We start from the raw sequence: 57671 nt of genomic DNA, 5'->3' as shown, positions 1-57671 counted from the left end.
GGTGCCGGGGGTTCGGATGGGGGTCTGCGGGCGGTGGCACCGCCCTGGGTGAAGCGGTCCGGTCGGGCGGTGACCCGCACGTTCGGGCGTTACACGTCCGGCGGTCGGCTGGTTCCCAGCTTCCTGATCGTGGGAGGCCAGCGCTGCGGCACCACCTCGTTGCACCGGGCGCTCATCGCTCACCCTGTGGTCGCCGGACCTGTACTGCACAAGGGCGTCAACTACTTCGACCTCAACTACGACCGCGGCCCGGCGTGGTACCGCGCGCACTTCCCGCTGCTCTCCACCGCCAGGCGCCGGGCCGGCAACTGGTCGGTGGGATCGGGCGAGCCGCAGGCCATGGAGTCCTGCGGTTACTACCTCTACCACCCGTTGGCGCTGCCGCGGATCGCGCGCGACCTGCCCGGGGTACGGCTCATCGTCATGGTCCGTGACCCGATAGAGCGGGCCTGGTCGGCCTACAAGCATGGTCTCGCGCGCGGTTTCGAGACCGAGTCGTTCGAACGCGCCCTCGACCTCGAGCCGGAGCGACTGGCCGGGGAGGTCGAGCGCCTGGCGTCCGACCACGGCTACCAGAGCGATGCGCACCGCCATCATGCCTACGTCGCCCGCGGGCGTTACGTCGAGCACCTCCAGGCCGCGATCGACCTCTTCGGGCGCGAGTGCGTACACGTGATCGAGAGCGAGGAGTTCTTCGCCAACCCCGCGTCGACCTACGACGACGTGCTCGACTTCCTCGGCCTGCCGTCCTGGCTGCCGTCGGCGTTCGGTCAGCACAACGCCCGGCCGAGCGAGCCGATGCCGGAGCCGGTACGCAAGCAGCTCGCGGACTACTTCCTGCCCTACGACGAACAGCTCGCCAAGGTCCTGGGTCACACTCCCGCCTGGCGTCGCTGACCCGGCGCCCGCGCTCGCGGCGTGCCGGTCCTCGCGGCGTGCCGGTCCTCGTCGTCGGCGGGGCATGGGGAAACTCGTTGGTGTCGCGTCGGCGTGCGGACAATGCTTGGCGGCATGGACGGATTCGACCCGGCGACGAGCTTCGGCCCCGACGTGGCCAGCAGGTACGACAACTCGCTCCGAGGAGACGAGCAGGCTGCCTGCCGGTTCCTCGCCGAGGTCGCCGGGGGTGGTCGCGCGTTGGAGTTCGCGATCGGCACCGGACGGATAGCGCTTCCGCTCGCCGAGCAGGGCGTCAGCGTGGCCGGCATCGAGCTGTCCAGCGCCATGGTGGACCAGCTGCGGTCGAAGCCTGGCGGCGAGGCCCTGCACGTCACGGTCGGCGACATGTCCTCGGAGCGGGTCCCCGGCACGCACGCGTTGGTCTACCTCGTCTTCAACTCCCTCTTCAATCTGCTGACGCAGGACGACCAGGTCCGGTGTTTCGAGAACGCCGCCCGCCACCTTGCCGACGACGGGGCGTTCGTGGTGGAGGCGGCCGTCCCGAGCGCGTGGACCGCCCAGCACGAGTACGTCCGGCCTGAATGGGTCGGCACGGACAGCGTGGGGCTGGACGTCTGCCGCTATGACCCGGTGACCCAGCTGCTGGAGGAGAACCATGTCACGCTGTCCGAGAAGGGCATCCGGTTCGGGCCGATCGTGTGTCGGCTCATCTGGCCACCCGAGATGGACCTGATGGCGCGGATCGCCGGGCTCCGCCTCGCCGAGCGGTGGGGCGGGTGGGACAAGCAGCCGTTCACCGCCGACAGCAAGCTGCACGTCAGCGTCTACCGCCGCCGGTAGCTCAACCAGGCTCGGGATCGTCGGTCGCGCGAAGCCGGGCGGCCTGTGCTTCGAGGTAGCGCTGTTCCGGACGGCTGATCGTGCCGCGCGCAGCCGCCTGGTAGCTCGACCGAGCGGCGGCGGGATCGCCGCCGAGCTCCAGCAGGTGTCCGCGTACGGCGTCGATGCGGTAGTGGCCGGCGACGCGCCTGTCGGCGTCGAGCGTGGCGAGCAGGTCGAGCCCCGCCTGCGGGCCCTCCACCATCGCCGTGGCCACGGCGCGGTTGAGTGTCGCCATGGGGTTGGGCGAGATGCGGTCCAGGATCTTGTAGAGGATGAGGATCTGGCGCCAGTCCGTCTCCTGCGTGCTCCGTGCTTCGGCGTGGACCGCGGCGATGGCTGCCTGGAGCTGGTACGCACCGAGCGATGACCGGGCCAGGGTGGCGCTGATGAGGGCGACTCCCTCCTCGAGGAGTTTTCGGTCCCATCTGCCGCGGTCCTGTTCCGCGAGCGGCACCATCGCGCCGTCGGCGGTGGTCCGGGTCGTACGCCGGGCATCGGTGAGCAGCATCAGGGCGAGCAGTCCGGCGACCTCGCCGTCGTCGGGGAGCAGCCGGTGGACCTGCCTGGTCAGTCGAATCGCCTCGTCGGTCAGCCCACTGCGCGCCAGTTCGGGGCCGGAGGTGGCCGTGTAGCCCTCGTTGAAGATCAGGTACAGCACGTGGAGAACCACGCGGAGCCGATCGGACCGTTCGGGCTCGGGCGGCAGTCCGAAGCCGGCGCCGCTGACCTTGATGCGCTGCTTGGCCCGGCTGATCCGCTGCGCCATGGTGGCCTCGGGAACGAGGAAGGCGTGGGCGATCTCGGCCGTACGCAGGCCACCGACCGCCCGCAGGGTGAGGGCGACCTGAGCCGGCTCGGACACGGCCGGATGGCAGCACAGGAACAGCAGGGTGAGCGTGTCGTCGTCCTGCGCCGCGCGCTCGTCGCCTGGGCCAGGGAGAACCATCTCGTGTGCCGGCACCTGAGCGGCCACTGCGTCCTCGCGCCGTCGGCGGGCGCTGTCGCTGCGCCACTGGTCGGTCAGCCGCCGACCGGCGACGGTGAGCAGCCAGGCGCGCGGATCGGAGGGTACGCCCTGCTCCGGCCACTGGACCGCAGCGGCGAGAAGAGCATCCTGCACGGCGTCCTCGCAGGCGTCGAACTGCCCGTGCCGCCGGATGAGCAGGCCGAGGACCTGCGGCGCGCACCGGCGCAGCAGGTCCTCGATCGACTCGTCCGTCCGCGTACTCACATCCCAGCCCGTGCTCACATGCCTGACTGTGCCTTTCCCGCTTGGGCGCACAACCCTGCTTGGGCTCACATGTCCGACCCGGCGGAGAACATCACCGGACGCACTTCCACGGCCAGCCCTTCGACCTTGGTGTCGGGGATCATGCCGGCGAGCTCGACGGCGCGTTCCTTGGTCTCGCAGTCGACGAGGTAGTAGCCGCCCATGTACTCCTTGGCCTCCAGGTAGGGGCCGTCGGTGACTGCTGGCACGCCGCCGCGCGTGCTCACCACCGAGGTGTTCGACGGATCGGCCAGCGCGTGGGTGCTGATCATTTCGCCGGACTCTTGGATGGTCTTCATGAACTCGCCGTGCCCGTTCATGATCTCGTCGCGTTCCGCCTCGGTCAGGGCGTCGAGGATCTTGGGGTTGACATGCATGATCAGCAGGTACTTCATGGCGGGCTCCTCACGGGTTCGGCGCGCCCGGGACGGGCGGCCTCACAGGGAGGTCGGAGCGGCGACCCTCTCCACGACATTCCATCAGGGCAGGTTGTCATGATCATGCGTGGGTTGCCGGGCCCTTGTGGACGAGCTACCGCCCGGTTTGCCGCGCATGATCATGGTTCACCTGTGGCGCCGAGGGTCCTGTTCAGGTGAGGTCGAGGGCCCCGCGGCGGCGGGTGAGTCGTTCGACCTGCCTGAACGCAGCGACGCCGAGCAGCGGCAGCACCACCGCGAAGCCGGCGAGCGGCGCGAGCTCCCGCCACAGGTCGGCGACCGAGGCGCCCTTCGTCGTCGCGTCGACCAGTGCCTGGATGCCGTAGCCGAACGGGAGAAAGCGGGCGGGAATCCGCAGCCAGTCCGGCATCAGGGCGATCGGGTACATCGTGCCGCCCACCATCAGGATCGGGACGAAGAGCAGGTTGGACAGCTGGTTGGCGTTCCGGATGGCGACGCCGATCGCGCCGACCATCATGGAGACACCCCACATGCAGCAGATGAAGAGCACGAGGGTCACCAGCAGGGTGAGCGGCGCGATGTCGACCGTGAGACCGAAGACGACCGCGCCGGTCGTGAACGTCAGAGCCGCCGTCGCGAGCGACTCGAGGACGGCGAAGAGCTGGAAGCCGCCGAGCCACGCGTAGCGGGAGCACGGTGCGAGGAAGAGGTTGCCGAGGGTGCCGCGCTGGCGTTCGTCGTCGAGGATCTCGCCGGCGCTGAAGAGCATGCCGAAGAGCAGGGCGAGGCAGGCACCGCCGACGATGGCGTAGTCCCGCAGCTCACGGTCGTCGCGGTAGATGAGGCCGACGATGAGCAGGGTGAAGACCGGCAGCGTCATCCAGACGAGGACGTACGGCACCGGCCCGGCGGTCTGGATCTTCGTCCGGCCGGCCGCGTACGCCGACGCCGCCACGACCCGGATCGGGGAGGGGAGGGCAGTCACAGGAGGCTCCTCACAGCAGGTCGAGTTTGCCGCGGCGGCGCATGGCGTAGTCCACCCGGCGCAGGGACCAGACGCCGGCGAGGAGGAACACCGCGCTGGTGGCGGCCGCGGCCAGGAGCGCACCGCCGACCTCGGCGAGCGACCGGCCGGCCAGCGTGGTGGCGCGCAGGGCGTCGACGGCGTGCGCCAGCGGGATGGCTGCGGAGATGGGTTCGAGCCAGTCGGGCAACGCGGTCCGCGGTACGAAGAAGCCCGCCAACAGCCAGATCGGGGCCTGCAGGAAGTTCGACATCGCGTTCGCCTGCCTGGACAGGATGAACAGTCCGGCGAAACCGAGGCCGATGCACAGCGAACTCGCGTAGACAGCCACCAGGGACACCAGCGCGCCTATCGGGTCGGCCACCTCGAACCTTGCGCCGAGAAGCGCACCCGCGCCGATGCAGGAGGCAAGTCCGGTGATGTCCCAGGTGATGTTGCCGATGCCGTAGCCGAGGACGACGGGCATCGTGCGGGTGGGCGCGGCGATCACCGAGGCGATGGTGCCGGCGTGGATCTCCCACTGGAGCGCGTGACCGCTTCCCCAGACCGTCGAGTTCCAGGCCAACGTGGCCAGTATGCCGACGACGAGGAAGCCCACGACGTCCTGGCGCTGCACGGCTGCCTGTCCCGAGACCTGGTAGGCGACCGTGAAGCTGACCAGCAGCAGGAGCGGCATCAGCGGCGCGCGGACCAGCATGATCGGGTTGGACGCCCACCGCAGCAGGAAGACCCGCACCGTGGCCCACAACAGTCGCCAGTCGGCGCGGAACCGCCCGACCGGTGTGTCCGCGTTCATGCGTCCTCCTCGAACTCTCGGCCGGTGGCGCTGAGGAAGGCGTCCTCGAGGGACGGTTCGCGGATGTCGATGGTGCGCACCTCGGCGCCGCCCTCGCGAAGGACGGCGAGCGCCTGGTCGAGCGCGGCGGTGGTGTCGGTGCAGCGCAGCGTCAGGGTGGCGGCGACGGCGCCGTCGGCTCCGGTGTCGTGCTGGACCTGTGTCACCGGAGCGAGCACCCGCAACCGGTCGATCACCTCGCCCGCCGCCCGGCATCCCGACCGCTCGGTCAGCGTGACGACCACCCGGCGGTCGACCTTCGCCTGCGCCTTCAGCGCGGCCGGTGTCCCGCTGGCGACGATGATGCCGCGGTCGACGATGGCGAGCTCACGGCAGAGCAGGTCCGCTTCGTACATGTCGTGGGTGGTGAGCAGGATCGTGTGCTCGCCGGCCAGGTCGGCGATCAGCTGGCGTACGTCGATCGCCGCCGAAGGATCCAGCCCGATCGTCGGCTCGTCGAGGATCACCACCGCGGGCTCGTGGAGCAGGGTCTTCGCGATGTGCAGGCGTTGCTTCATGCCCCGCGAGTAGCTCTCGACCCGCTCCGCGGCGCGGTCGGTGAGCCTGACCCGGGCGAGCAACTCCTCGGACCTGGCCGCGATCGCCCGGTCGTCCATGCCGTAGAGGCGGCCCGCGTAGCGCAGGTTCTCCCGCCCGGACAGCTGGTTGTAGAGCCCCTTGTCACCACCGAAGAGGACGCCGAGCTGGCGGCGTACGGCGGTCTCCTGGCGTACGACGTCCAACCCGCCGATGGTCGCCGATCCAGATGTGGGGATGAGCATCGTCGAGAGCATCTTGATCGTCGTGGTCTTGCCGGCACCATTGGGACCGACCATGCCGAAGATCGTCCCGCGAGGTACGCCGAAACTGATGCCGCGCACGGCCTCGACGACCTCGCCGGAGCGGAACCAGCCCTTGCGTTTGCGGTACGTACGGCGCAGGCCATGGGCGACGATGCTGAGGTCGTCGGCCGCACTCGTCGCCATGTCCACGCCGGATCCGGCGGTGTGCAGGCAGGTGTCGCGGTCGGTGTCGCGGTCGGTGTCGCGGTCGGTGTCGCGGTCGGTGTCGATGGCATCGGTCATGAGACGGTTCCCCCGAGGAGGCCCGCGAGAGCGGGCGGACGGTTCGCCTGGACGACAACACCGGCGACCTGGACCGCGAACGTCTGCCACCACGACGTCGGCAGGGCTCCCGGCGCGGTCGGCGGAGGCGTTGAATCTGATGCCGGCGTGGACACGTGCGTGGGTGGTGACGTGGACGTCGGGCCGGGAGTCGACGCTCCGTAGGGGTCGGCGAGGATGGCCTGCCGGATCTCCTCCAGCTCCGCGGGCCGCAGCCGGAGCGCGCTCGACCAGACAGCCAGCAGGTCGTCGAGTGGGGAAGCTTCGTTCATCGTCGTACCTCCTCAAGGCTGAGGGTGTTGAGCCCGAGCGCCTTCGCGAGCGCCTGCCGGGCTCTGGCCAGCTTGTAGCGGATCGTTCCGGCGGGCTGGCCCAACGCCTCGCCGATCTGGGCGCTGGTCAGCTCGCCGACGGCGTGCATCGCGAGGATCACCCGGGCCTCCTCGGGCAGCGTCCGGACAGCTGTCATCACGTCGTTCATCAGCTCGTTCCTCTCCACGTGTGCGGCGGGTGGGTCGGCGGCGGCCGCGCCGGTCGTCGGCACCATGTGGTCGGCCAGCGTCCGGGCGGTCGCTTCCCGGGTGGCCCGCGCGCGGTAGGAGTCGGTCACCAGGTTGCGGGCCACGGTGAAGATCCACGCCTGCCGCCGCTGGGGTGGCAGTGCCCGCACCTCGTCGAACCGCCGCCACACCCGCAGGAACGTCTCCTGCAGCAGGTCGCGGCCCAGCTCGCGGTCGCCGATCCGGCCGAGCAGGTAGGCGTGCACGCTCGCGTGATACGCCTCGAAGATCTCGGTGAAGGACTCCTCGGCTTCAGTGCTCCGCGTCATCCCCGGCCACCGAGATGTCGCCGTACTTGGCGGTCGCCAGCAGCTGGACGACCGGGATCAGTTCTTTCGGCGCCGCGAGCGAGCCGACCAGGCTGATCGAGGTGACCTTGTCCCGGAGCAGGCCGGCGGGTACGTCGTCGTCGATCCGGAACGACCCGACCAGCAGGAGCCCGAGCGGCTCGTCGACGAGTTCGAAGAACCCTCGGCCGAACGTCTCGTCGCCGAGGAAGCACCGTGGCGACCCGTCGTACCACACCAGCTGGCCGGCTCCGGCGAGCAATGGCGCCAGCACGGACTCGCTCTCGCGTGGGACGATCACCTCTCCGGTGTAGTAGATCTGCTGGAAGCCCACTGCGGTGACCTGCCCGGTGACGATCGTCTGTCCGGTGACGACGAGAACGTCATCGGGTGACCCGCCCTGGTTGGCGAGGGTGCTCCCGCTCAGGGTCTGCTGGCCGGTGAGCGGTCTGAGCTGCTGCCCCTCGGCGTACCGGTAGTAGTGGACCATCCCCGTCATCCGGGTCAGGCCGGCGCCGAGAACCGACTCGCTTCCCCGGGGCGCGAGGACCGTGCCGATGACGATGACCTCGCGGTAGCCGATCCGGGTGAGGGGACTGGTGATGAGCAGCCCGCCTATCACCACGAGGACCTCGTTGTCGCCGCCCGGGTCGGCGAGGGCGTCGCCGCCGAGCGTCATCGTGCCGGTGTGGACCCGCACGTGCGCGCCGGTGGGGATCGGTACGACCGCGCCGACGTTCTGCATCGAGATCCGGGCGAGTGCGTGGGCGAGGTTCTCCGGCACCACGACGGCGCCGACGTTCGCGATCCGGTCGATGCCGGCCAGGTCCTCTTCCCAGGTCGTGTGCGAGAGGTCGAGGACCGGGACGTTCTCCACCACTCCGGTCGCCTGCAGGTCTGTCATGGCGCTCTTCCCTTCACCGTCTGCTCCCCAGAGCGTCGTACGCAAGGAACGTGTCGTACGCAAGGAATTTGTCGTACGCAAGAGGAAGACGGACGGACCGCTCAGGTGTTGGGAAATCGCTGCCGATTTCTGCGATCGATCCGGCCGGGACCACCGTCCGCCGGATCCGTATGACCGGTGAAGCCCATGATCCTGAAGGAAAAGTCGGCCATAGATTGGCAAAGTCCTCATGATCACGATCATGATCACCGTCATGATCACCGGGGAGGTGACGTTCGCGCGGGGGTTGTCGGAGGGGCGCGTTAGTCTTGGTACTTCACCCCGGTCCGCACTGCGAATCGGGGCGTTCGTGTTGCCCCGTCGCCTTTGTCACTGTCCCTCGACATGGCCGTCGCGGGCCACCACTTCTGTTTCTGGAAGGGATCCATGGGCCTCACCGGACTCATCGAACTCGTCGTCGCCGACCCCGCGATCGCGGCCGCGGTCGAAGCGGCACGGGCGAGTGCGGCGGCACCACTCGACCTCACCGCGCCCAAGGCGGTGCAGCCGTTCGCGGTGGCCGCCCTCGCCGCGCCGACCGACACCGGTGGCGCGGACCGCCCCGTCCTCGCGGTCACCGCGACCGGACGCGAGGCCGAGGATCTCACCGCCACATTGCAGAGCCTGCTCGGCGACGACAGCGCGGTGGCCTACTACCCGGCCTGGGAAACGCTTCCGCACGAGCGGCTCTCGCCGCGCTCGGACACCGTGGGTCGGCGGCTCGCGGTGCTGCGCCGGCTGGTCCACCCCGATGCGGAGAACCCACGACCCAAGGTCGTCGTCGCGCCGGTACGCAGCGTGCTGCAGCCGCAGGTCAAAGGCCTGGCCGACCTCGAGCCGGTGTCACTCCACGTGGGCGAGGAGCGTGACCTCGACGAGGTCGTACGCCGGTTGGCCGCGGCCGCCTACCACCGCGTCGACCTGGTGGAGAGGCGCGGCGAGTTCGCGGTGCGGGGCGGGATCGTCGACGTGTTCCCACCGACCGAGGAACATCCGTTGCGGGTGGAGTTCTTCGGCGACGAGATCGAGGAGATCCGGTCGTTCAAGGTGGCCGACCAGCGGTCGCTCGGCACCGCCGACCATGGCCTCTACGCACCCCCATGTCGCGAGCTGCTGCTCACCGCCGACGTCCGCGAGCGGGCGGCCAAGCTCGCCGTCGCGCATCCGGAGCTCGCGGAGCTGTTCGAGAAGCTCGCGCACGGGCACGCGGTCGAAGGGATGGAGTCGCTGGCCCCCGTCCTGGTCGACGAGATGGAACTGCTCCTCGACCTGATGCCCGCCGGCACCCACACGGTCGTGTGCGATCCCGAGCGGGTCCGCAGCCGGTCCCATGACCTGGTGGCGACGAGCCAGGAGTTCCTCGACGCCAGCTGGGCGGCCGCCGCCGGTGGGGGAGAGGCGCCGATCGACCTGGGCGCAGCCGCCTACCGCAGCCTCGCCGACGTACGCCGGCACGCTCTCGCCGCCGGGCTCGCCTGGTGGAGCCTGTCACCGTTCGCGGCCGAGCCCGACAACGCGACGCCCGCCGCACCGCTGCGTACCGAAGCCGGCGAGTTGGTGCAGGTCGACGTCGACGTCGAGCTGGGAGCGGTCGAGTCGCGCACGGTCAGCGCGCAGGCGGCCGACGCCTACCACGGCAACACCGACGCGATGATCACCGACGTACGCCGGTGGATCGCCGACGGCTGGCGGGTCGTCTTCGTCACCGAGGGGCACGGTCCGGCGGAGCGCCTGGTGGAGGTCCTGCGTGGCCAGGACCTGCCCGCCCGGCTCGACGAGCACCTCGAGCAGCTTCCCGAGCCGTCGCTCGTGCACGTCACCCGCGGCCGCGTCGACCACGGTTTCGTCGCACCCGAGGCGCGGCTCGCCGTCCTGGCCGAGGCCGACCTGCTGGGTCGAGGGGGCGCGTCCACCAAGGACATGCGTCGCATGCCCACGCGCCGCCGCCGCACGATCGACCCGCTGGAGCTGAGTCCCGGCGACTACGTCGTCCACGACCAGCACGGGGTCGGCCGGTACGTCGAGATGATGGAACGCACGGTCGGCACCGGCCAGCAGCGCACCACGCGCGAGTACCTCGTGATCGAGTACGCACCGTCCAAGCGCGGCCACCCCGGCGACCGGCTGTTCGTCCCCACCGACCAGCTCGACCTGGTGACCCGCTACGTCGGGGGCGAGCAGCCGAGCCTCGACAAGATGGGCGGCTCGGACTGGGCCAAGCGCAAGGGTCGCGCACGCCGCGCCGTCAAGGAGATCGCCGCCGAGCTGATCAAGCTCTACGCCGCTCGGCAGGCGACGAAGGGTCACGCGTTCGGTCCCGACTCGCCGTGGCAGCGTGAGCTGGAGGACGCGTTCCCCTACGTCGAGACCCCCGACCAGCTCGGCACCATCGACGACGTGAAGCAGGACATGGAGAAGTCGATCCCGATGGACCGGTTGATCTGTGGCGACGTCGGCTACGGCAAGACCGAGATCGCCGTGCGGGCGGCGTTCAAGGCGGTGCAGGATGGCAAGCAGGTGGCGATCCTCGTGCCCACCACTCTGCTTGTCCAGCAGCACTACTCCACGTTCGCGGAGCGGTTCGCGCCGTTCCCGGTGACGGTGCGCGCGCTGTCGCGGTTCCAGACCGACCGCGAAGCGAAGGAGACCCTGACCGGTATCGCGACCGGCGCGATCGACGTCGTGATCGGTACGCACCGCCTGCTCGGCAACGAGGTGTCGTTCAAGGACGTCGGCCTGATCGTCGTCGACGAGGAGCAGCGGTTCGGCGTCGAGCACAAGGAGAAGCTGAAGGCGTTGCGGGCGAGCGTCGACGTCCTCACGATGTCGGCGACCCCGATTCCGCGCACGCTCGAGATGGCGATCACCGGCATCCGCGAGATGTCGACCATCATGACGCCGCCGGAGGAACGCCACCCGGTGCTGACGTTCGTGGGTGGCTACGACGAACGCCAGGTGGTCGCGGCGATCCGGCGCGAGCTGCTCCGCGAGGGACAGGTGTTCTTCGTCCACAACCGGGTCAACACGATCGAGAAGGCGGCGGCCCGGATCCGTCAGCTGGTGCCCGAGGCCCGCGTCGTCGTCGGGCACGGCCAGATGCGCGAGCACCAGCTCGAACAGGTGATGGTCGACTTCTGGGAGAAGCGCGCCGACGTGCTCGTCTGCACCACGATCGTCGAAGCGGGGTTGGACATCTCCAACGCCAACACCCTCATCATGGAGCGCTCGGATCTCTTCGGTCTCTCGCAGCTGCACCAGATGCGCGGCCGGGTGGGTCGCGGGCGGGAGCGGGCCTATGCGTACTTCCTCTATCCGCCGGAGAAGCCGCTGACCGAGACCGCGCACGAGCGGCTCGCCACCCTGGCACAGAACACCGAACTCGGCGCTGGCATGGCCGTCGCGATGAAGGACCTCGAGATCCGTGGTGCCGGCAACCTGCTCGGTGGTGAGCAGTCCGGCCACATCGCCGACGTCGGCTTCGATCTCTACGTACGCCTGGTCGGCGAGGCGGTGGCCGACTTCCGTGGCGAGGGGGCAGTGGAGGAGGCCGAGGTCAAGGTCGAGCTGCCGATCGACGCGCACCTGCCGCACGACTACGTCGACAGCCAGCGGCTGCGGCTGGAGATGTACCAACGGCTCGCGGCGGTCCGCAGCCTCGACGAAGTGGAGCAGGTGGCGGAGGAGCTCATCGACCGCTACGGCGCGATCATGCCGAAGCCGGTGGAGAACCTTCTCGAGGTCGCGAGATTCCGGCTGCTCGCCAGGGAGGCCGGCCTCACCGACGTCACGTTGCAGGGCAACCAGATCCGGTTCGCGCCGGTGGACCTGCGGGAGAGCCAGGAGCTGCGGTTGAACCGGCTCTATCCCCGCACGGTGGTGAAACGGCAGGTCAGGACCATCCTCGTGCCGCGACCGGCGACGGCACCGATCGGCGGCCAGCCGCTGCGTGACCTCGAGCTGTTGCGCTGGGCCCGCGATCTCATCGAGGCCGTCGTGCTCGACTCCCGGGCACCGAGCACCTCGTCGTCGACACCCGCCTGACGGCCCCCGTACGCACCCTGCCGAGCAGAGATACGCAGGGGCACGGGCGACCACAAGTCTGGTGATCCCAGGGCTATTAGTCACAGACTGTTATCAGATGGGCCACATGGGCGATCGGCTAGGGTAACGGCAGCTTTGGGCTGTGTGCGGGGGAGACCCGTCGAATATCCGCTGACCACCGGGAGTGCCTATGCTGCCCGATTCGTCACCGACCAACGGTGGCTCGTCCCGCGACGACCTGGGGTCGTCACGGCCCGGCCGCCACCGCGGTTCCCGTCGCCAGCGACGCGAGGTCAGCCAGCCGAGCCGATCCACAGCAGTCACGACGCACCGCCAGTCCGACCAGGGCGGGCAACCGCAGAGTCAACGCCGTGCACTCCCCGTGGCCGCCGCTGCGGCCGGAGTCCTGGGCATCGGTGCCGCGGCCGCCGGAGCCGGGTGGTTCCTCTTTCTTCCCCAAGGGCAGGCGCCCACCGCTGCCGGGTCGCTCGACGCCCCGGCGAGTTCCAGTCTGTCCCGGGGCGCCGGCGTACCCTCCGACACGAGTGACACGACCCGATTGACCAGCAGCGAGCAGAACTGGCTTGGCGCGCCCGACTCGGCCACTCCGGGCAACCAGACGGCCACCGCCGATGCGTCCTCGTCGCCGGCACCGCGTCCGTCGCCGGCACGGACGTTGCCGGAGGCAGAGGAAGAGGCCGCGCGCCAGACGTTGCCGCGGTCGACACCGACGATCACGCCGACAACGGAGCCGACGTCGGAGCCCACGTCGTCGCCGTCGCCCACGACGAACTCGCCCGACCCCACCACTCCGGCGCCCACGCCGAGTGAGACGTCTGAGCCGGACCCCACGACGCCGAGTCCGTCGCCGACATCTGGCCTGCCGTTGCCGTTGCCCGATCTTCGATTGCCCGACCTTCCGTGACCGATAGAACTGCCGCTGCCGTAGGAGAGGGGCCGCGGCCCGGCGCCAGAGAAGCGCCCGGCCGCGGCTCCTTCCACGCGCGGCGGGTGGCGGGAAAGGGGAGTGTCCATGCCACCCGAGCATCCACGCGACAGCCACCAACCCGACGGCGATGGCCGGCGGACCTGGCCACCGCCGACCGGCCGGCCGGACGGGGGAGGACGCGGGAACGACCCGGAACCGCAGTGGCGTGCGGCCGGTGGCGCAGGATGGTCGCAGCCTCCGTCGCCCGTCGACCGGCCGGAGTGGTCACCACCGCGGCCGGAGGAACCACCCACGTGGCCGCCGCGACCCAGTAGCGGCCCTTTGTGGGACCAACCGCAGGCAGACAGTGGCCCCTCGTGGGACCGCCCTGGGGCAGACAGCCGGCCCTCGTGGGACCAACCGCAGGCAGACAGCCGGCCCTCGTGGGACCAGCCGCGACCGGCATGGGATCAGCCGCGACCGGCGTGGGATCGGGGACACTCCAGTGAGCCCAGGTCCTGGGAAGAGCTGAGCAACCAGGCGGCTGCCGACGATCCCCGAAGCGGCCAGGGCGCCGATCGGGGCGGGTGGCCGCCCCGCCGACCGGCGGGGTGGGGCGTCCCGGACGACCTGGATCCGGGCTGGAGCGCCCCGAGCGACCGGCAACACTGGGAGTCGCTGCACGACCCGCCTCGAGCTACGTGGCGTTCGTCGGACGAGGCCCCGGGGTGGGACGACGCCGAGTTGGACGACCGCACTCAGTGGCAGCTCCCAGCCCGATCCCCTGCGTGGCAGAACGACGAGCACCTGTGGGACGCACCAGACGACCGCGACCCCCCGATCTACTGGGAGCCGGACGACACCGACACCCACGCCGAGAACCGCGACGGTGCGAACCCTCGCCGTCATCGCCGCAAGAGGCCGCGGCGCGGGGCGTTGGCCGCCGCCGTGACGGTCGCTGTCGTCGGCATGGTCGGCGTGGTGTCGACGACGGGGTGGTACCTCGTCTCCCAGCAACGGCAGTCACGCACCGCCACCGAGAACCCGGACTCCGTGGGAGACCGCGGCCGTGCTCGAGAGGCCCGCATACCGTCAGAGACTGCCTCGGCCACGCCGACGGCCACTGCGACCGCCACCTCCACACCGACCGCTACCCGGAAGCCCTCGAGGACGCCGACTCCCACGCCGCGACCGACCAGGACCGAGGCGCCGGAGCCGAAGCGCACCACAGCCCCGCCTGAGCGCACGCCGTCGCCGAAACCGTCGCCCACGCAGACCGAGGCACCTGCCCCACCACCGTCGAAGCAGGCGACGTACGAGAACGAGGTCGTCCGCCTCACCAACGTCGAGCGGGCCGAGGAAGGGTGCGGGCCGCTACGCGCCGACGACCGGCTGCGTACCGCTGCCCGGGGGCACTCGAAGGACATGGCCGAGCGCGGGTACTTCGACCACACGTCGCCCGAAGGCACCACACCCTGGGACCGCATGCGGGCCGCGGGATACGACGCTCCGGGCGGTGAGAACATCGCGATGGGCTACCCCACGCCCGAGTCGGTCGTCGACGCCTGGATGGACAGTCGGGGTCACCGGGAGAACATCCTCAACTGCCGGTTCGAGGCCATCGGGGTCGGCGTCTACTTCGGGAACGAGCGGGGGCCCTGGGCGACGCAGAACTTCGGCTACCGCTGACTCAGCCGATCGGACGGGTCGTCGCGGCGATCTGGGGTACTGGCGGCCGTGAGGACCTTCGCGAAGCAGCGACTCAGCGGTTCGTCGCGATGGAGTCCGAACGTGCCGATCGGCGCGTAGCCGCTCGACTCGTAGAGCCCGATCGCCTCCGGCTGGAGCGCGCCCGTCTCCAGTACGAGGCGTCTGACGCCGGCCGCGCGGGCGGTGCGTTCGATCCCGGCCAGCAGTGTGCGGGAATGTCCACGACCACGTGCCGACGGTACGACGTACATCCTCTTGATCTCGGCGTCCCCGTCGCACAGGTCCGGGTCCCGGGTATCCCGGATCCGCCACCCTCCGCACCCGGCGGGGCGACCGTCGAGGTAGCCCACGAGGAAGAGGCCGCTCGGCGGCTGGAACTCCGCCGGATCGACCGGGGTCTTGTCGGTGTCGCCGTACCACTCGACGTACCACCGCTGGAGCTCGTCGATCAGGGTCGTGGCGTGGGCATGGTCATAGGCGAGCGTACGGACGTCCACGGCCGCCCAATCTAGCTCGGCGGACTGGCGGTCCACGGGGAGCGGTGGGCGTTCGACGGCCCGTATGGTCTGATGTCTGCTTGCGACCAGCCCACCACCGGGCACCGTCTCTTCGTGGAGGTTCACTCGTTCATGTCCACCGTCCCCCTACTGACCCTGAACAACGGTGTGCAGATCCCGCAGCTCGGCTTCGGCGTCTGGCAGGTCCCGAACGTCGACGCCGTGGCCGCCGTGAAGACCGCCATCGAGGTGGGCTACCGCAGCATCGACACCGCCGCGATCTACGGCAACGAGGAGGGGACGGGGCAGGCGATCGCCGAGTGCGACGTTCCCCGTGAGGACCTGTTCGTCACCACGAAGCTGTGGAACGCCGAGCAGGGGTACGACTCGACGATGGTGGCGTTCGAGGAGAGCCTGCGCAAGCTGCGGCTGGGCTACGTCGACCTGTACCTGATCCACTGGCCGGCGGCGGGCCAGGACAAGTACGTCGACACCTGGCGGGCGTTCGAGAAGCTGTACGCCGACGGGAGGATCAAGGCCATCGGGGTGTCGAACTTCCAGGCGTCGCACCTGCAGCGGCTCTTCGACGAGACCGGCACGGTCCCTACCGTCAACCAGATCGAGCTCCATCCCTATCTCGTGCAGGCCGACATGCGGGAGTTCGACGCGAAGTACGACATCCGCACCGAGGCGTGGAGCCCGCTCGCGCAGGGCGGCACGGTCCTCGCCGACCCGGTGATCACCGGACTGGCGGAGCGCTACGGCCGGACGCCGGCGCAGGTGATTCTGCGGTGGCATCTGCAGCTGGGGAACGTCGTCATCCCGAAGTCCGTCACCCCGTCGCGGATCGCGGAGAACTTCGCGGTGTTCGACTTCGAGCTCAGCTCAGACGACGTGGCCGCCATCACCGCCCTGGACAGGGGTGAGCGGACCGGGCCCGACCCGGACGTGTTCGGGGCCTGAGCCTCTGAAGGGCGCCGGCGCGCGTGCAAGGCGTCCGCGCGCGCCTTTCTACGCCGCCATTCCTGCGACGCCACAGCTAGATGGCCATCTAGGTCGCACCGATGAGCAGCCAGAGACCGCCCAGGGCGAACAGTGCCGCTGCGGAGTAGCGGATCGCCCGCTCGGGCAGGCGTACGGCGAGCTGGTGGCCGATCGCGATGGCGATCGCGTCGGCGATGACCATGCCGACGGTGGAGCCCACCCAGATCCCGAACCACTGGTGCTGGGTGGCGAGGGTGACCGTGGCGAGCATCGTCTTGTCGCCGAGTTCGGCGAGGAAGAAGGCTGTGGTCACGGCGATGACCGCGGACCGCCCGGTCCGGCGGGTGCGGGCTTGGTCGGACTCGTGCAGGACGTCGCCACGAAGTGTCCACGCCGCGAAGCCGAGGAACGCGAGGCCGGCGACCAGGGAGATCCAGGTCGCCGGCAGCGCGGCACCCAGCCCGTGCCCGACTCCGACGGAGACCGCGTGGACCGCCGTGGTGGCAATGCAGATGCCCGCGAGCACCGGTGCGGGGCGGTAGCGGGTCGCGAAGAGCATGGCCATCAGCTGGGACTTGTCGCCGAGTTCGGCGACGAAGATCACGGCGAAGCCGATGGCGAAACTGGTAACGAGAGCGTCCATGCCGGCGGTGCCACTCCTCGATGCTTCAGCGGTCTGGTCGTACCGCCGGATCGAGGGGTTGCGTGACCTCGACCCGGCGACATCGCCTTGGGTCGAAGGTCTCGCCCGCCTTGGTGGAAGGCCGCCGGGCCGGGCATCGCTCGCGGTGCGCGACGCCAGTGTGTCGACCACGGTGTTGAGGGCTACTCCCCTTCGCAGGCTCAAGGGTGCCCCGCCAGCCGCTGATTGTCAATCAGTTGCGCAAATGAGAGAACTACCTCGCGCCGTTCGAGGCGATCGTGCGCGAGGCCGGCGCCTGCGGCGTGATCATTCCGGCCCGCGAACGGGGTCGTCCCGGCGTACGGAAGAATTCAGCGCACCATGACCGCGCAGGTGGTGCGATGACTGATCAGGCGGGGCGTTCGACCGATCCGACCGGGCCCCAGCTCAGGGCCGCCGCGGACACGTTCGACCTGCTCTCGGCGCCGACCCGGCTGCACCTGGTCTGGCTGTTGGCCCGCCACGAGTACGACGTGGGAACCCTCGCCGAGCACACCGGTGCCACCGTGGCGGCCGTGAGCCAGCATCTGGCGAAACTCCGGCTGGCCGGTCTGGTCACCGCCCGCAAGGATGGCCGCCGACACATCTATGCCGTGGAAGACCCGCACGTGCTCACCCTCGTCGACCAGATCTTCTCCCACATCGCGCCAGACGGGTCTCTCGCGCCCGACCCACCGACCCCGACCCACCCCAGTCGGCGCCCGAGGCGCTGATACCGCCGGCTTCCGGTCAACCCCTCCGGGCGCTACGAGCGCCGCCCTGCGTACGATCGGGTGCGGCGTCAGCCGACACGAAACGCACCGCCAGCGCCCGCCCGACCGGGGCGGAGCCAGTCGGCGCCCGGCCGGGCGGCTGGGCAGGACGTGCTCCGCCGCGAAGACGTGCCCGCCAGAAATGAGGTCCCGTGCTCGCCCTGAGGCGTACTCCTCGACTCGCCGTACTTGCCGCTGTCGTCGCCGCCGGACTCACGCTCACCGGCTGTGGATCGCTGTCCAATCCCAGCGCGGCGGCTCAGGTCGGCGGCGAGACCATCTCGGTGTCGTTCCTGCAGAAGCAGCTCGAGGAGATCCTCGACCACTCGGCACGCGCCAGCGATGTTCCGGGCGGGCAGGTCAACCCGAGCACGGCCGAGCTCGCCGAGAACCAGCGCGCCCTCCTCCAGCAGCTGATCAACGACAGCCTGATCACGGAGACCGCCGACCGGCTCGGTGTCACGGCCAGTCGGGCCGACATCGACAAGGTGGAGGACGAGATCCGGGCCCAGCAGGTGTTCATCCCCGGCGACATGCGCGAGGAGTTCGCCCGGTGGGTGGCACTTCGCCGCGAGCTCAACGCCAGCCTGCTCGGCAAGACGCCAGCGAGCCAGGCTGACCAGGCCAAGGCCGACCAGCTGCTCGGCGAGCAGATGCGCCGGACCTCGCGTGAGGTCGGTGTGACGGTCAATCCGAGATACGGCAGGTGGGACGGCGCGCAGCTGCTGCCGGGCGGCCAGCTGGTCGAACCCAGCGAGACGGAGCAGCCGCAGCTCCCGCCGGCCGGGCCCTGACCAGCGGTTGACGAAACGGGCCCCGTGACTGTGACGCCGCCGTGGCTGGGACCCCCGTGACTGGGACCCCCGCATCGGGACGGCTGCATCGTGACGGCTGAAGGTTCCGATCCGACACCGGCGGGACGTCTCACGCTGCTGCTGACCAGCCCTCGGGTGGCGCCGGGCCTGTTGTCCTGGCCGGCCTGGGAGTTGTTGCGACGAGCCGACCGCGTACTCACCGACGATCCGGATCATCCGCAGCGCCCGCCGCTGGATGCCGCCGGGATCGCGGTGGAGCACGCATTCGTCCCTGCACATGGCGCCGGCGACCCGGTGCCCGCCGCGGCCGCGCCGGCCCCGGCGCTCGCCCGCTGGCTCCTCGACGAGGCCGCGTCCGGAGTCGAGCTGGTCTGGCTGGCCCCTGACGACGGCGCTGGCGAGCTCGGGCGCGCACTCGCCCATCTGCTCGCCGAACGCGCCGATGCGGGCGCCTCGGTCGTGCCTGAGCTCGAGGTCGTTCCTGCGTCGTACGACCTGCCCGGTGCCCGGCTCCTCGACCTGGTCGCCGTCATGGACCAGCTGCGCGCCCACTGTCCGTGGGTGCGGGAACAGACCCACCGGTCGCTCGTCCGTTATCTCGTCGAGGAGTCGTACGAAACCGTCGAGGCGATCGAGACGGGTGACCGTACGCACCTGCGGGAGGAACTCGGCGACCTGCTGTTCCAGGTGGTGTTCCACGCCCGACTGGCCGAGGAGGGCGCCGCGGGCGAGGACGGGGCCGACGACGGCGAGCGAGGGGAGACGTGGACGATCGACGACGTGGCCGGTGACCTGGTGGAGAAGCTGATCCGCCGGAACCCGCACGTGTTCGGCGAGACGCGGCGAGAAACCGGCCCTGGCGATGTCGCCGAGATCGAGAACGTCTGGGACCAGCTCAAGGCCGAGGAGAAGCGGCGAACCTCCGCGGTGGAGGGCGTCCCCCTCGCCCTGCCGGCCCTGACGCTGGCCGACAAGCTTCTGGGGCGTACGCAACGAACCGGGCTGGCCATTCAGGGCCCGCGCGTCACAGCAGCCGAGGCGACCGGGGAGCCGCTCACCGCCGAACGGCTGGGCGAGCTGCTGTTCGCACTTGTCGAGCAGGCACGGGTGGCCGGTATCGATCCCGAGCAGGCGCTGCGGGACGCCTGCCGCCGGTTCGTCGCGGCCGTCGAAGTTGCCGAAGCGCCGCCGGCCGCAGGGTCGGGCGAGGCTTCCGAAGGCGCTGGAGGCGGCGACGCCCCCGGGCCATAGAGGCGGGGTGGCGCAACTGCCCGTGTGCGAGCCCGTGCGCGATGCGGTTTCGAAGCGGTGATGGTGCGGGTCGGTTCGTCCAGCCTCGAGGTGGCGCCGTTAGGCTCGAGCCCGTCAATCCAGTGGCGCAGCACCGGGGGCGCGAGCGCTCACATCCGTACCGCAATCAGGACGTACCTGGAGGAACCCACGTGGCCACGATCGATGCCGTGACCGCCCGCGAGATTCTGGACTCGCGTGGCAACCCCACCGTCGAGGTCGAGGTTGGTCTCGACGACGGCACCATCGCGCGGGCGGCGGTCCCGTCAGGTGCGTCGACCGGTGCGTTCGAGGCGGTCGAACTGCGCGACGGTGACGAGGCGCGTTACGGCGGCAAGGGCGTCGAGCGGGCCGTGACCGGCATCGTCGACGAGATCGCCCCGGAGCTGGTCGGCTACGAAGCGAGCGAGCAGCGGTTGGTCGACGCTCGGCTGCTCGACCTCGACGGCACCCCCAACAAGGCCCGGCTCGGCGCCAATGCGCTGCTCGGTGTCTCGCTCGCGGTCGCGCGCGCGGCTGCGGACTCGGCCGATCTGCCGCTCTTCCGCTACATCGGCGGCCCGAACGCCCACCTGCTGCCGGTGCCCATGCTCAACATCGTCAACGGCGGCGCGCACGCGGACAACGACGTCGACTTCCAGGAGTTCATGATCGCGCCGATCGGCGCGGCGACCTTCGCGGAGGCGCTGCGCTGGGGCGCCGAGACCTACCATGCGCTGAAGTCCGTGCTCAAGGGGCAGGGACTGTCGACCGGACTCGGCGACGAGGGCGGCTTCGCGCCCAACCTGCCGTCGAACCGGGCCGCGCTCGACCTGATCGGTCAGGCGGTCGAGAAGGCGGGTTTCTCCTTCGGCTCCGACATCACGGTGGCGATCGACGCGGCGGCGACGGAGTTCTACGACGCGGAGAAGGCGAAGTACGTCTTCGAGGGCGGGGAGAGGTCGGCCGCGGAGATGGCGGCGTACTACTCCGAGCTGCTCGCCGCGTACCCCCTCGTCTCCCTCGAGGACCCGCTGGCCGAGGACGACTGGGCAGGGTGGGGCGAACTCACCAGGGCGGTGGGCGCCAAGGTGCAGCTCGTCGGCGACGATCTCTTCGTCACCAACCCGGAACGGATCGCCCGAGGGATCGTGGAGAGCTCCGCCAACTCCGTCCTCATCAAGGTCAACCAGATCGGCACGCTGACCGAGACGCTCGACGCGGTGGAAATGGCGCACCGGTCCGGGTTCACCACGATGATCAGTCACCGGTCCGGCGAGACCGAGGACACCACGATTGCCGACCTGGTGGTCGCGACGAACTCCGGCCAGATCAAGACCGGCGCGCCGGCGCGGAGCGAGCGGGTCGCGAAGTACAACCAGCTGCTGCGGATCGAGGAGGAGCTGGACGACGCCGCGCGGTACGCCGGGCGGCTGGCCTTCCCGAGGTTCGCGGGGGCAGAGGACAGCTGACCTCGCTCTGCTGCCGGGTCACTGAGCTCGTGGCGACGGGCCAGCGTTGACGGGTCGGTGTTGACGGGTCGGCGTTGACGGGTCGGTGTTGACGGGTCAGGCACGGGTCGTACGCACTGACAGAAGGGGCGGAGGTCTCGTGGGCGAGGGGCGCAGGGACCGTGGTCCCCGACCGGGTGGCGGTGGGCCGCGCCGCGGTCGTCGCACCCCTGCCTCGCCGGGACGCGGCGCACGGGGCGGCACCGGTCCGGCTCGCGCACCGCGGCGGGCGAGCGCCCCGGGCAGTCCAGGTCGTGCTGAGGCCGACGCGGATCGGGCCGGACGCGGACCCGCCCGGCCGACCGGCGGGCGACCGGCGGCTGGTCGTGGTGGCGACCGGCAGCAGCGGAAGGACGCGGAAGCCGCCGAGACACCGTCGAGACGGACTGGACTCACCGGCCGCGCCGCGATCCTGGCGCTGGTGCTGGCCGCGTTGATCGTGTCGTACGCCTCCAGCCTGCGGGCCTGGTCCGAGCAGCAGTCCAGGCTGACCGAGCTACGCGCCGAAGCCGCCGAACGCAGGGAACGCGTGGCCGAACTCGAAGGCGAACTCGAACGCTGGCGCGACCCTGCCTATGTCGAGGCGCAGGCCCGGGAACGGTTCGGTTGGGTGATGCCGGGCGAGATCGGATATGTCGTGGTGGGGGCGGACGAGCGGGCTCCGGCAGACCAGTCGGGGACGAAGCCGTCGGGAGACGACGAGCGTCCGGCGTGGTGGAGCGCCCTGTGGGGCAGCGTCGAACGGGCCGGGAACCCACCGCGGCCGAGTTCGACCGCCACCCGTCCCGAACCCGCCGCCACGATCGACCCAGGCCCGGCCGAACCGCCCGCCGACCGATGACGGTGGGACGGTGGCGAGGAAGGCCCCAACTGATCCCATGAGCACCGAGCAGCACGGCCAGCGGGAGCGACCCGACGAGGCCGACGTGGCCGCGGTCAGCCGGCAGCTGGGGCGGCCCGCGCGTGGGGTCCGCGGCGTCGCCCACCGCTGTCGCTGCGGTCTGCCGGATGTCGTGGAGACCGAGCCGCGCCTACCGGACGGCACTCCGTTCCCCACGACGTTCTACCTCACCTGCCCGCGGTTGGCGTCCGCGATCGGGCGGCTCGAGGCGAGTGGACTGATGCGCGAGTGGACGCAGCGCCTGCGCACCGATCCGGAGCTCGCGGCAGCCTACGCCCGCGCACACCAGCGCTACGTCGACCACCGGACGGCGATCGACGACGTACCCGAGATCGCCGGCGTCTCGGCCGGTGGCATGCCCGACCGGGTGAAGTGCCTGCACGCCCTGGTGGCGCACGCCCTCGCCGCCGGACCGGGGGTCAACCCCCTCGGCGACGAGGCGCTCGCGCTGTTGCCGGACTGGGCGGCCGACGGCCCCTGCGTGGGCGTCGGCCGGACCCCGGACTGACCTCAGGGGTACGTGTACCTGCAGGACACCGAGGTTTCCGCGGGGTTGCGGCCGGAGTCTGACGTGGCGACGCAGCCTGGTGCGGGGCCAGGGCCTGGTGCCAGGGCATGGCCGAAGCCTAGATACTGAGCTGTGCGGGCCGCTCGCGGGAAAATGTAAGGATTCGGCGCACCTGGATCCACGAGGCGTAGTCCCGGCGGGTGAGCCTCACCAGCTATCCCATCGACCAGACCGGAAGGCGAGTGTCCACGTGCGAGTTGCGGCCATCGACTGCGGGACGAACTCCATCCGGTTGCTGATCGCGGATGTCGACGCCGGGTCGGCCGAATCCGGCTCCGGGCGGCTCGTCGACGTCGAACGCCGGCTGGAGATCGTCCGGCTGGGCCAGGGTGTCGACCGGACCGGGCGCTTCGCGGCGGAGGCATTGGCGCGCACGTTCGACGCCTGCCGGCGCTACGCCACGCTCATCGACTCCTCGGGCGCCGAACAGGTCCGGTTCGTCGCCACCTCGGCCACCCGGGACGCCGCGAACCGGGAGGAGTTCATGACGGGTGTGCGGGACCTGCTCGGCGTCGAACCCGAGGTCATCTCGGGCGAGGAGGAAGCGCGGCTGTCCTTCGCCGGTGCTACGAGGGAGCTCGCCGGCCGGGGATTCCCCACACCACACCTCGTGGTCGACATCGGCGGAGGCTCGACCGAGTTCGTTCTCGGCGGTACTGGTGACCTGCCGACCGTGGCCGGACCGCAGGCCGCCATCTCGGTCGATCTGGGATGCGTACGCCTGACCGAGCGGTGCCTTCCGAGCGACCCACCGGCGGACGCGGAGATCGCGGCAGCGCGCGCGGAGGTCGACCGGCAGCTCGACAAGGCGGGGTTGACAGTGCCGTTCGAGGAGGCCCGCACGCTGGTCGGCCTCGCCGGCACGGTGACCACGGTCGCCGCGATGGCCCTCGATCTGTCGTCGTACGATCCTGACCGCCTCCACCACGCGCGGATCCCGGCGACGGCCGTGCACGCGGCGTGCGCGCGGCTGCTCGCCATGGACCACGATGAGCGGCGGCGCCTGCCGTACATGCATCCCGGCCGGGTGGACGTGATCGGCGGTGGCTCGCTGATCCTCGACGGCATCGCCGCCCGGGTCGCGCCCTTCCTCGACCACGCCGAGGTCGTCGTCAGCGAACACGACATCCTGGACGGCATCGCGTGGTCCTGCGTCGAGGCCCCGAGGAGTTGATCCCGTGCGCGTTCTGATCTCGGTGGACATGGAGGGCATCGCCGGTGTGGTCGACGGGACGGACGTGCGGCCGGGGGAGCGGGAGTACGAACGCAACCGGCACCTCATGACGGCGGAGGCCAACGCGGCGATCCGTGGGGTTCTGTCCCATGCCCCAGAGGCGGAGATTCTTGTCAGCGACGCGCACGCGCAGTTTCGCAACCTGCTGCCCGAAGTTCTCGACCGGCGCGCCCGGTTGCTGCGCGGCAAGCCGAAGCCCGGCGGCATGATGGCGGGAATCGAGTCCGGTGTCGACGTGTGCCTGTTCGTGGGTTACCACGGCCGGGCGGGCACGCCGGTGTCGGTGCTCGCCCACACGGTGAGCAGCGCGGTGATCGCCGAGGTCCGCGTCGACGGTGCGACCCTCGGCGAGATCGGCCTGAACGCCTCCCTCGCGGCCCACCATGACGCTGTTCCCGTGCTCGTGACCGGCGACGACACGGTGGCCGCTGAGGCGGCGGCGGTGGTCCCCGGCATCCACACGGTCGAGGTCAAGCGCGCGCTCGGCGCACACGCGGCAGACTCCCTGCATCCGGAGGAGGCGTGCGTGCGCATCGAAGCGGCGGTTCCAGGCGCGATCGAAGCCCGGGAGTCGGTGACGCCGCCGCGTTTCGACCGTGCTGTGTCGCTCGAGGTCGATGTCCTCACGCCGGCGATGGCGGACCTCGCGTTGCTGGTGCCCGGCATGGAACGCACGACCGGGACGACCTTGCGCTACGGTGCGCCGGACTTTCCCACGGCGCACCGGCTGGTCTCGCTGATCGCCGTCCTGGGGCGTGCCGCATGACCGGTCGGTACGCCGTGAGGGGACGTACGGCGTGACGGAGGAGCGGCCGCATCCGGTGACTGAGGCGGCCTACGCCAGTCCGGTGCCGCCGGGAACCGGCTGGCCGGACGATCCGGCCGCATCGGACACGCCGGTCGCGCAGCGTGCCGCCGACGTGGTGCGCCTTGCGCGGTCGGCCACCGACCTGCACGAACTCACCGCCCGGCAGTCGGTGTGCCGCGCGTGCCCGCGACTCGTCGCGTGGCGCGAGCAGGTGGCGCGCGAGCGCCGCCGGGCCTACGCGGACGAGCCGTACTGGGGCCGTCCCGTGCCCGGCTGGGGCGATGACGCGCCGCGGATTCTCATCGTCGGTCTCGCGCCGGCGGCGCACGGCGGCAACCGGACCGGGCGGATCTTCACCGGCGACCGTTCGGGGGACTGGCTCTTCGCGTCGCTGCACCGGGTAGGCCTGGCGGCGTCGCCGACGAGCACGTCGGCCGGCGACGATCAGCGGCTGCTCGGCGTCCGCGTCGTCGCGGCGGTTCGGTGCGCGCCGCCTGCCAACAAGCCCTTGCCGGTCGAGCGGGACGCCTGCTTTCCCTGGCTGGCCCGAGAGGTGGAGTTGGGCGCGCCGACGGTCAGTGCCGTGGTGGCGTTGGGGTCCTACGCCTGGGACTCCGCGCTACGGGCGCACGCGGCCGTGGGATACGTCGTACCGAGACCGAAGCCGAAGTTCGGCCACGGCGCCGAGGTCGAGCTGCCGCGGGGTGCCGAGGGGGAGCGGTTGCGCGAGGCCGGGACGGTTCTCCTGATCGGCTCCTACCATCCGAGCCAGCAGAACACCTTCACCGGCAAACTCACCGAGACGATGCTCGATGGCGTTTTCACGCGTGCCAAGACGTACGCCGGGTTGTAAGGGCGGGAAGGGCGTACCACTTGGATACAGGGCAACGCGATGATGTGCGCGGAAGAAGGCGATGGGGTGCATACAGGGAGGTAGGCGGCATGGTGACGTTCGACGATGTGGCGAGCTTGGTCGCGGAGTTGCCCGAGACGGCGGAATATGAACGTCACGGCAACCGAACCTGGTCGGTCGGCGGCAAGGCGTTCGCGTGGGAGCGGCCGTTCAGCAAGGCGGACCTGAAGCGGTTCGGTGACGCGGAGCCGCCCGACGGTCCCATTCTCGCTGTTCGGGTCGAGGATCTCAGCGAGAAGGAAGCGGTGCTCGCCGCGCAGACCGACGCGTTCTTCACGATCCCCCATTTCGACGGGTACTCCGCGGTTCTGGTCCAGTTGTCCAAGGTGTCGGAGGCGGCCCTGCGGAACGCCCTGCTCGATGGCTGGTTGGTCTTCGCGCCGCCGGAGCTGGCAGCCACTCAGGTGCCACCGGAGACTGGTTGATCCGTGCGCGGTCGATCGACCAGACTTCGGGGATGATCGGACGATGGCACGGCCTGGTGATCGACTGTCCGGATCCTGACCAGCTCGCGACGTTCTATGCCGAACTACTCGGGATGATCCGCGTACAGGACGAAGGAGACTGGGTGGTCATTGGTGACGCGGCGGACCGGCCCGGACTGGCTTTCCAGGGCACCGACGACTATCGACCTCCGCGCTGGCCAGATCCCTTGTATCCGAAGCACATGCACCTCGATGTGCGGGTGGACGATCTCGACGAAGGCGAGCGGAAGGTGCTTGCCTTGGGTGCGGTCTGCCAGTACCGACACGAGACGTGCAGGGTCTACCTGGACCCGGCCGGCCACCCGTTCTGTCTCATCACTCAGTAGCCGTGCGCACCGCTCTGCTGAGGGCTCGGGCCATACGCAGAGAATCCTTCATGAACACGGGTCAGTGGCCGAGAAGGCCGGCGATACGAAGGACGGCGTCGAGGGCAGGGAGGACCCGGGCGGGTTCCATCCGGCCCTGCCAGTAGACCAGCAGGTCGGTGCCGTGCAGGCTCCAGTTCGGCGCCATGCCAGCCAGATGTGCCCGGACCATCGCGGGGCCGATGATCTTGCGGACAGCCTCGGGATGCGTACTCCTGACCCGGTAGTCACTGTCGAACTCGGCGATGCCGACCTCGGTGTCGTCCGGTCCGGTGAGCCAGCGCCACATCCGCGAGCCTGAGCCGCGTGCGGCGACCTCGATGCCGGGATAGGTGTACGGCAGATGGATGACACACGCGACGAAGTCGTGGCTGTCCGTCGTGACCTGGGTCTGGCCGTTGACGTAGCTGGTGTTGCTGGTCTGGTACGTGTACTCCGCCACGCTCACCGGCCGGTCGCGGTAGACGCCGGTGAAGAGGCAGCGGATGCCGCGGGGGTTCGCCCCGGGAAGCCGGACCGTCCAGGGGACTTCGACGCTTCCGGCGTACGTCGTCCAGCCGATCGAGGTGGCCCACTGCGCGAGGGACTCGAGGCGGCGCTGTTCGCGACGCTGCGCGAGCATGACGAGGGGCACCGTCAGCGTGATCAGGACGGCGATGAGGGCGATGATGATGACGGCGATGATCGCGCCCACGAGACAACCCTCCCCCCTCGCTCCTTCGAGCTTAGATCCTCGTGCGGGGGATCGTCGGGGATCGAAAGGCCCGACCCAAATGACGCTTGTGAAAACTTTCACGAAGGGCTAACGTGGGTGACATCGAAGAGCTAAGCCCAGGAGGTGAATGGGACGTGCACACCAAAGCCGTCCTCATCGCCGGCGGCGGCTATGTCGGAATGTATGCCGCACTTCGGCTCCAGAAGGCCCTGCGCCGCGACCTCGCGAAAGGCACCGTCTCGATCACGGTCGTCGATCCCCGGTCGTACATGACCTACCAGCCATTCCTCCCCGAAGCCGCGGCCGGAAACCTCGAACCACGCCACGTGGTCGTCGCCCTCCGGCGTCTGCTGCCGCGGGTCAAGGTGATCACCGGCCGGATCGCAGCGATCGACCACGCCAGCCACACGGCTCGGATCGAACCCTGCGCCGGCACGCCCTACGACGTGCACTACGACGAGCTCGTGGTCGCCCTCGGGTCGGTCGCCAGGACACTGCCCATCCCGGGTCTCGCGGAGCACGCCATCGGCTTCAAACAGGTAGAGGAGGCGATCCAACTCCGCAACCACGTGCTCGACCGGCTCGACATCGCCGAGTCGACCACCGACGAACGGATCCGCCGGCGGGCACTCACCTTCGTCTTCGTCGGCGGAGGGTACGCAGGAGTCGAGGCGATGGCCGAGCTCGAGGACATGGCCCGCTACGCGACCCGCTACTACGAGCGCGTCAAGTCGAGCGACATGCGCTGGGTCCTCGTCGAGGCCGCCGACCGGATTCTCCCCGAGGTCGGCGCGGATCTCGGCCGCTACACCGTCGATCGACTTCGCGAACGCGCGATCGACGTCAAGCTGAACACCCTGCTCGAGTCGTGCGCCGACGGGCACGTCGTGCTCTCCGACGGCAGCCGGTTCGAGTCCGACACCCTCGTCTGGACGGCAGGTGTCAAGGCCAACCCGGTCCTCGCCGCGTCCGATCTCCCGCTCGACGACAAGGGTCGGATCAGGGCGGCGGCCAACCTGCGGGTGGTGGGCCTGCCCGATGTCTGGGCGGCCGGCGACGCGGCGGCCGTGCCCGACCTCTCCGGTCCCGAGGGTGCGCTCTGCAGTCCGTCCGCCCAACACGCGGTGCGGCAGGCGAAGGTCCTGGGTGACAACCTCGTCCGGGCACTCCGCGGCAAGCCCCTTCGCGACTACCGGCACAGCCACGCCGGTTCGGTCGCGAGCCTCGGCCTGCACAAGGGCGTCGCCCAGGTCTATGGCGTGAAGCTCAAGGGCTGGCCGGCATGGTTCATGCACCGCACCTACCACGTGAGCCGGATGCCCACGCTCAACCGCAAGATCCGGATCATCTCCGACTGGACGCTCGCGCTGTTCTTCCGCCGCGAGATCGTGTCGCTCGGAAACCTGCAGCGGCCGCGGGAGGAGTTCGTCCGCAGCGCCCTGCCCCGCCAGGTGTCGCACACCGATGTGGTGGAACAGGACGCCGGTGAGCTGGAGGCGGTGGAGCGGCAGGCGGCGAAGCGTTGAGGCGGCCGGACGCGGGCCACACACCGGGGATAACCTCGGACTGCACGGCGCCTCCGCCAACCACGCGGGTGTCGTACAGATAGTGGGGGGAAGTCGTGGTCGGTCCTGTCGTCGCCGAGCGTCTGCATGACGTCCTGCAACGGTTGTTCGGTCGGGAGGCGCCGGTCCGGATCCACGCATGGGACGGCTCGATCGCCGGCCCACTCGACGCGCCGGTCGTCCGGGTCCACAGCCGCCGTGCGCTGCGTCGACTGTTGTGGCGCCCGGACGAGCTCGGCCTCGTCCGGGCCTACGTCGCCGGTGAGGTGGACATCGACGGCGGTCTCCTCGACGCCCTGGAGCGGCTGGCTCCGTTCGGTCGTTCGATCGGCCGGCGACCGGATCTCACGCCGGCCGACCGCAGCGAGCTGCTACGCACCGCGGTGCTTCTCGGCGCGGTGGGCCCGCATCCGAAGCCGCCGCCGGAAGAGATCACCGGTGCCGAACGCCGGCACTCGATCGTCCGGGACAAGACGCTGAGTGGCGCGCACGACGGGCCGCTCGGCGCCACCCTGCGGGCGCAGGTGTTCGGTTCCACGCTCGTCCATTCCAGTGCCTACTGGACCGATCCGGCGGGCAGTCTCGACGATGCGCAGCGCGCGGGCCTCGACCTGGCGTGCCGCAAGCTCGGCTTGACAGAGCCGGGTCCGGCCGGCGCTGACGGAGCGCGGGTGCTCGACGTGGGCTGTGGCTGGGGTTCGTTCCTGCTGTACGCCGCCGAGCACTACGGCGTCACCGGCGTCGGTATCACACTCGCGGCCGACCAGGTGGAGCTCGCCACCAAGCGGGCAGTGGATGCGGGGCTCGCCGACCGGGTGGAGTTCCGACTCGCCGACTGGCACGAACTCGACGACGGGCCCTATGACGCGATCATCGCAAGCGGCCTCGCGGAGTACGTCGGGTCGGCGCGGCTCGCGGAGTACGCCCGGACCCTCCGTGGACTTCTGCGCCCGGGCGGCCGGGCGCTGCTGCACCAGGTCAGCCAGCGCGGCGGCGACGAGGTGGTGCCGGAGCGGTCGTTCATCGATGCGTACGTGTTCCCCGGCGCGGAGATCCTGACGCTCGGCACGATTGTCGACACCTTCGAACGCGCTGGCCTGGAGATCAGGGACCTGGAGTCGTTCCGGGAGCACTACGCCCGGACGTTGCGGTCCTGGGTAGCCAACCTCGAAGCCGGATGGGACTCCTGCACGTGGCAGCTGTCACCGGGGCGGGCCCGGGTCTGGCACCTCTACCTCGCGGTGTCGGCGCTCGCCTTCGAGCTGGCCCGGATCAGCGTGCACCAGCTGGTTGCCGTTCGTACGCACGGAGACGGCCGCTCGGACTTCCCGCCCACCCGCACGAGCTGGACCCTCCCCGTCTCGCCGGAATGACCGCACAGTCGGCCGATCAGTTCAGGGCACCGAGAACGAGGCCCCGGCGGATCGAACGCTGCGCGATGATGTAGGTGAGGACCGGCGGAATCGCGGCCATCAACAGGCCGGTCACCAGCAGAGGCGTATCGCCCCCGAAGCGCTGCACCGTCGTCGCCACCCCGAGCGTCACCGTCGCCTTCTCCTCCGACTGCAGGAACACCAGGGGAGTGAGCAGGTCGTTCCACCACGCGGTGACGGCGAAGATGGTGATCGTGACGATGCCGGGGACGCTCATCGGGATCACGATCCTGCGCATGATCTGGAAGTAGCCCGCGCCGTCGACCCTCGCCGCCTCGAGGAGTTCGCGGGGGAGGCTCCGCATGAACGCCGACAGCAGGAACAGCGAACCAGGCAAGGCGGTCGTGGCCCACAACAGGATCACCGACGCCGGATGGTCGATCAGGCCCAGCCGGGCGAAGAGGACGTAGTCGGGGATGATGAACGTCACCCCAGGGATGGCCAGGCTGGAGATGAACGCCATGAAGAGCAGCCGCCGCCCGGGGAACTCCAGCTTGGCGAAGGCGAAGGCCGCCGGCACCGCCGCGACGACGCAGATCACCCACGCGAGGGCGATGTAGCTCACCGAGTTGGCGTACAACCGGACGATGTCGAACCTCGCGAACATCGCGGCGAAGTTCTCGACGTAGGTCACCGTCGCCGGCAACGACAGCGGGTCGCGGATGTAGTCCGCCTGGCTCTTCAGGCTGGTGGCGAGCATGAAGAACAACGGGTAGATCGCGAAGACCGCGACGATGGTGAGCAGTCCGGTGATCGTGCTTCGTCCAACCAGCCGCGTGGTCCTGCCGACCGACCCGCCGCCGACCGGTGTCGCGCTGCGACCGCTCACCTCACCCGCCCTACCTCTCCACCGAGTAGCGCTCGAAGTTGCGGATCTGCAACCACGCGATCGACACGACCAGCACGAGCAGGACGACCGAGAGCGCCGAGGCGTAGCCGAGTTCGCCGTTCTCGAAGGCGCTGAGGTAGATCTGGTAGTCCAGCGGCGTCGTCGAGCGCCCCGGCCCTCCGCCGGTGATCGTGTAGACGAACGAGAACAGCCCGATGAAGACATAGACCGTATTGGTGACGAGGAAGTACGTGATGGCGGGCGCCTGCATCGGCAGCACGATCCGGAAGAGCCGGCGCCACCAGCCCGCGCCGTCGATCTGGGCGGCCTCGATGACCTCCCCCGGCATCGCCGACAGTCCGGCGAGGAAGATCAGGATGCCCTGGCCGAGCGTCTGCCAGTAGAACGCGGCGATGAGCACGAGGAACGCGGTCACGGTCGACGCGAGCCAGTCGACGGCCAGGGCGTCGAGCCCCACCCGTGTCAAGGCGGTGTTGACGACGCCTTCCGGGGCGAAGAGGCTGCGCATCAACAAGCCGACGATCACCGCGGACAGGATCGTCGGCAGATAGAAGACCGAACGGAAGAACTGGGCTCCGGGCGTTCCCTCGTGCAACAACACCGACACCGACAACGTGATGACGAGAATGAACGGGATGGAAAGAAAGAAGACGAGGTTCGTACGCAGGTACTCCCAGATGTCACCGGACCCGAACAGCTGCTGGTAGTTCTGCGTACCCACCCAGGTGGTGACGATCCCGTTCCACTCGGTGAAGCTGTGGTAGATCGCGGTCGCGAGTGGATACCACATGAGCAAGGCGACGAGGACGACTGCCGGGATGACCGACACGATCCCGATCACGGCCTCGCGTCTCTTGAGCCCGTGGCGTGGTCGCTGGCGCACCGGTGCCATGGTGCGTTCCCTGCTTCGCAGATCGACGTCGGCGGGCATGCGCAAAGGTCGTGTCTAGTTCTTCGCGGCGATCTCGTCGCGCTTCGCGTCGGTACGGGTGAGGAACTCGGCCGCGGAGATCTTGCCACCCCACGCGAGTTGTGCCTGCGCGAGGATCTCGTCGACGAGTTCGGTCGGCCAGATGTTGTCGGCGTAGAAGACGAACTTCTCGTTCACCCAGCGATACTGCTGCTGGTACAGCGGATCGGAGTAGATCTCGGTCGGGTCGAGTCCCACCGCGTTCGGGATAGGCGTGGTTTCCCCGCCGGCGATGCGCTGCTGCTGTTCCTCGGCGCTGACCAGGTGCTTGATCAGGCGTACGGCCTCGTCCTTGTTCTTCGAGTAGTTCGTCACCACGAGGGCCCCGCCCGGTCCGCCGATGCCGGTGCCGGTCACCGAGACCGACGAGCTGACATCGGGCAGCGTGGTCATCACGATGTTGTCGCCGAGTGTCGAACGCAGGTCGGGAATCGCCCACGCTCCCTCGACGACAGCGGCCGCCTTGCCCGCCGCCAGCCGGCTCTGCGCCTGACCGCCGTCCATGGTCGGCGCGCCCGGAACGGTGTAGTCGAGGAGTTGCAGCCACTTCGTCACGACGTCCTCGATGGCGGGGTCGGCGAAGTCACGGTCACCGGCTCCGAGTTCGTGCAGCCCCGCCTCGCCGCCGACGACCTGCGCGATCCAGTAGAAGAGCGTGAACGCCGTCGAGTTGTACTTTCCGAGGGCCAGGGGGGTGACGCCGGTGCGCTTGATCCGGTCGAGCAGGTCGATCCAGGCGTCCCAGCTCATGGGGGTGTCGCCAATCTCCGTGCCCACCTTGGCGAGCACCCGGCGGTCGAAGTAGAGCGCGCAGATGCCGTCGTTGCCGGAGGGTACGCCGTAGATCGTGCCCTTGCCCGGCTCGAATCCTTCGGTGACGGCGGCCCAGCCGGTCAACTGGTCGCGTTCGGCGGCGCTGAAGTACTCGTCGAGCGGTTCGAGGTAGTCCTTGACGCCGAACGTGTAGGCGCCTGACCACAGCGACGCGACGTCCGGTCCGTTGCGGGCCACCCCGGCGGCCCGGAACTTCGTGAACATCGGGAGGTCGCCGGGCAGGTCGCTCACCTTCGCGGCCAGCTTGGTGTCCTTGCTGAACCGCTCGGTCGAACGGACGACCCAGAACTCCCCGCGCTTCTTCGTCTTCTCGGTGTCGGAGGAGGTGGCGTAGACGGCGTTCCAGAACGCCAAGCCCTCCTCGCCGCCGCCGCTCGCGCCCCCGCCACAGCCCGCCGCGCCGACGCCGAGACTCGCGAGGCCGGCGGCGCCGAGCCCGAGTCCGCCCAGCCTGAGGGCGTGGCGGCGCGAGTACACCGGCGGAGAGGTTCTGGTCGGGCGGGCCATCCCCGGGGGACGCGTGGTCAGGAGCGGAGTGTCCGAGGACGAGTGGGGCGCGCGGGTCATGAGGTCGCCGACTTTCACTCAGTGAAGGAGACTGTTACTGTGTAGCAGGGGACCATTAACCACCCGAGCGCTTCGTTCCGTCAAGAGTCCGGCGTACGCCCTGTGTGGGTGGTCGCGAGACCACCGTGGGAGCTCGCTCCAGTCACTGGGTAACGTGCGGACTCGCGAACGAAGCCGACCTTCGCGAAGCGAAGCGAGCAGGACCTGGAGGAGCCGGTGGCCGAGAGCCTCCAGGGCATCGACCGGCTGGTCCGGATCTTCGAGGCGGTAGCTGCCGGACCGGCACCGCTGTCCAGGATCGCTGCCGAATCCGGGTTGAGCGACGCCACGGCGTTGCGCTACCTCGCGAGCCTCGTGTCCCACGGCTTCCTCGAGCGCGACCCGGTGAGCCGGCACTACCGCATCGGTATGCGGATGTTCCTGCTCGGGCGCAGCGCCATCGGCGGCCGCGACTTCATGGCCGTCGCCACGTCGGTGATGGCTCGGCTGGTCCAGGAGGTCGACGAGACCGTCAACCTCGGCGCCCGCGCCGGCGAGGACCTGGTGATCGTCCATGCGCTCGAGAGCTCGCAGCCGATCCGCAAGGGCGCCGCCGTGGGGGAGAAGGACGACTGGCACGCGTCGGGGCTCGGCAAGGCCATCCTCGCGACGTTGCCGCAGGTCGAGATCGAGAAGCTCCTCGACCACCACGGCATGCCCGAGCTGACCCCGCGGACCCTCACCTCGGCCGGCGACCTGCTGCGCGACCTCGCCCGGGCCCGCGCGCGGGGGTTCGGCGTGGACGACGAGGAGTCCGTCGAGGGCCTGCGCTGCGTCGCCGTCCCGATCCGCGACGCGAGTGGTTCCGCGCGCTATGCGATGAGTGTCAGCGCGCCGAGCTACCGCCTTCCGCACGCCCGCCTGAACGACGTGGGTGGTGCGCTGCGCGCACATGTGCAGGTGCTCGAGGCCATGCTCGACTACCACCCCGACCATGACCGAACGAAGTGAGGTCATGCATCAGCACGGACCGAACGAAGTGAGGTCATGCATCAGCACGGACCGAACGAAGTGAGGTCATGCATCAGCACGGACCGAACGAAGTGAGGTCATGAACCAGGACAGGACCAGTCGCCGAGGTGACCGATGAGCCGCACCAAGACCCAGCCCCTGCGAGTCGGTATCGCCGGCGCCGCGCGTGGCGCCGGATTCGTCGCCGGCCTCCGGTCGGTGGCCGACGAGGCGTTGCTCCACGCGGTCTACGATCCCGATCGCGACGCCCGCAAGCGGTTCGCGGCCGAGCACGGGGTCGAGGTGGAGTGCGAGAGCTATGCCCACCTGCTCGACCACGCCGACCTCGTGGTTGTCTCATCGCCGCAGCACCACCACGTGCCGCAGGCCGTCGCCGCCCTCGACGCCGGCATCCACGTGCTGTCGGAGGTCCCGGCCGCGGTGTCGCTGGAGCAGGCGTACGACCTGCTGGCCGCCTGCCGCCGCAGCTCCGCCCGCTACATGCTTGCCGAGAACTACTGCTACATCCGTTCCAACCTGGTCGTCCGCGAGATGGCGCGACGGGGCGTGTTCGGTGAGCTGTACTACGGCGAGGGCGAGTACCTCCACGAGCTGAAGGGACTCTCCCGCCACGCCGACGGCCGGCCGACCTGGCGCTACTACTGGCAGCACGGCCGCGCCGGCCATCCGTACCCGACCCACAGTCTCGGCCCGTTGTTGCAGTGGTTCGGCGATCGGGTCACCGCGGTGAGCTGCGTCGGCACGGGTCGGCACACCGCGCCCGAGTTCGAGCTCGACGACACCGTGCTCCTGTTGTGCCGCACGTCGCGCGGTGCGCTGTTGCGGATCCGGTACGACACACTGTCGAACCGTCCGCACCTCATGGACTACTACTCCGTCCAGGGCACCGAGGGCGGGTACGAAGCGGCCCGGGCGGCGGGTGAGCAACCGCGCGTCCACGTCCAGGGGCGGAGCCCGGCCGGGAGCTGGGAGCCGCTGGACACCTATGCCGAGGAGTTCCTCCCCGACCGCTATCGGCAGCCGCCACCGGGTGCGGTCGGGCACTGGGGCGCCGACGCGTGGCCGATCGTGGAGTTCGTCAAGGCGGTACAGGGTGGGACCGACGTACCTGTCGACATCTACGCTGCCCTCGAGATGTCGCTGCCGGGTGTCGTCTCCGAGCGCTCGTATGCGGAGAACGGCGCCTGGCTCCATGTTCCGGACCCGCGCATGATGACAGCGGGGATCGGCACCGAGCCCGGTCGGGAGGCCCCCCTTGCCTGAGACGCAGTTGCACATGGTGTGGCCCGCCGGTCGCGTTCTCGCGGAGGACGCGCTGGGACTACCCGAGGGGTACGCCCTCGAGCCGGCCGGATCCGACCACCTGCCCGCGTTCCGCGAACTGATGGCCAAGGTCGCCCTCGGGCAGTGGAACGACGAGAACCTCGCGCGGGTCCGCGCCACCGTCGTACCGTCGGGGTGGCAGGTCGTCCGCCACCAGGCGACCGGTGCGCTGGTCGCGACCGGCATGGCGCAACTGAACCCGATCGCCGACCTCTACCCCGAGGGCCACGAGGTCGGCTGGATCGCCGCGCACCCGGACCACGGCGGTCGGGGACTGGGCCGCGTGATCACGGCCGCCGCGGTCGCCCGACTGCTCGACGTCGGCGCCACTGAGATCTATCTGCGCACCGACGACTACCGGTTACCCGCGATCAAGGCCTACCTGCGGCTCGGATTCGTACCCCATCTGTGGGCGGACGGAATGGTCGAACGCTGGCGCACGGTGTGCGACCGGCTGGACTGGCCCTTCGAGCCGCCCACCTGGCCCGGCGGGGATCAGCGACACTAGTCTCAGCTCGCAAGCGGCCCGGCCCCCGTAGCCCAACTGGTCGAGGCGGCCCACTTAAAATGGGTGTCAGTTCTGTGGGTTCGAATCCCACCGGGGGCACGCATTCTTCGTCGAGGCGAACCGCGGTGTCGTGGGTTGTCCCGCGTGGCGTCTCACAGTCGCCGCCCCAGATGTGCGGGCACATGAGACGAGTCCCGGTCCAGGGACTGAGCGCATCCGAATCGCCTGGTTTGGTACGAGCTAGAGTTTTTGTGCAGTCGCGGCAGCTCACAGCTTCGCTGTTTTCCGGCTCGGCAGGCTCGCCTGTCTCGTCAGTGTCGCCCGGGGGAGGAGGACGGTGCAGCCGCTAGAGCGCGGTGATCCGGACCGGATCGGCGACTACCAGCTTCTGGCCCGGTTGGGTGAAGGCGGGATGGGCGTCGTCTACCTCGCACAGACGCTCGGCGGCCGCAAGGTCGCGGTCAAGGTCATCCGGCGACGGTTCGCCGACGACGCGGAGTACCGCGCACGGTTCCGCCGCGAGGTGCTGGCCGCCGGCGCGGTGAGCGGTCTGTTCACCGCTCCTGTGCTCGATGCCGGACCAGACGACCGGCCGCCGTGGCTGGTGACCTTGTACCTCCCCGGGATGTCGTTGTGGGACGCGGTCGTACGGTTCGGTTCGGTACCTCCGGATCCCGTACGCCTGCTGGCGATCGGTCTGACCGAGGCCCTCGTGGGGATCCATGCGGCCGGCGTGGTCCACCGCGACCTGAAACCGGGCAACGTGATCCTGACCGCCGGTGGGCCCAGGGTGATCGACTTCGGGATCGCCCGGCCGACGGATGCCACCGCCATCACGCAGGCCGGCATGGTGGTCGGCTCGATCGGCTTCATGTCGCCCGAGCAGGCTTCTGCCGGTGCGATCGGCCCGGCCAGCGACGTCTTCGCCCTCGGTTCGGTCCTGGTGTACGCCGCGACCGGGAGGGAGCCGTTCGGGACCGGGTCCCCGGCGGCCATGTGGGGCCGGGTCGCTCGTGCGGAGGCCGATCTCCGCGGCCTCGAGCACCATCCTCTGTTCGAAGGGATCGCTGCCTGCCTGCGGCTTCGGCCGGAGGAACGACCGTCTGCCGCCGACCTGCTGGCCCGGTGGGTACGCCTGGGCCACGGCACGGAGTCGTTGCAGGGAACGGGTTGGCTGCCACCGGCCCTGGCGCAGGAGGTCGACCGGCGGGCCGGTGAAGCTCTCGACCTTCCCTCGCTGCTCCGCCCGGTTGGACACGGCGACGTGCTCGGACACGGCGACGGGCCCGGACACGGCGACGGGCCCGGACACGGCGACGGGCCCGGACACGGCGACGGGCCCGGACACGGCGAGGTGCTCGGACACGGCGATGTGCGCGCGCCTGGTCGGGACGCGGCCGCCGCGGCTGCCGCGGCCATGGGTGCGGCAACCGCCGAGCCGGTGGGACCGAACGTCGCCGATCTGGATTCGGGTGCCGGTCCGGATGCCCCTGACGCGCGCGCACCCAGGTCGGCACGCCCGAGGCGGCGGGTGCTGGTCAGCGCGGGTGCCGGTGTCGGTGTCGCCGGCCTGCTCGCCACTCCCGCGCTCGTCGCGCTGTGGCGGAACCGGGACCCCAACGGCTGGGGCGGCTTGGGATCGCCGTCGCGGACCGGTTCGCCCTCGGGGTCGGCATCAATTCCGCCGTCCGGCGAGTCGTCCGGCGCGAGGTCCCGAACGCCATCAAGCCGGCCGTCGACGGAGCAACCTCCGACGCCGACCGGCCCACCGCCCAAGGCTGACCTGCGGTGGAGGATCCCGGTGGCCGGCCCGGACTCGGACTCGTACCCGAACCTCGGCGTCGCGCGCGGGATGGTGCTGGTGTGGAACGACTCGCACGTACGCGGGATCGATCCGCACACGGGCGGGGTCCGGTGGAGGCGCGTCGCGAACGAGACGCTCGGCGGGATCGCCGGTGGTGTGGCGTACGTGATCGGTTCAGAGAGTTCATCGGCGTGGCAGGTCTCCGCGATCAACGCCACCTCCAACGCGACGCGGTGGGTGTACAAACCGTCGACGGGTGAGTACCTGTGGCACGGCCCGGCGGTGACCGGATCGGTGGTCTGCTTCGGCGGCGACCGGATCCGCGCTCTCGGCGTTCGTGACGGGTGGCAGCGCTGGACGGTCGACGTGCCTGCGGACAACGGGCTTGCCGCCGGTAACGGACTGGTGGCGGCCGTGGGCAGCCGGTTGGTCGCGCTGGACGCCCGCACTGGCCGGACCAGGTGGACCTACCCGGTCGACCAAGGGCTCTATCCGCACGTCGCGTACGGCCACGTCTTCCTCTGCGACGGGTCGGGCACGTTGCATGCGGTCCGCGCGGACAACGGGCAGGCTGCCTGGCAGCGGCCGAACTCCCACAGCAGTCTCGGGCTCCAGTTCGGGGCCGGGATGCTGTATCTCGGCACCACCGACGGCAATGTCTTCGCTCTCGATGCCGCCACCGGATCGCAGGTCTGGTCGCGCCGACTGGGCAAGGGCGAGGGAGCCGCGTTCCGCCAGGCGAACGCGCTCCGTCTGTCGGGAGACAGGCTGTACGCCGCGTGCCCGAACCAGACGGTCTACGCGCTCGACGCGGCCAACGGCCTTGTGCTGTGGACGTACGCCATCGATCCGACGCTCAGCTCCGGTCCGGTGAGCACCGCCGGGCTGGTGTTCGTCGGCACGAGCGGACAGGTGCATGCTCTCGTTCCACCGACTGGAGGTGACAGTGGAGCCACTCGAGCCAGGTGATCCGCGTGCGATCGGACAGTGCCGGATCCAGGCCCGGATCGCCACCGGCGGCATGGCCAACGTCTACCTGGGCAGGTCGGCCGGCGGGCGCGCCGTGGCGGTCAAGGTGATGCACGACGACTTCGCCGGCCAGCAGGACTACACCGACCGGTTCCGGCGGGAGGTTGCTGCGCTGCGGGCGGTGGGTGGGGGACACAACCCGGCCGTGCTCGAGGCGGATCCCGATGCCGCGGAGCCGTGGCTCGCGACCGAGTTCGTACCGTCGGTGACGTTGCGGGATGCCGTACGCATGTGCGGCCCGCTGACCGCCCAGTCGGTCTGGCCGCTGGCCGCCGGTGTCGCCGAGGCGATGTCGGCGATCCACCGCGCCGGGTTCGTCCACCTGGATCTCACACCGGCCAACGTGATGCTCACCCGGGACGGGCCGCGGGTCATCGACTTCGGGATCGCCCGCGAGCTCGACCCGGACGGTTTCGCCGTCACCGGCACTCCGGCCGGTTCGCAGGGTTTCATGTCACCGGAGCAGTTGGCTGGCGGACAGGTCGGCCCGGCGAGCGACGTCTTCTCCTTCGCAGCGATGGTGACGTACGCCTGCACCGGCACCGCCCCCGGTGTCGGCGCCGGACCCGCGGGAGCCGACGGGATCAGCGACGACGCCTTGCGAAGCTTGGTCGCGGACTGCCTGCGCGACGATCCATCGACCCGCCCGACGGTGCCCGAGCTGATCGCTGCGCTGGGTTCGTTGACGCGGGACGGCCAGATCTCCGACCGGCTGTGGCTTCCGCCCGCGGTGACGGCCGGCATCGACAGGAGTGCCGACGAGGCTGTCAACCCGCCAGCTGCCGTACGACCCGGTGGCGTACGCCCAGTCGCCGTACCCCCGGGAGACGCGCGGCAGGACGACCTCCCGCCAGCAGCCCAGATGCCAACGCCCGACGGGGAGAGGCCCACAAGGCGCTGGATCGCCCGATCGCCGGTGCTGGTCGGCGTCGCGGCCGCCATCGCAGCGGCCGTCGTGACAGCCGCGGCGGTCGGCATCGGAACCTCGGTGTCGTCCGAACCGCGGGAACCGTCGGACTCCCTCGCGTCCACCTCAGAACCGGGCGCTCCGCGATCGACCACGAAGGCGTCGCCATCGACGCCGAGCCCCACGGGTTCACCGACCCCTACAGAGTCGCCGACGCCGAGTGCCTCCCGTACGCCGCGCATCCTGGAGTTCCGGTTCACCGGGGACGGCACGCTCACGAATCTGACCTACATCGTGAACGGCCGTTCCAAGACGGTGAAGGACGTCGAGCTTCCGTGGCGGGTTTCCATCGACCTGCCCCAGGCGCCGGAGCAGTTCGAGTGGCAGCTCGCGTACCAGGTGGCGGGGAACATGGAATATCGCGTCCTGCAGGACGGGGCGGACGCCGGGAGCGGGTGGAGCACCGGGGGCGAGGGAACGGCCGGCGGCACCCTCGTCTATCGCCCGACGGCACCGAAAGCGGGTGGCTAGTGACGGGCGGGTGACGGTGGACATTATCGGCACTTTGGTGGCTCAGTTCGTACGCCAGGAGAGTAGAGCAGGTCGAGGAGGAAAGCTGTGACGTCGGTATCCAGGCCAGGGGGCCCGGCAGCCACGCCATCGTCGAGGTCGAGCAAGGTCAACCTGCTGCCCAAGGATCTCGGCAGCCTCGCCCGCAGCCTCCCGCCGGCTGAGCCGGGCACGCTGTTCGTCCTCGGATCCAACGGTGGGATGAGTGTCGCGCCCGACGCCGGTTTCCCGGTGGTGTTCGGGCGTAACGAGCCGGACGTGCACGTCTGCGTCGGAGCGGACGATCCTCATGTGAGCCGGCGCCACGGTTACCTCACGTTCGAGGGTTCGCAGTGGGTGCTGACGAACGTCGGCAGGCTGCCCATCCGGTTCCCGGGGTCGCGGCTGGTGCTCGGCGGTGACCGGGCCGAGCTGCCGGTGGCCTACACGCCGCTGTTCATCGTCGCCCCGCAGCAGGAGCACCTGCTGGAGGTACGCATCGCCGCGAAGGTGCCGCCACCGAGCGCGGACGGTGGGTACGAAGCCGACACGCGCCGCCGCGACGTCTGGTCGCTGAGTCCGGTCGAACGCCTGGTGCTCGTGTGTCTCAGCCAGCGGTACCTTCGGGACGAACCCCAGCCGCAGCCGCTGACCTGGGCCCAGGTCGCCGACGAGCTGAGCGACCTGCGGCCTGCAGAGAAGTGGACCTGGCGTCGGGCCGCCCACATCGTCGTGAACGTACGCAAGAGGCTGAGCGGCCGAGTGCGCGGCCTGCTGGAGGAAGAGGTACCCCCGCCGGTGGGCAACACCCTCAACCACAACCTGATCATGGAGCTTCTGGTCACCACGACCATCGGCAAGGCGGATCTGCTCCTGCTCGACGAAGAGTCGGCAGAGTAGTCCCGGTGGGACGGTGGTCGGGATCCGCCCGCGGGAGTCGTGGGATTCGCCACCGCATCTCCGGTCGGCTGCGCTCCGCCGGACGACCTCTCGTCATCGTGTGCCTCGCCGTCGCGGCCACGCAGGCGGCGTGGGGCGTCGTCGTCCCCGTCCTGCCGTTGTACGCCGAGGAGTTCGGCGCGAACGCCACCCAACTCGGCTTGCTGATCGCCCTGTTCGGCGTGGGTCGGCTGGTCGTCAACATCCCGGCGGGGATCCTGTGCGAGCGCCTCGATCCGCGCCGCCTTCTGTTGTGGTCGGTGGTGGCGGTCGTCCTGCTCCAGGTCGCGACGGCGTTCGCCCCGACACTCGACGTCCTTCTCGGACTGCGGTTCGCGGCGGGTCTCGCGGGCGGGATGGCGATCACCTCCGGAATGACGCTCGTCGTCCATCTGACGAGGCTCGCCGACCGTGGGTCCGCGATGTCGCTGCTGCAGGGGTTCCAACTGATCGGCGGCGCGTTCGGACCCGCCCTCGGTGGGCTGGTGGCCACACTCTGGGGCTATCGCGCGCCGTTTCTCGCCTGCGGGGTGATGGCCGCGCTGGTGGTGACGTTCGGTTGGCGGACGCTGTTGCGGACCGCCTCGCCGGGACGCACACCGTCCGACCCGCCCGCGAGTGCCGACGCGGACCGCGCGGTGCGTCCGCAGGCCCGTTCGGCCGTACGACGGCTTCTCACCGATCGGAGCTACCTGGCGATCTGTGGTGTCGGTTTCTCGATCTTCCTCAACCGCTTCGCGGGAACGCAGTCCCTCGTTCCGATCATCGCCTACACCGTCGTCGGACTCAGTGTCGGGCAGTTCGGCGGGCTGCTGGGCATCGTGACCTTCGTCAACCTGATCATGGTGACGATCGCGGGCCGGCTGTCGGACCGGATCGGCCGGAAGCGGGTGATCGTTCCGGGGCTGGCGATGGTCGGTCTTGCCCTCCCGGCGTACGCGGTGACGTCGGATCCGCTGTGGTTCGCCTCCGTCGTCCTCGTCACCGGTGTCGCCCTCGGCTTCTCCGGCCCGACACCGGCCGCGTACATGGCGGATGTGGCGCCGGCCGACGGACGCGGACCCGCCGTCGGGATCTACCGCACCGCGGGCGACCTTGCCGCCGTCGTCGGGCCGATCGGCCTGGGGTGGATCGTCGACCACGTGGGATACCGGTCAGCGGTCCTGGTCCTCGCCACGGTGACTCTCCTGGCCGTCGGCGTGTTCGCCGGCATCGCCCGCGAGACGGTTTCCCGCCCACCGGTACGCTCCGGAGGCGAACCGCCCCCGGTGGGAACCCCGGGGATGGACGAATCGTCGTCAAGGTGACGACAGGGGCTTTGCCGATTCATTACCATGTCGCGCACACCACTGGATCCGCCCTGGGCGGAGGAGGACACCACCGATGCAGAGCAGGAACCCGGTCTTTTCGCGGCGCGATGCGTTCCGGTCGTCGGCCGGCTACGCCGCGGAAGCGTCGACCATGACCTCAGAACAACTCCAGGAGATGTACAACGCGCCCGCGCGGGAGGGCCTCGGCACCCGTCGCGACCGGATGACGATCGACGACGTCGTCGCCCGGACGGCGATGACGCTCGGCACGCTGATCATCGTGGCCGGAGCGACGTGGTACCTCGCCGAACCGCTACAGCCCGCGCACTTCGGTTGGCTGATCGGCGCCGCGCTCGTCGGGCTAGGGCTCGGGTTCGTCATCGGGCTCAAGCACATCACCAACCCCGCCGTGATCCTGTCGTACGCGGCGATCGAGGGTGTCTTCGTCGGCCTGGTCAGCAAGGTGCTGACGGCCTACGTCGGCGGTGACGCCGGGATCGTGGCGCAGGCCGTGCTCGGCACGCTCTGTGCGTCGGCCGGGATGCTGGCCGTCTACAAGTTCCGGATCATCCGGGTCACGCCGAAGTTCCAGCGCTTCGTCATCGCCGCGACGATGGGCTTCTTCCTCATCGTGATGGTCAACCTGCTGCTGGGGATGTTCGGCATCAACCTCGGAGTCAGCGGCTTCGGCGGCATCGGCCTGGTCTTCGCGATCATCGGCGTCGCGCTCGCCTGCTTCAACCTGCTGCTCGACTTCGACTACGTCGAGAAGGGCATCGCGCAGGGCGCGCCGAGCAAGGACGCCTGGTTCGCGGCGTTCGGGCTGACCGTCACGCTCGTGTGGCTCTACATCGAGATCCTGCGGATCCTCGCCATCCTGCGCGGCGGCGACTGACACCGCCGACGAGGACGACAACCGAGACGTCAGAGGGTCGCCGGCCACGCGGTCGGCGGCCCTCTGTCATGTGTGCATGACCGACGGCCGCGGTGGCGGTCGCCCTCGCCCAGGGCTTGCGCGAATGACCACGCTGAGCATGCCAGTGGACGTCCGACAGGCGTCGGCACGTGTCCCGGGTACCCACAGGCATGCTCAGCGTGGTCATTCGCATCCGGCACCCACGGTTTGTCACGGGGCGAATCGTGAGGAACGGCGGTGGTGTCGAGGGACTCAACCAGAGACGGACGGGCCCACTCGGTCGATCCGGATGCGGATCAGGCACCGCCCCTCCCGCCGCATCGCCGCGCGATAGTCGTCCCAGTCCGGGTGCTCACCAGCAACGGTGCGGTAGTAGTCGACGAGGTGGTCCATCGCCTCTGGCAGCGACACGATGTCGGCCGTGCCCTCGATCTGGATCCACGGCCCGAAGAATCCTTCGGTGAAGACGCACAACGCCGCGCGTGGATCGCGGCGCAGGTTGCGCACCTTGTACGCCGGCTCGCGGGTGCTCACCGTCGCATAGCCGTCGGCGTCGAGGCCGGCAAGGATCGGAGAGAGCTGCGGCATACCGTCAGCGCGGAACGTACTCAACACGCCGCGATGATGGTCACGCAGGAACGCCCGGGCCTCGTCGACGTTCATCTCGCGATCGGCTGTCGGTGAGGGGTCAGGCGAAGTTGCGCTGCGCGCGGCGAAGGTCGTGCTCGTGCACGATCGCCGTGGCGTGTCCGTGGGCGATGCCGTACTCGTTGCGGAGCCAACTGACCCGGTCTTCGAACCTCAGGAACGAAGGGCCACTTTCTAAGGCACTGATCCACTCGGGAAGTTCGCGCCCGGTTGCGCGTGGGAGCCGGGCGAGGAGGTTTTTATGGGTCTCTTCGGAGTGGTTCAGAGCCATGACGGCCTCCCGGGGGTTTCGGGTTCACAGTAGGTCCATGCCCACGAGACTGCCTGACGAACGCACGGGAAACAACCCCCTCCGCCCAACCCGGCGAATCGGGCGCTTGCGACACGCCGACATCCAGGCAGAAACCCTGCCGTTACGAGCCGGACGCCTCCACGACACGCGCGGGGAAGCCGCCGCGGGCGACGGGGCCCCAGCGTTCGATCTCGATCTCGATGAGGCACTTGCCCTGACGCTGCATGGCGGCGCGGTATTCGTCCCAGTCGGAATGCTCGCCGCTGATGCACCGGAAGTACTCCACCAGCGGCTCGATCGCCTCCGGCAGGTCGAGCACCTTCGCGGTTCCGTCGACCTGGACGTACGGATCGGACCAGCCGGCCGACATCACGCAGATGCTGACCTGGGGGTTGCGACGGGCATTGACGGCCTTGGCGCGTTCGGGATAGGTCGACACCACGATCTTGTCGTCGCGGTTGAGTCCGCAGGTGACGGGGGACAGCTGGGGACGGCCGTCGCGGCGCACGGTCGCGAGCGTGCCCTGATGGCGCGTACGCAGGAAGTCCAGCAGCTCGGCCCGGTCGGGCGTGGTGGCGGTGGCAATCGATGGGCTCATGACCAGGGAGTTTAGAACCCTCGGCGAGCCGGCAAATGACCACGCTGAGCATGCCTGTGGGACCCAGGCAGCTCAGCTGGCCTTGTCGGGCTCCCGCTGGCATGCTCAGCGTGGTCATTTGCACCCCGCAGCGGAGCCGGTGGCGGGTGGATCGCCTTTCGTCGTCGGGTCGCCGTCCGGGTCAGGACAGACGTTCGAGGATGACGGCCATGCCCTGGCCGCCGCCGACGCACATGGTCTCCAGACCGATCTGCTTGTCGCGCCACTGCAGGCCGTTGAGCAGCGTCGTCATGATGCGGGCGCCAGTCATGCCGAACGGATGCCCGAGCGCGATCGCGCCCCCGTGCACGTTGAGCTTGTCCCATCCGATGCCGAGGTCCTCGGCGGACGGGATGACCTGGGCGGCGAACGCTTCGTTGATCTCCACCAGGTCGATGTCGTCGATCGTCATGCCGGCGCGGGTCAGGGCGCGCCGGCTGGCCTCGACCGGGCCGAGCCCCATGATCTCCGGCGAGAGCGCGGAGGCGGCGGTGGCGACGATTCGGGCCAGCGGGGTGATGCCGCGCCGCTCGGCGGTGTCGGCCGCCATGATGACCACCGCGGCGGCACCGTCGTTGAGCGGGCAGCAGTTGCCGGCGGTGATGGTGCCGTTCTGTCGAAAGACCGGCTGCAGCCCGGCGACCTTCTCCAGCGTGGTGCCGAACCGCGGGCCGTCGTCGGCGTCGACGAGCGTGCCGTCGGCCAGGGCGTACGGCGTGATCTCGCGGGCGAAGAAGCCGGCCTTCACCGCCTCCTCGGCGAGGTTCTGCGAACGCACCCCGAACTCGTCCTGGATCGCCCGGCCCACTCCACGCGACGTGGCGAGGTTCTCGGCGGTCTGGCCCATCGCGACGTAGATGTCCGGGAGTTGGCCGTCGTCGCGCGGGTCGTGCCAGGTGGCGTTGGTTTCGGCGTACTCCGCCGTGCGCGCCCTCGCGGTGGCGAACAGCGGGTTCTGGGTCTCCACCGGGTCCACGCCGGCGCTGCCGAATCCGCTGTAGCGCGACACGCACTCCACCCCGGCCGAGACGAAGACCTCGCCCTCACCAGCCTTGATGGCGTGGAACGCCATCCGCGCGGTCTGCGCACTCGAGGCGCAGAACCGGTTGACCGTCACCGCCGGCACCGTGTCGAGACCGAGTTGGACGGCGACCCGCCGGGCCATGTTGCCGCCGTGTTCGTCGCGCGGCTCTGCACAGCCGAGGTAGATGTCGTCGATGGCGGTGGGTTCCAGCTGCGGAACCTTGGCCAGTGCGGCCTGGATGGCGAACGCCGCCAGGTCGTCGGGTCGGACGCCGGTCAGCGAGCCCTTGCCCGCGCGACCGATGGGAGTGCGGGCGGTGGCGACGATGACAGCGTCGGACATGAGCGTGGTCCCTCCGTGAGCCGCGGCGACAGTCTCAACCGCCGGATAGTTACCGCTTGGTAATGTCGAGGCTAGTACGCCGGCCGCCGTCATGGGTAGGAGTCGGCGCCCCCGACACGGTGAGATAGCGGGCGTGCAACTGCCCGCAGGCCGCTTCGAGCGAATCGCCGAACTGTTGCCGTTTCGTCGTTCGTACGCCCGCGGCGGCGAGCACCGCCAGGAACCGCCGGATCTGCGCGGGTTTGGGCCGCCGGAACTCTGGCGTCACACCGGCCGCGGGGTTGTAGGCGATCACGTTGACGCAGAACAGTTCGGGCCTGGCGAGCTTCCCCACGAGGTGGGCCAGTGCCCGGGCGTGGTCCTCGCTGTCGTTGTGGTTGTCGATCAGGAGGTAGGCGAGATAGGCCTTCCGCCGCGTCGCGGTGACATGCCCGTCGAGGATCTCCAGGCACCGGGCGAGCGGATACCTGCGTTGCAAGGGGATCATGTCCGCCCGTTCGTCGTCGTACGGCGAATGCACCGACAGCGTCACGTTGACCTGCGGGTGGTCGTCCACCAGGCGTTGCAGGCCCGGTGCGAAACCGACGGTCGACACCGTGATCCGGCGCGGGCTCATGGCGTGGAAGTCCTTGTGCTGCAGGAGATCCAGAGCGGTGAAGGTGTGCGGGTTGGCCAGCGCCTCACCCATCCCCATGAACGACACGCTGTCAACCCCGCCTTGCCGATGTGCGAAATGGAGTACCTGGTCGCAGATCTCGTCGGCCGCGAGGTTGCGGACAAGGCCGACCGCGCCGGTGGCGCAGAACGTGCAGCCGAGTCCGCACCCCACCTGCGTCGACACGCACAGGGAGGTCCAGCCCGTGCTGTAGCGCGAGTACACCGTCTCGATCCGCGCACCCTGGCGGCTCTCGAGCAACACCTTCTCGACCTGATCGCCTTGCTGCGTGGCGATCGGGGTGAGTCCCAGCAACGAAGGGCCGAACTCGGCGGTGAGGCGTTCGCGCAGGCGGGCCGGGAGTTCGGCCATCCGGGCGGGTTCGGTGATGCCGCGCCGGTGGACGGCGCGGAGGATCTGCTTCAGCCGGTACGAAGGCTCTCCGGAGTCGGCGAGGAACTCCTGCAGGGCGGCGTACCGGGTCCGCGACAGAGCCGGTAGCACGTGAACGCACGCATCCGTGGGGCCTCCAGACAGGGGGGGAACGAACGTATCCAGGTCGGGAAAGGCCCATGCGAACGGCACGTGACGCGCCCACGTCGAGACAGGCGCGGCTCAGAGGCCGAAGGCGCCGGGAGAACGACGGGCACGAGGAAGGACCGGTCGGAGGGGCCGGTCAGCGCGTCACATGCGAGCCATTGTGGTGGTGCGTGGCCTTCGAGGTCAAACGCGTTGCCGGCCCTGCGTCCCCACCTTGGTCGGGGCCGGCGTCTCGTGATCATGCGTAGCAGACCGGTGGTCTGGGCGGGTCGAAACCACTGGCTTCCCGCGCTTGATCATGGCCGAGGCCGGCCGAACGGGTCCGCGTAGTAGTTCGGGTCCGCCAGTCGCTGGCCCGGCGTGGCCCACGGTGGACCATCCGTTCAGGTCGCCCACGCCATTCGGTGCTCTGGTCAGTCGGCCCAGCCGAATTCCACCGCGACCAGGACGGTGAGCTCGATCTCCCCCGCCTCCACCGGTGCCGATGCCGAAGCAGCCAGCGCCACGGCATCGGCCGCCGCGAACTTCGCCGACCTTCTGGCCACGGAAGACCGGCCAGATTCCTCGTGGACGGCGAGCACGGCACCCAGCGGCCGGTCGGCGAGCCGGGCAAGCTGCTCCGCGCGGTGGCGGGCGTCGGCCATCGCCAGGTCGCGCGCCCGGTCGGCGTACGCCTGCTCGTCGCTGATCGTCAGCCCGGACCCCTCCACCTGCGCGTCGTCACCGCCGGCGGCCAGGATGCGTTCGAGAATCTCACCGGCGGAGTCGACGTCGCGTACCCACACCCGGAGCCGCTGGACGGCCTGGTGCTGCACCGGCGCGCCCTGGCGCCTCCGGTACGACGACAGCTGCATGCCATGGGTCTGTCGATCGGAGGAGGCAACGCCTGCGGCCGCGGCGGCAGTGACCATCGACTCCATCGACGCACTCGCCTTGCTCATCGCCTCGCCTGCGGAGGGTGCCGTCACCTGCGCGGCGAGAGCGAACGTCGCGATGTCCGGGACGGCCTGAACGACGCCACGGCCGACCACGGCGACACCCGTGAAGGGCGGGCCGTAGCCGGCGATGTCCGCGTTCATCGCACGATTATCGCCGTTCGAGGACGATGACAGGGATCTGGCGGTCGGTCTTCTTCTGGTACTCGTCGTAGTCGGGCCAGATCGCCGCCATCGTCGCCCACAGGCGCGGCTTCTCCTCAGGGGCGGCGTCCCGCGCCCGCGCCTGGAAGTGTTCGTTGCCTACCTGGACCTCGACGTCGGGATGGGCGCGCAGGTTGAGGTACCACTCCGGAGGAGTGTCCGAGCCTCCCTTGGACGCGACCACCAGATAGTCGTCGCCGTCGCGGCCGTAGATGAGGGGAGTACGCCGGCGCTGTCCGGTCTTGCGTCCGGTCACGGTGAGAAGAAGCGTCGGAGCGTCCCTGTACCAGATGTGGCCCTTCTCGCCATCGGAGTCGAGGTACTCCTTGGTGTGGGCGGCCACCCAGTCGGTCGGGCTGTCGGTGGGGGCGCCAGCGGCGTCGTCGTTCACGCTCATGTGCCGTTCTCCTCTTTTGGCGAAAAGGTCCCGCCGCCTTCAGCGGCCGGGACATCCTCCACGTCAACGTCACCGGGGCCAGGCTTCATCCCACCGTGTTCGGTGGTGACAGGTTCGGTGGTGACAAATCGCGACGGTCAGGCGGTCTCGCGCTCGGTGGAGAAGATGCTGTCGACAGGTGCCGCCCCGGTCTGCCGGCGCTGTCGCAGCAGCGCCCACCGCCCGCGGGGCCCGGACTCGGCACCAGCGACATCGGCGGCCGCGACCTCGGTGCCGGGATCGCGGGCGGCGCGGATCGCGGCGAAGGAGATCGGGAGGATCTGCCCGTCGCCGAGGGAGACGTCGCCCTCCTCGTCCTCCGGCCAGTGGCCGAGCGCCGCGGCGAGCGAGGGGAGGAGCGCGACGGCCGCACTCGCGTAGCCGGTTGCCGACGGGTGGAAGCGGTCCGGTCCGAACAGCTCCCTGGGGGCCGCGGCGAACTCCGGTCCGAGCAGTGACCCGAGCGAGACCGTGCGCGCGCCTGCCTCGACGCAGGCGATCGTCTGGGCCGCCGCCAACCGCTGGCTCCACCGCCGGGCGAGCTGGCGGAGTGGGAACGCCAGCGGCTCGACCGTGCCCAGGTCGGGACAGGTGCCGACGACGACCTCGCAGCCGGCGTCACGCAGCCGGCGTACGCCCTGGACGAGCAGGCGTACCGACTCCGAAGGAAGGGTGCGGTGGGTGACGTCGTTGGCGCCGATGATCACGAGAGCGACATGCGGCTTGGCGGCGAGTGCCAGGCCGACCTGGCGGTCGAGGTCGTCGGTCTCTGCGCCGGACACCGCGACGACCCGCAGGTCGACCGGACGTGCGGACAGAGCGGCCAGGCCGGTCGCAAGGAGCCCGCCGGGTGTCTCGTCGGCGGTCGCGACGCCGAAGCCGCACGCGGTGGAGTCGCCGAGAACCGCGAACGAGATCGGGTCCGCACTGCCCTCGCCGTAACGTCCGTCGGCGAAGGGCGGATGGCCCACCGGTGCACCAATGGTGCGCTTCGCGAGCATTGCCTCGGCCACGAGGACGGCGACGAGGGTGCCGCCGAGAAGACCCGCTCCGCCTCCACCGACCGCCGCCGCGGCGGCCAGCTTGCGTGCAGCTCGAGCCTTACCCACTGGGTCCTCCTTTTCATGGCCTTACTGACCTGGTCGCTGGCCGGGCGCTTCGGTTACGAGGTTGTGTCGAGCCGGACAGTCTCCTGAAACCCCTGGAGGCTCAACGAACCGGGGCCTTGCCGGGATTCCGGCGGCACGCTACGCCACTGGCTGGTGACAGCAGGCGGCGAACGCACATGGCGAATCCGCCACATCCGTACCGAAACAAGGACTCCCCGACGTACTTCCCTCCTGTCCTATTGTCAGTCCTGGCAGCGCGCTCAGGTTGCGGGACGCGCCGGATCGACGCCGCGGCGACCGGACCGAGCAGCCCGACATTAGAGTGCAGGCGTGCAATACCACGACTCGCTGCTGTCCCTCGTCGGCAATACCCCGTTGCTCCGGTTGACCCGATGTGCGGAGGATGTCGCGGGCCTGCTGCTCGCGAAGGTCGAGTACTTCAATCCCGGTGGCAGCGTGAAGGACCGGATCGCGCTCCGCATGGTCGAGGCGGCCGAACGCGAGGGTGCGCTGCGGTCCGGCGGCACGATCGTCGAGCCGACCAGCGGCAACACCGGCGTCGGCCTCGCGATCGTCGCCCAGCAGAAGGGCTACCACTGCGTTTTCGTCTGCCCTGACAAGGTGAGTGAGGACAAGCGCAACGTCCTGTCGGCCTACGGCGCCGAGGTCGTGGTCTGCCCCACCGCCGTACCCCCTGATCATCCGGACTCCTACTACTCCGTCTCCGACCGCCTGGTGAAGGAGATCAACGGCGCGTGGAAGCCTGACCAGTACTCCAACGCGAACAATCCCCTCTCGCACTACGAACAGACCGGGCCGGAGCTCTGGGAGCAGACCGACGGCCGGATCACCCACTTCGTCGCGGGCATCGGGACCGGCGGGACGATCTCCGGCGTCGGCCGGTACCTCAAGGAGGTCAGCGACGGCCGGGTCCAGATCGTCGGCGCTGACCCCGAGGGGTCGGTCTATTCCGGCGGAACCGGACGCCCCTACCTCGTGGAGGGTGTGGGCGAGGACTTCTGGCCGAGGACGTACGACACCGGCATCTGCGACCGGGTGATCGCCGTATCCGACGACGACTCGTTCGCCATGACCCGCCGGCTCGCCCGCGAGGAGGCACTGCTCGTCGGCGGGTCGTCCGGCATGGCGGTGGCGGCCGCCGTGCAGGTCGCGCGGGAGGCGGGCCCGGACGGCGTGGTCGTCGTGCTGCTGCCTGACGGTGGGCGCGGCTACCTGTCGAAGGTCTTCGACGACGACTGGCTCGCGCACTACGGTTTCCTCGACACCGAGAGCACCGAGACGGTCGGCGAGGTGCTCCGCCGCAAGACCGGCGCGATGCCGCCCCTTGTCCACACCCACCCGAACGAGACGATCGCCGAGGCGATCGACATCCTCCGGGAGTACGCCGTATCGCAGATGCCGGTCGTCCGCGCCGAGCCGCCGGTGATGGCGGCCGAGGTGGCCGGTTCGGTGCACGAGCGGCACCTGCTCGAGGCCCTGTTCTCCGGCCAGGCACGCCTGGCAGACGCGGTCGAGCAACACATGTCGCCGCCGCTGCCGTCGTTGGGTGCGGGAGAGCCGGTGTCTACCGCGGTCAGCCTGCTCGAGAACGCCGACGCGCTGCTGGTACTCGATGACGGCAAGCCGGTCGGCGTTCTCACCCGCCAGGACCTGCTGAGCTACCTCGCCGGCGGGGCGTGACGGTTGAGCCTCACGCGTCCAGGACGGCGCTGAGTGCCTTCCAGCGGGCGATCTCGCAGCCGTTGCGCTTGTCGTACGACGCGGAAACTCGCTGTCCGCGCCAGGTGCCCTCGACCGTGGCGCGAGCGGGTCCGCCGTAGATCTGGGTGCACATGGCGTCGGCGGGTACGGGGGCGAAGGGGTGTTTCGCCGCCTCGATCGCGCTGATCGCGGCGTCGGGCCGCGGATGCGTACCGCCGGGTGGGTCCTCGGTGAGTTCCCAGGTCCGTGGGGGCACGTCCGGGTTGGCCCACACGGTGATCCGGAGCCGGGTGCGTGCGGTGCTCGCGGTGCTCATGGACCTATCCAACCGCCCGGCGACTGGGCGAAAGCGTCGGCGGGTCGGGTCGGGGTGACCGGGTTCCTGCGGCCCACAGGGACAACGCGATGTCGACGCGCTTTACAGGGTGTGGGCGTCGGGCTAATCTACAACCAAATGGTTGTAGATGAGTTGTCTGACGAGGCCGTGGACCACCTCTTCCACGCGCTGGCCGACACCACCCGCCGGGACATCCTCCACCGCTGCGTCCGTGGCCAGCCGTCGGTGTCGCACCTGGCAGAGGCCTACCCGATGAGCTTCGCCGCGGTACAGAAACACGTCGCGGTGCTGGAGCGGGCCGGTCTGGTCACCAAGCAGCGCAGCGGACGGGAGCAGCGCGTACGGACCAACCCCGATGCCGTACGCCGGGCGCGGCACGCCCTCGACCAGCTCGAGACCGCCTGGCGTGGGCGGGTCGATCGGATGTCCCGGCTGCTCGCGCGGGACACCGCACCGGAAGAGAGCATGCCGACCACGGGAGAAGACAGGTGAGTGTCACCCGCGTCGAGAAGGACTTCGACAGCCTCACCCTGACCCTGGTCGCCGACTTCGACGCCCCGATCGAACGAGTGTGGCGGCTGTGGGCCGACCCGCGGAAGCTGGAGCTTTGGTGGGGCCCGCCGAGCTGGCCGGCGACGGTGGAGGAGCACGATCTGAGCCCCGGCGGTGAGGTCACCTACGTCATGACAGGCCCCGAGGGCGAGAGGTCCCGCGGCTGGTGGCGCGTCAGCTCGGTCGACCCGCCGAGGTCCTTGGAGTTCATCGATGGGTTCGCCGACCACGACGGGACACCGGTCGCCGACCTACCGACCACCACCGTGCGGATGGAGCTCACCGAGCACGACGGCGGCACCCGGATGCGGGTGCGCTCGGTCTTCGACTCCCGGGAGCAGATGGAGTACGTCGTGCGCGCGGGCGCGCCAGAGGCCTTTGCCCAGGCGGTCGGTCAGATGGACGCCCTCCTCACCAGCTGACCCGGCGGGCCGGCCACGCCAACCGGCGGGCCGGCATATCGAACCTGTTCACACAACCGAAGGAAGCACACGATGGCCAAGATCATCTCCACCCTGTTCATTTCGCTCGACGGTGTGGTCGAGCCCGATGAGAGCTGGCATTTCCCGTACTTCGACGAGGCGATGGGTGCGGCCGTGGACGAGGACTACCGCACTGCCGACACGTTGCTGCTGGGCCGGGTCACCTATGACAGCTTCGCGGGGGCCTGGCCCGACCGTGAGGCGGCGGGCGGCGAGGACGCGGTGTTCGCGAAGATCATCGGCGACCTGCGCAAGGTGGTCGCGTCGCGGCAGCGGCTCGAGCTCGGGTGGCGGAATGTCGAGCTGATCGACGGCGACCTCGTGGCGGCGGCGGGGGCTCTCAAGGCCGACCCGTCGGTCAAGGGTGTGCTCATCCCGGGCTCGGTCTCGGTGGTTCGCCAGCTCTTGGCGGCCGGGCTGATCGACGAGCTGCGGCTGCTGGTGCACCCGGTCGCGGCGCGGCGCGGGTTGAAGTTGTTCGACGACGGCGAGCCGGCCTACCACCTGCGGCTGCTGAAGAGCGAGGCCTTCCCGACCGGCGTCGTACGGCTGATCTACGCGCCCACCCAGGCACCCGGAGCGGAGTGAAGCAAAGTCGCTCGGTGCCGCCAGGGCTCCCTCCAGAAGGGCGCCTGGTGGCGCCGGTCGCGACTTCTCACGGCCGTCGTGTGGGTCATGTGCGGGCTCTTTTACCCCCATTCGGGCTCGGGCGTCACTTCGACGAAACAGGGGATTCATAGCGTCACCGGCACTGGGGACCAGGATGCCCATATGCCGGGAGGACCACGTGACGAGCCTCGACACCAAAACTGTGCCGCCGAAGGCGGCCAAACCCAAGGGTCGCTGGATCGACCACTGGGAGCCCGAGGACGAAACCTTCTGGATGACGACCGGCCGCAGGGTGGCGACCCGGAACCTCATCTTCTCGATCTTCGCCGAACACCTCGGCTTCTCCGTCTGGCTGCTGTGGAGCGTCGTGGTCGTCAGCCTGCCGGCCGCGGGGTTCAACTTCACCGTCGACCAGTTGTTCTGGCTGGTGGCGCTGCCGAACCTGATCGGCTCGACGCTGCGACTGCCGTACACGTTCGCGGTGCCGAAGTTCGGCGGTCGCAACTGGACGGTCGTGAGCGCGCTGCTCCTCGCCATCCCGACCACGCTCCTCGTGATCGCGGTGAGCAACCCGGCGACGCCGTTCTGGATGTTCCTCATCGTCGCGGCCACCGCTGGCTTCGGCGGCGGCAACTTCGCCTCGTCGATGACCAACATCTCGTTCTTCTACCCCGAGCGCAGCAAGGGGCTCGGTCTCGGTCTCAACGCCGCCGGTGGCAACCTCGGGACCAGCACCGTCCAGTTCGGTGTGCCGATGGTGGTCGCGATCGGTGGTGGGCTGTCCCTTGCGAACGCCGGTCTGATGTGGATGCCGCTCATCGCAGCTGCGGCGATCGGCGCCTGGTTGTTCATGGACAACCTCACAGTGTCCAAGGCGCCGGTCCAGGGCCAGCTGGGTGCGTGCAAACGCCCGCACACCTGGGTGATGGCGTTCCTCTACATCGGGACGTTCGGCTCGTTCGTCGGCTACACGGCGGCCTACCCGCTGCTCGCCAAGACCGTGTTCCCGGAGTCGACCGCGCTGAAGTACGCCTTCCTCGGCGCGATGCTCGGCTCTCTGATCCGGCCGGTTGGCGGCTGGCTCGCTGACCGGATCGGTGGCGCCCGAGTCACGCTCTGGGTCTTCGTCGCCATGGTGGGCGGCATGCTGGTGCTGTTGACGGCCGTGAACTCACATTCGATCGGGCTGTTCATGGCTGCGTTCGCCGTGCTGTTCGGCGCAAGCGGGGTGGGCAACGGCTCGACGTACCGGATGATTCCCGCGATCTTCCGGAACTACGGTGAGCGCGACCGGGCGGCGGGCATCCCGAACGCACTCAAGATCAGTCTGACCGAGGCAGGCGCGGCGATCGGGATCATCTCCGCGGTCGGTGCGTTCGGCGGCTTCCTGATCCCGCGGGCGTACGGCATGTCGCTCGCGTCGACCGGATCCGTGGCCACGGCAGTCATTGCGTATGCGATCTTCTACGCGGTCTGCTTCGCGGTGACCTGGTGGTTCTACCTACGCCGGCAGCTGCTGGTGTCGGTGGCGCCGAGCCTCGCGAAAGCCTCGGTCTGACGGGAGTACGCAAGGACGCGTGATTCTCGCGCCGCCTGACCGGCCTCGGGCCCGGTCAGGCGGCGCTGTCGTCTCTGGCCTGGCCGATCGGTGCCGCGCTCGGTGACGATGCACGCCTCGATGCAGGGCGAATTCACCGTGTTTCGCGGGGAATGATCACGCATGCGTGATCATTCCGACACCCAGGTGGTTCCCCAGCAGGTCAGGCGTGAAGTGAGGGGTCGTTAGCAGTCCGGAAACAGAAGGGAAGCAGGCTCGAAACCGCCCCAGCGCACGCTCGACGATATGTCCCGAGCCGCGACGCACTGCCCATACTGCGCACTGCAGTGTGGCATGTACCTGGCGAACGGCGCGGCTTCAGGCACGGTGCAGGTGACGCCGCGCCCCGCCGGCAGTAACCGCGGCGGGCTGTGTCAGAAGGGCTGGACCTCGGCCGAACTCCTCACCTCCACCCACCGGCTCACCACCCCACTCATCCGCTGGCGGCGCGGCGATCCTCTCGAACCGGCTTCGTGGGACGAGGCGTTGTCGTTCATCGCGACCAACCTCCGCCGGCTCCAGGGCGACCACGACACGGACACGGTGGCCGTCCTCGGTGGCGGTGGGCTGACCAACGAGAAGGCGTACGCGCTCGGGAAGTTCGCCCGCGTCGTCCTACGAACGAAGAACATCGACTACAACGGCCGGTTCTGCATGTCGTCGGCCGCCGCCGCCGGGAACAAGGCGTTCGGCCTCGACCGCGGGCTGCCGTTCCCGGTGAGCGACATTGCCGAGGCGGGCACGGTCATGCTGGCCGGCGCCAACGTCGCCGAGACGATGCCACCGTTCCTGCAGTACCTCAGCGCCCAGAATGAGAACGGCGGCCACCTGATCGTCGTCGATCCGCGGGTCACCGAAACCGCTCGCCAGGCCGATCTGCACCTGCAGATCACACCCGGCACGGACCTGGCGCTCGCCCTGGGCATGCTGCACATCGCGATCATGGAGGGGTACGTCGACCGGGCGTACGTCGCCAACCGGACGAGCGGGTTCGACGCCGTACGACCGATCGTCATGAGCTACTGGCCCGAGCGGGTCGAACGCGTGACCGGCGTACCGGCGAGCCAGCAGCGCGAGGCCGTCCGCCTCCTCGCCGAGGTCGACCGGGCGCTGATCCTCACCGCCCGCGGCGCCGAGCAGCACGCGAAGGGTGTCGACACGGTGAGCGCGTTCGTCAACCTCGCGTTGGCCCTCGGCCTTCCGGGTATGCCTGGCAGCGGCTACGGCTGTCTCACCGGGCAGGGCAATGGCCAGGGCGGTCGCGAGCACGGGCAGAAGGCCGACCAACTGCCGGGCTACCGGATGATCGACGACCCGGCCGCCCGCGCCCATGTCGCGGCGGTGTGGGGCGTGGATCCGACCACGATCCCGGGCAAGGGGCCGAGTGCGTTCGAGTTGATGGACTCCCTCGGCGGCGACCAGGACGGCCCGCGGGCGTTGCTGGTCTTCGGCACCAATCCGGTCGTGTCCGCACCCGCGGCCGCGCGGGTCGAGCAGCGGTTCCGGGAGCTTGACCTGCTCGTCGTCGCCGACCTGGTGCTGTCCGAGACGGCGGCGCTTGCCGACGTGGTGCTGCCCACCGCGCAGTGGGCCGAAGAGGACGGCACCATGACCAACCTCGAAGGGCGGGTGAT

General features: G+C 69.7%; 56 protein-coding genes and 1 tRNA gene (2 of these 57 running past the window's edge). 33 read left to right on the top strand and 24 right to left on the bottom strand.

Annotated features, from left to right (window positions below; translation table 11 throughout):
- Positions 1-897, top strand: the 3' portion of a protein-coding gene (locus ABN028_RS10355; protein ID WP_349325467.1) for a sulfotransferase family protein. The gene continues 21 nt to the left of window position 1, outside the view; 897 of the gene's 918 nt are visible here — the last part of the coding sequence; its start codon lies off the left edge, out of view; the stop codon is at positions 895-897.
- Between the two features lie 114 nt (positions 898-1011).
- Complete coding sequence (locus ABN028_RS10350; protein ID WP_349325466.1) at positions 1012-1740, top strand: class I SAM-dependent DNA methyltransferase; 729 nt, start codon at positions 1012-1014, stop codon at positions 1738-1740.
- A 1-nt stretch (position 1741) separates the two neighbouring features.
- Here ABN028_RS10350 and ABN028_RS10345 read toward each other — a convergent pair whose 3' ends face one another.
- The 8 genes from ABN028_RS10345 to ABN028_RS10310 form a co-directional block, all read right to left on the bottom strand.
- Complete coding sequence (locus ABN028_RS10345; protein WP_349696439.1) at positions 1742-3031, bottom strand: RNA polymerase sigma factor; 1290 nt, start codon at positions 3029-3031, stop codon at positions 1742-1744.
- A 47-nt stretch (positions 3032-3078) separates the two neighbouring features.
- Positions 3079-3447: a YciI family protein gene (locus ABN028_RS10340; protein WP_349325464.1), complete on the bottom strand. Its 369-nt coding sequence runs from the start codon at positions 3445-3447 to the stop codon at positions 3079-3081.
- Between the two features lie 193 nt (positions 3448-3640).
- On the bottom strand, positions 3641-4435 hold the full coding sequence (locus ABN028_RS10335; RefSeq protein WP_349325463.1) for an ABC transporter permease: 795 nt from the start codon (positions 4433-4435) through the stop codon (positions 3641-3643).
- 10 nt (positions 4436-4445) lie between these two features.
- Positions 4446-5270: an ABC transporter permease gene (locus ABN028_RS10330; RefSeq protein ID WP_349696438.1), complete on the bottom strand. Its 825-nt coding sequence runs from the start codon at positions 5268-5270 to the stop codon at positions 4446-4448.
- Positions 5267-6394 (bottom strand): ABC transporter ATP-binding protein, encoded by a 1128-nt coding sequence (locus ABN028_RS10325; RefSeq protein ID WP_349696437.1) that lies wholly within the window; start codon positions 6392-6394, stop codon positions 5267-5269. The genes ABN028_RS10330 and ABN028_RS10325 overlap by 4 nt, the downstream gene beginning before the upstream one ends.
- Positions 6391-6705, bottom strand: coding sequence for a hypothetical protein (locus tag ABN028_RS10320; RefSeq protein ID WP_349325460.1), 315 nt, complete (start codon positions 6703-6705; stop codon positions 6391-6393). Before ABN028_RS10320 ends, ABN028_RS10325 begins: the two co-directional genes overlap by 4 nt.
- Positions 6702-7262 carry an RNA polymerase sigma factor gene (locus ABN028_RS10315; RefSeq protein WP_349325459.1) on the bottom strand — a complete coding sequence of 187 codons (561 nt, stop codon included), beginning with the start codon at positions 7260-7262 and terminating at the stop codon, positions 6702-6704. Before ABN028_RS10315 ends, ABN028_RS10320 begins: the two co-directional genes overlap by 4 nt.
- Complete coding sequence (locus ABN028_RS10310; RefSeq protein ID WP_349696436.1) at positions 7246-8184, bottom strand: hypothetical protein; 939 nt, start codon at positions 8182-8184, stop codon at positions 7246-7248. Before ABN028_RS10310 ends, ABN028_RS10315 begins: the two co-directional genes overlap by 17 nt.
- Positions 8185-8610: 426 nt before the next feature.
- Here ABN028_RS10310 and mfd point away from each other — a divergent pair, with 426 nt between their 5' ends.
- Entirely contained in the window at positions 8611-12264 is a 3654-nt protein-coding gene (gene mfd / locus ABN028_RS10305) for a transcription-repair coupling factor (protein ID WP_349696481.1), read from the top strand.
- Positions 12265-12627: 363 nt separating this feature from the next.
- Here the strand turns inward: mfd and ABN028_RS10300 are convergent, their stop codons facing one another.
- Positions 12628-13299, bottom strand: a complete 672-nt coding sequence (locus ABN028_RS10300; RefSeq protein WP_349696435.1) for a hypothetical protein — start codon at positions 13297-13299, stop codon at positions 12628-12630.
- A gap of 637 nt (positions 13300-13936) precedes the next feature.
- On the opposite strand from ABN028_RS10300, the gene ABN028_RS10295 reads away from it, so the two are divergent.
- Complete coding sequence (locus ABN028_RS10295; protein WP_349325456.1) at positions 13937-14881, top strand: CAP domain-containing protein; 945 nt, start codon at positions 13937-13939, stop codon at positions 14879-14881.
- Here ABN028_RS10295 and ABN028_RS10290 read toward each other — a convergent pair.
- On the bottom strand, positions 14872-15399 hold the full coding sequence (locus ABN028_RS10290; RefSeq protein ID WP_349696434.1) for a GNAT family N-acetyltransferase: 528 nt from the start codon (positions 15397-15399) through the stop codon (positions 14872-14874). The genes ABN028_RS10295 and ABN028_RS10290 overlap by 10 nt on opposite strands.
- Before the next feature lie 132 nt (positions 15400-15531).
- Here ABN028_RS10290 and ABN028_RS10285 point away from each other — a divergent pair, with 132 nt between their 5' ends.
- On the top strand, positions 15532-16362 hold the full coding sequence (locus ABN028_RS10285) for an aldo/keto reductase (RefSeq protein ID WP_349696433.1): 831 nt from the start codon (positions 15532-15534) through the stop codon (positions 16360-16362).
- 88 nt (positions 16363-16450) lie between these two features.
- Here ABN028_RS10285 and ABN028_RS10280 read toward each other — a convergent pair whose 3' ends face one another.
- Entirely contained in the window at positions 16451-17026 is a 576-nt protein-coding gene (locus tag ABN028_RS10280) for a TMEM165/GDT1 family protein (RefSeq protein ID WP_349696432.1), read from the bottom strand.
- A 380-nt stretch (positions 17027-17406) separates the two neighbouring features.
- Between ABN028_RS10280 and ABN028_RS10275 the strand changes: the two genes are divergently transcribed.
- The 11 genes from ABN028_RS10275 to ABN028_RS10225 all read left to right on the top strand — a co-directional run bounded on the left by ABN028_RS10275 (position 17407) and on the right by ABN028_RS10225 (position 26647).
- Positions 17407-17778 (top strand): ArsR/SmtB family transcription factor, encoded by a 372-nt coding sequence (locus tag ABN028_RS10275; protein ID WP_349325452.1) that lies wholly within the window; start codon positions 17407-17409, stop codon positions 17776-17778.
- Positions 17779-17969: 191 nt separating this feature from the next.
- Positions 17970-18611, top strand: a complete 642-nt coding sequence (locus ABN028_RS10270; RefSeq protein WP_349325451.1) for a SurA N-terminal domain-containing protein — start codon at positions 17970-17972, stop codon at positions 18609-18611.
- Positions 18612-18701: 90 nt separating this feature from the next.
- Positions 18702-19883 carry a nucleoside triphosphate pyrophosphohydrolase gene (locus ABN028_RS10265; RefSeq protein WP_349696431.1) on the top strand — a complete coding sequence of 394 codons (1182 nt, stop codon included), beginning with the start codon at positions 18702-18704 and terminating at the stop codon, positions 19881-19883.
- 191 nt (positions 19884-20074) lie between these two features.
- A complete protein-coding gene (eno, locus tag ABN028_RS10260; RefSeq protein ID WP_349325449.1) occupies positions 20075-21373 on the top strand; it encodes a phosphopyruvate hydratase in 1299 nt (432 codons plus the stop codon).
- Positions 21374-21833: 460 nt separating this feature from the next.
- Positions 21834-22253 carry an FtsB family cell division protein gene (locus tag ABN028_RS10255; RefSeq protein ID WP_349325448.1) on the top strand — a complete coding sequence of 140 codons (420 nt, stop codon included), beginning with the start codon at positions 21834-21836 and terminating at the stop codon, positions 22251-22253.
- Positions 22254-22290: 37 nt separating this feature from the next.
- On the top strand, positions 22291-22821 hold the full coding sequence (locus ABN028_RS10250) for a DUF501 domain-containing protein (RefSeq protein WP_349325447.1): 531 nt from the start codon (positions 22291-22293) through the stop codon (positions 22819-22821).
- Positions 22822-23071: 250 nt separating this feature from the next.
- Positions 23072-24055, top strand: a complete 984-nt coding sequence (locus ABN028_RS10245) for a Ppx/GppA phosphatase family protein (RefSeq protein ID WP_349696430.1) — start codon at positions 23072-23074, stop codon at positions 24053-24055.
- Between the two features lie 4 nt (positions 24056-24059).
- Complete coding sequence (locus ABN028_RS10240; RefSeq protein ID WP_349696429.1) at positions 24060-24881, top strand: M55 family metallopeptidase; 822 nt, start codon at positions 24060-24062, stop codon at positions 24879-24881.
- Positions 24882-24912: 31 nt separating this feature from the next.
- The gene (locus tag ABN028_RS10235; RefSeq protein ID WP_349696428.1) at positions 24913-25776 is read left to right on the top strand and encodes a uracil-DNA glycosylase; all 864 of its coding nucleotides are present in this window, start codon (positions 24913-24915) and stop codon (positions 25774-25776) included.
- 89 nt (positions 25777-25865) lie between these two features.
- Positions 25866-26261 (top strand): MmcQ/YjbR family DNA-binding protein, encoded by a 396-nt coding sequence (locus tag ABN028_RS10230; RefSeq protein ID WP_349696427.1) that lies wholly within the window; start codon positions 25866-25868, stop codon positions 26259-26261.
- Positions 26262-26293: 32 nt separating this feature from the next.
- Positions 26294-26647 (top strand): VOC family protein, encoded by a 354-nt coding sequence (locus ABN028_RS10225; protein ID WP_349696426.1) that lies wholly within the window; start codon positions 26294-26296, stop codon positions 26645-26647.
- Between the two features lie 61 nt (positions 26648-26708).
- On the opposite strand, the gene ABN028_RS10220 is transcribed toward ABN028_RS10225, so the two are convergent.
- A complete protein-coding gene (locus ABN028_RS10220; protein ID WP_349696425.1) occupies positions 26709-27380 on the bottom strand; it encodes a hypothetical protein in 672 nt (223 codons plus the stop codon).
- A 155-nt stretch (positions 27381-27535) separates the two neighbouring features.
- Here ABN028_RS10220 and ABN028_RS10215 point away from each other — a divergent pair, with 155 nt between their 5' ends.
- Positions 27536-28927, top strand: coding sequence for an NAD(P)/FAD-dependent oxidoreductase (locus ABN028_RS10215; protein ID WP_349696424.1), 1392 nt, complete (start codon positions 27536-27538; stop codon positions 28925-28927).
- Between the two features lie 95 nt (positions 28928-29022).
- On the top strand, positions 29023-30339 hold the full coding sequence (locus ABN028_RS10210; protein WP_349696423.1) for a class I SAM-dependent methyltransferase: 1317 nt from the start codon (positions 29023-29025) through the stop codon (positions 30337-30339).
- 16 nt (positions 30340-30355) lie between these two features.
- Here ABN028_RS10210 and ABN028_RS10205 read toward each other — a convergent pair whose 3' ends face one another.
- The 3 genes from ABN028_RS10205 to ABN028_RS10195 all read right to left on the bottom strand — a co-directional run bounded on the left by ABN028_RS10205 (position 30356) and on the right by ABN028_RS10195 (position 33530).
- A complete protein-coding gene (locus tag ABN028_RS10205; protein ID WP_349325438.1) occupies positions 30356-31228 on the bottom strand; it encodes a carbohydrate ABC transporter permease in 873 nt (290 codons plus the stop codon).
- Between the two features lie 10 nt (positions 31229-31238).
- Positions 31239-32132 (bottom strand): carbohydrate ABC transporter permease, encoded by an 894-nt coding sequence (locus tag ABN028_RS10200; RefSeq protein WP_349696422.1) that lies wholly within the window; start codon positions 32130-32132, stop codon positions 31239-31241.
- 63 nt (positions 32133-32195) lie between these two features.
- Positions 32196-33530, bottom strand: coding sequence for an ABC transporter substrate-binding protein (locus ABN028_RS10195; protein ID WP_349696421.1), 1335 nt, complete (start codon positions 33528-33530; stop codon positions 32196-32198).
- A 306-nt stretch (positions 33531-33836) separates the two neighbouring features.
- Between ABN028_RS10195 and ABN028_RS10190 the strand changes: the two genes are divergently transcribed.
- The 9 genes from ABN028_RS10190 (at position 33837) to ABN028_RS10150 (ending at position 43895) form a co-directional block, all read left to right on the top strand.
- Positions 33837-34610 (top strand): IclR family transcriptional regulator, encoded by a 774-nt coding sequence (locus ABN028_RS10190; protein ID WP_349696420.1) that lies wholly within the window; start codon positions 33837-33839, stop codon positions 34608-34610.
- Positions 34611-34745: 135 nt separating this feature from the next.
- Complete coding sequence (locus ABN028_RS10185) at positions 34746-35894, top strand: Gfo/Idh/MocA family protein (protein ID WP_349696419.1); 1149 nt, start codon at positions 34746-34748, stop codon at positions 35892-35894.
- Positions 35887-36462, top strand: a complete 576-nt coding sequence (locus ABN028_RS10180; protein ID WP_349325433.1) for a GNAT family N-acetyltransferase — start codon at positions 35887-35889, stop codon at positions 36460-36462. The genes ABN028_RS10185 and ABN028_RS10180 overlap by 8 nt, the downstream gene beginning before the upstream one ends.
- 21 nt (positions 36463-36483) lie before the next feature.
- Positions 36484-36561 (top strand) — tRNA-Leu (locus tag ABN028_RS10175).
- A gap of 238 nt (positions 36562-36799) precedes the next feature.
- A complete protein-coding gene (locus ABN028_RS10170; RefSeq protein ID WP_349696418.1) occupies positions 36800-39235 on the top strand; it encodes a serine/threonine-protein kinase in 2436 nt (811 codons plus the stop codon).
- Entirely contained in the window at positions 39207-40733 is a 1527-nt protein-coding gene (locus tag ABN028_RS10165; RefSeq protein WP_349696417.1) for a serine/threonine-protein kinase, read from the top strand. Before ABN028_RS10170 ends, ABN028_RS10165 begins: the two co-directional genes overlap by 29 nt.
- A gap of 87 nt (positions 40734-40820) precedes the next feature.
- Entirely contained in the window at positions 40821-41651 is an 831-nt protein-coding gene (locus ABN028_RS10160; RefSeq protein WP_349325430.1) for an FHA domain-containing protein, read from the top strand.
- A gap of 5 nt (positions 41652-41656) precedes the next feature.
- Entirely contained in the window at positions 41657-42997 is a 1341-nt protein-coding gene (locus tag ABN028_RS10155; RefSeq protein ID WP_349325429.1) for an MFS transporter, read from the top strand.
- Positions 42998-43073: 76 nt separating this feature from the next.
- On the top strand, positions 43074-43895 hold the full coding sequence (locus tag ABN028_RS10150) for a Bax inhibitor-1/YccA family protein (protein WP_349696416.1): 822 nt from the start codon (positions 43074-43076) through the stop codon (positions 43893-43895).
- A 273-nt stretch (positions 43896-44168) separates the two neighbouring features.
- On the opposite strand, the gene ABN028_RS10145 is transcribed toward ABN028_RS10150, so the two are convergent.
- From ABN028_RS10145 to ABN028_RS10110, 8 genes are all read right to left on the bottom strand, one after another.
- The gene (locus ABN028_RS10145; RefSeq protein WP_349325427.1) at positions 44169-44579 is read right to left on the bottom strand and encodes a PPOX class F420-dependent oxidoreductase; all 411 of its coding nucleotides are present in this window, start codon (positions 44577-44579) and stop codon (positions 44169-44171) included.
- Positions 44580-44604: 25 nt separating this feature from the next.
- The gene (locus ABN028_RS10140) at positions 44605-44835 is read right to left on the bottom strand and encodes a DUF4287 domain-containing protein (RefSeq protein WP_349325426.1); all 231 of its coding nucleotides are present in this window, start codon (positions 44833-44835) and stop codon (positions 44605-44607) included.
- Positions 44836-44977: 142 nt separating this feature from the next.
- Positions 44978-45454, bottom strand: a complete 477-nt coding sequence (locus ABN028_RS10135) for a PPOX class F420-dependent oxidoreductase (RefSeq protein WP_349325425.1) — start codon at positions 45452-45454, stop codon at positions 44978-44980.
- A 181-nt stretch (positions 45455-45635) separates the two neighbouring features.
- On the bottom strand, positions 45636-46859 hold the full coding sequence (locus tag ABN028_RS10130; protein WP_349325964.1) for an acetyl-CoA C-acetyltransferase: 1224 nt from the start codon (positions 46857-46859) through the stop codon (positions 45636-45638).
- 49 nt (positions 46860-46908) lie between these two features.
- Positions 46909-48018 carry a radical SAM protein gene (locus ABN028_RS10125; protein ID WP_349696415.1) on the bottom strand — a complete coding sequence of 370 codons (1110 nt, stop codon included), beginning with the start codon at positions 48016-48018 and terminating at the stop codon, positions 46909-46911.
- Between the two features lie 449 nt (positions 48019-48467).
- The gene (locus tag ABN028_RS10120) at positions 48468-49133 is read right to left on the bottom strand and encodes an SIMPL domain-containing protein (protein WP_349325423.1); all 666 of its coding nucleotides are present in this window, start codon (positions 49131-49133) and stop codon (positions 48468-48470) included.
- Between the two features lie 7 nt (positions 49134-49140).
- Positions 49141-49590, bottom strand: a complete 450-nt coding sequence (locus ABN028_RS10115) for a nitroreductase family deazaflavin-dependent oxidoreductase (RefSeq protein ID WP_349325422.1) — start codon at positions 49588-49590, stop codon at positions 49141-49143.
- Between the two features lie 137 nt (positions 49591-49727).
- Positions 49728-50738, bottom strand: coding sequence for an SGNH/GDSL hydrolase family protein (locus ABN028_RS10110; RefSeq protein ID WP_349325421.1), 1011 nt, complete (start codon positions 50736-50738; stop codon positions 49728-49730).
- Positions 50739-51068: 330 nt separating this feature from the next.
- Between ABN028_RS10110 and ABN028_RS10105 the strand changes: the two genes are divergently transcribed.
- A complete protein-coding gene (locus tag ABN028_RS10105) occupies positions 51069-52439 on the top strand; it encodes a cystathionine beta-synthase (protein WP_349325420.1) in 1371 nt (456 codons plus the stop codon).
- Between the two features lie 10 nt (positions 52440-52449).
- Here the strand turns inward: ABN028_RS10105 and ABN028_RS10100 are convergent, their stop codons facing one another.
- The gene (locus tag ABN028_RS10100) at positions 52450-52776 is read right to left on the bottom strand and encodes an SSI family serine proteinase inhibitor (protein ID WP_349696414.1); all 327 of its coding nucleotides are present in this window, start codon (positions 52774-52776) and stop codon (positions 52450-52452) included.
- Positions 52777-52914: 138 nt separating this feature from the next.
- Here ABN028_RS10100 and ABN028_RS10095 point away from each other — a divergent pair, with 138 nt between their 5' ends.
- From ABN028_RS10095 to ABN028_RS10075, 5 genes are all read left to right on the top strand, one after another.
- The gene (locus ABN028_RS10095; protein WP_349696413.1) at positions 52915-53289 is read left to right on the top strand and encodes an ArsR/SmtB family transcription factor; all 375 of its coding nucleotides are present in this window, start codon (positions 52915-52917) and stop codon (positions 53287-53289) included.
- Complete coding sequence (locus ABN028_RS10090) at positions 53286-53771, top strand: SRPBCC family protein (protein ID WP_349696412.1); 486 nt, start codon at positions 53286-53288, stop codon at positions 53769-53771. The genes ABN028_RS10095 and ABN028_RS10090 overlap by 4 nt, the downstream gene beginning before the upstream one ends.
- Before the next feature lie 72 nt (positions 53772-53843).
- Positions 53844-54419 carry a dihydrofolate reductase family protein gene (locus ABN028_RS10085; RefSeq protein ID WP_349325416.1) on the top strand — a complete coding sequence of 192 codons (576 nt, stop codon included), beginning with the start codon at positions 53844-53846 and terminating at the stop codon, positions 54417-54419.
- 199 nt (positions 54420-54618) lie between these two features.
- Complete coding sequence (locus tag ABN028_RS10080; RefSeq protein WP_349325415.1) at positions 54619-55998, top strand: MFS transporter; 1380 nt, start codon at positions 54619-54621, stop codon at positions 55996-55998.
- Between the two features lie 285 nt (positions 55999-56283).
- Positions 56284-57671 carry the 5' portion of a molybdopterin oxidoreductase family protein gene (locus tag ABN028_RS10075; RefSeq protein WP_349696411.1) on the top strand. Its footprint extends 769 nt past the window's final position, so 1388 of the gene's 2157 nt are visible here — the first part of the coding sequence; it begins with the start codon at positions 56284-56286; the stop codon falls past the right edge of the window.

The organism is Actinopolymorpha sp. B17G11 (assembly GCF_040196095.1).
Classification (GTDB): domain Bacteria; phylum Actinomycetota; class Actinomycetes; order Propionibacteriales; family Actinopolymorphaceae; genus Thermasporomyces.
The sequence above is the reverse complement of the archived record's forward strand: the minus strand, read 5'-3'. Positions and strand labels throughout refer to the sequence as shown.

What these genes read in the sequence shown, in the direction of transcription:
- ABN028_RS10350 (WP_349325466.1), top strand. Translation starts at nt 1,012, where the DNA reads ATGGACGGATTCGACCCGGCGACGAGCTTCGGCCCCGACGTGGCCAGC.
- ABN028_RS10340 (WP_349325464.1), bottom strand. Translation starts at nt 3,447, where the DNA reads ATGAAGTACCTGCTGATCATGCATGTCAACCCCAAGATCCTCGACGCC.
- ABN028_RS10330 (WP_349696438.1), bottom strand. Translation starts at nt 5,270, where the DNA reads ATGAACGCGGACACACCGGTCGGGCGGTTCCGCGCCGACTGGCGACTG.
- ABN028_RS10325 (WP_349696437.1), bottom strand. Translation starts at nt 6,394, where the DNA reads ATGACCGATGCCATCGACACCGACCGCGACACCGACCGCGACACCGAC.
- ABN028_RS10320 (WP_349325460.1), bottom strand. Translation starts at nt 6,705, where the DNA reads ATGAACGAAGCTTCCCCACTCGACGACCTGCTGGCTGTCTGGTCGAGC.
- ABN028_RS10315 (WP_349325459.1), bottom strand. Translation starts at nt 7,262, where the DNA reads ATGACGCGGAGCACTGAAGCCGAGGAGTCCTTCACCGAGATCTTCGAG.
- ABN028_RS10310 (WP_349696436.1), bottom strand. Translation starts at nt 8,184, where the DNA reads ATGACAGACCTGCAGGCGACCGGAGTGGTGGAGAACGTCCCGGTCCTC.
- mfd (WP_349696481.1), top strand. Translation starts at nt 8,611, where the DNA reads ATGGGCCTCACCGGACTCATCGAACTCGTCGTCGCCGACCCCGCGATC.
- ABN028_RS10300 (WP_349696435.1), bottom strand. Translation starts at nt 13,299, where the DNA reads ATGGACACTCCCCTTTCCCGCCACCCGCCGCGCGTGGAAGGAGCCGCG.
- ABN028_RS10285 (WP_349696433.1), top strand. Translation starts at nt 15,532, where the DNA reads ATGTCCACCGTCCCCCTACTGACCCTGAACAACGGTGTGCAGATCCCG.
- ABN028_RS10280 (WP_349696432.1), bottom strand. Translation starts at nt 17,026, where the DNA reads ATGGACGCTCTCGTTACCAGTTTCGCCATCGGCTTCGCCGTGATCTTC.
- ABN028_RS10275 (WP_349325452.1), top strand. Translation starts at nt 17,407, where the DNA reads ATGACTGATCAGGCGGGGCGTTCGACCGATCCGACCGGGCCCCAGCTC.
- ABN028_RS10250 (WP_349325447.1), top strand. Translation starts at nt 22,291, where the DNA reads ATGAGCACCGAGCAGCACGGCCAGCGGGAGCGACCCGACGAGGCCGAC.
- ABN028_RS10230 (WP_349696427.1), top strand. Translation starts at nt 25,866, where the DNA reads ATGGTGACGTTCGACGATGTGGCGAGCTTGGTCGCGGAGTTGCCCGAG.
- ABN028_RS10225 (WP_349696426.1), top strand. Translation starts at nt 26,294, where the DNA reads ATGATCGGACGATGGCACGGCCTGGTGATCGACTGTCCGGATCCTGAC.
- ABN028_RS10185 (WP_349696419.1), top strand. Translation starts at nt 34,746, where the DNA reads ATGAGCCGCACCAAGACCCAGCCCCTGCGAGTCGGTATCGCCGGCGCC.
- ABN028_RS10150 (WP_349696416.1), top strand. Translation starts at nt 43,074, where the DNA reads ATGCAGAGCAGGAACCCGGTCTTTTCGCGGCGCGATGCGTTCCGGTCG.
- ABN028_RS10145 (WP_349325427.1), bottom strand. Translation starts at nt 44,579, where the DNA reads ATGAACGTCGACGAGGCCCGGGCGTTCCTGCGTGACCATCATCGCGGC.
- ABN028_RS10140 (WP_349325426.1), bottom strand. Translation starts at nt 44,835, where the DNA reads ATGGCTCTGAACCACTCCGAAGAGACCCATAAAAACCTCCTCGCCCGG.
- ABN028_RS10135 (WP_349325425.1), bottom strand. Translation starts at nt 45,454, where the DNA reads ATGAGCCCATCGATTGCCACCGCCACCACGCCCGACCGGGCCGAGCTG.
- ABN028_RS10130 (WP_349325964.1), bottom strand. Translation starts at nt 46,859, where the DNA reads ATGTCCGACGCTGTCATCGTCGCCACCGCCCGCACTCCCATCGGTCGC.
- ABN028_RS10120 (WP_349325423.1), bottom strand. Translation starts at nt 49,133, where the DNA reads ATGAACGCGGACATCGCCGGCTACGGCCCGCCCTTCACGGGTGTCGCC.
- ABN028_RS10115 (WP_349325422.1), bottom strand. Translation starts at nt 49,590, where the DNA reads ATGAGCGTGAACGACGACGCCGCTGGCGCCCCCACCGACAGCCCGACC.
- ABN028_RS10100 (WP_349696414.1), bottom strand. Translation starts at nt 52,776, where the DNA reads ATGAGCACCGCGAGCACCGCACGCACCCGGCTCCGGATCACCGTGTGG.
- ABN028_RS10095 (WP_349696413.1), top strand. Translation starts at nt 52,915, where the DNA reads ATGGTTGTAGATGAGTTGTCTGACGAGGCCGTGGACCACCTCTTCCAC.
- ABN028_RS10085 (WP_349325416.1), top strand. Translation starts at nt 53,844, where the DNA reads ATGGCCAAGATCATCTCCACCCTGTTCATTTCGCTCGACGGTGTGGTC.